The sequence below is a fragment of the Scytonema hankhaensis NUACC26 genome, assembly GCF_045865695.1.
In the GTDB taxonomy this organism is placed as follows: Bacteria; Cyanobacteriota; Cyanobacteriia; order Cyanobacteriales; family Nostocaceae; genus Scytonema.
Genome location: NZ_BAACAP010000158.1, coordinates 1 through 40850, shown reverse-complemented (window position 1 = coordinate 40850; position 40850 = coordinate 1). Strand labels below are relative to the sequence as shown.

30 protein-coding genes are annotated in these 40850 nt (G+C 41.4%); 6 read left to right on the top strand and 24 right to left on the bottom strand.

The window, feature by feature from the left end; translation table 11 throughout:
- The 3 genes from ACKTT2_RS12350 to ACKTT2_RS12340 form a co-directional block, all read right to left on the bottom strand.
- Positions 1-589 (bottom strand): hypothetical protein (locus ACKTT2_RS12350; protein ID WP_407887138.1); only part of this gene is annotated, 589 nt, incomplete at its 3' end.
- A 147-nt stretch (positions 590-736) separates the two neighbouring features.
- On the bottom strand, positions 737-1882 hold the full coding sequence (locus tag ACKTT2_RS12345) for a PepSY-associated TM helix domain-containing protein (RefSeq protein ID WP_407887136.1): 1146 nt from the start codon (positions 1880-1882) through the stop codon (positions 737-739).
- 201 nt (positions 1883-2083) lie between these two features.
- Positions 2084-2761: a Uma2 family endonuclease gene (locus ACKTT2_RS12340; RefSeq protein ID WP_407887134.1), complete on the bottom strand. Its 678-nt coding sequence runs from the start codon at positions 2759-2761 to the stop codon at positions 2084-2086.
- A gap of 157 nt (positions 2762-2918) precedes the next feature.
- Here ACKTT2_RS12340 and ACKTT2_RS12335 point away from each other — a divergent pair, with 157 nt between their 5' ends.
- Complete coding sequence (locus ACKTT2_RS12335) at positions 2919-4916, top strand: protein kinase domain-containing protein (RefSeq protein ID WP_407887132.1); 1998 nt, start codon at positions 2919-2921, stop codon at positions 4914-4916.
- Positions 4917-4994: 78 nt separating this feature from the next.
- Here ACKTT2_RS12335 and ACKTT2_RS12330 read toward each other — a convergent pair whose 3' ends face one another.
- From ACKTT2_RS12330 to ACKTT2_RS12320, 3 genes are all read right to left on the bottom strand, one after another.
- The gene (locus ACKTT2_RS12330) at positions 4995-8252 is read right to left on the bottom strand and encodes a tetratricopeptide repeat protein (RefSeq protein ID WP_407887130.1); all 3258 of its coding nucleotides are present in this window, start codon (positions 8250-8252) and stop codon (positions 4995-4997) included.
- A 115-nt stretch (positions 8253-8367) separates the two neighbouring features.
- A complete protein-coding gene (locus ACKTT2_RS12325) occupies positions 8368-8886 on the bottom strand; it encodes a COP23 domain-containing protein (RefSeq protein ID WP_407887128.1) in 519 nt (172 codons plus the stop codon).
- Between the two features lie 35 nt (positions 8887-8921).
- Positions 8922-9995 (bottom strand): RRXRR domain-containing protein, encoded by a 1074-nt coding sequence (locus tag ACKTT2_RS12320; protein WP_407887126.1) that lies wholly within the window; start codon positions 9993-9995, stop codon positions 8922-8924.
- A 622-nt stretch (positions 9996-10617) separates the two neighbouring features.
- Between ACKTT2_RS12320 and ACKTT2_RS12315 the strand changes: the two genes are divergently transcribed.
- A complete protein-coding gene (locus ACKTT2_RS12315) occupies positions 10618-10767 on the top strand; it encodes a hypothetical protein (protein ID WP_407887124.1) in 150 nt (49 codons plus the stop codon).
- A gap of 67 nt (positions 10768-10834) precedes the next feature.
- Positions 10835-11134, top strand: a complete 300-nt coding sequence (locus ACKTT2_RS12310) for a WGxxGxxG family protein (protein WP_407887122.1) — start codon at positions 10835-10837, stop codon at positions 11132-11134.
- Positions 11135-11183: 49 nt separating this feature from the next.
- Here the strand turns inward: ACKTT2_RS12310 and ACKTT2_RS12305 are convergent, their stop codons facing one another.
- From ACKTT2_RS12305 to ACKTT2_RS12295, 3 genes are all read right to left on the bottom strand, one after another.
- On the bottom strand, positions 11184-13835 hold the full coding sequence (locus ACKTT2_RS12305; protein WP_407887120.1) for a chloride channel protein: 2652 nt from the start codon (positions 13833-13835) through the stop codon (positions 11184-11186).
- Positions 13836-14060: 225 nt separating this feature from the next.
- Complete coding sequence (locus ACKTT2_RS12300) at positions 14061-14366, bottom strand: type II toxin-antitoxin system RelE/ParE family toxin (RefSeq protein ID WP_407887117.1); 306 nt, start codon at positions 14364-14366, stop codon at positions 14061-14063.
- Positions 14347-14649, bottom strand: coding sequence for a ribbon-helix-helix domain-containing protein (locus tag ACKTT2_RS12295; RefSeq protein ID WP_407887115.1), 303 nt, complete (start codon positions 14647-14649; stop codon positions 14347-14349). Before ACKTT2_RS12295 ends, ACKTT2_RS12300 begins: the two co-directional genes overlap by 20 nt.
- A gap of 435 nt (positions 14650-15084) precedes the next feature.
- Between ACKTT2_RS12295 and ACKTT2_RS12290 the strand changes: the two genes are divergently transcribed.
- Positions 15085-15438 carry a hypothetical protein gene (locus tag ACKTT2_RS12290; protein WP_407887113.1) on the top strand — a complete coding sequence of 118 codons (354 nt, stop codon included), beginning with the start codon at positions 15085-15087 and terminating at the stop codon, positions 15436-15438.
- Positions 15439-15622: 184 nt separating this feature from the next.
- Here the strand turns inward: ACKTT2_RS12290 and ACKTT2_RS12285 are convergent, their stop codons facing one another.
- The 3 genes from ACKTT2_RS12285 to ACKTT2_RS12275 all read right to left on the bottom strand — a co-directional run bounded on the left by ACKTT2_RS12285 (position 15623) and on the right by ACKTT2_RS12275 (position 19918).
- A complete protein-coding gene (locus tag ACKTT2_RS12285) occupies positions 15623-16936 on the bottom strand; it encodes a TldD/PmbA family protein (protein WP_407887111.1) in 1314 nt (437 codons plus the stop codon).
- Positions 16937-17059: 123 nt separating this feature from the next.
- Complete coding sequence (locus ACKTT2_RS12280; RefSeq protein ID WP_407887108.1) at positions 17060-17923, bottom strand: Tab2/Atab2 family RNA-binding protein; 864 nt, start codon at positions 17921-17923, stop codon at positions 17060-17062.
- A 159-nt stretch (positions 17924-18082) separates the two neighbouring features.
- The gene (locus tag ACKTT2_RS12275) at positions 18083-19918 is read right to left on the bottom strand and encodes a sensor histidine kinase (RefSeq protein WP_407887106.1); all 1836 of its coding nucleotides are present in this window, start codon (positions 19916-19918) and stop codon (positions 18083-18085) included.
- Positions 19919-20204: 286 nt separating this feature from the next.
- On the opposite strand from ACKTT2_RS12275, the gene ACKTT2_RS12270 reads away from it, so the two are divergent.
- Positions 20205-21812 carry an iron uptake porin gene (locus ACKTT2_RS12270; protein ID WP_407887104.1) on the top strand — a complete coding sequence of 536 codons (1608 nt, stop codon included), beginning with the start codon at positions 20205-20207 and terminating at the stop codon, positions 21810-21812.
- Positions 21813-22046: 234 nt separating this feature from the next.
- Here the strand turns inward: ACKTT2_RS12270 and ACKTT2_RS12265 are convergent, their stop codons facing one another.
- Together ACKTT2_RS12265 and ACKTT2_RS12260 are read right to left on the bottom strand one after the other, a co-directional pair.
- Positions 22047-22934: a phosphate/phosphite/phosphonate ABC transporter substrate-binding protein gene (locus ACKTT2_RS12265; protein ID WP_407887102.1), complete on the bottom strand. Its 888-nt coding sequence runs from the start codon at positions 22932-22934 to the stop codon at positions 22047-22049.
- A gap of 22 nt (positions 22935-22956) precedes the next feature.
- On the bottom strand, positions 22957-23847 hold the full coding sequence (locus tag ACKTT2_RS12260; protein ID WP_407887100.1) for a phosphate/phosphite/phosphonate ABC transporter substrate-binding protein: 891 nt from the start codon (positions 23845-23847) through the stop codon (positions 22957-22959).
- A gap of 513 nt (positions 23848-24360) precedes the next feature.
- On the opposite strand from ACKTT2_RS12260, the gene ACKTT2_RS12255 reads away from it, so the two are divergent.
- Positions 24361-26061: a tetratricopeptide repeat protein gene (locus ACKTT2_RS12255; protein WP_407887099.1), complete on the top strand. Its 1701-nt coding sequence runs from the start codon at positions 24361-24363 to the stop codon at positions 26059-26061.
- Between the two features lie 369 nt (positions 26062-26430).
- Here the strand turns inward: ACKTT2_RS12255 and ACKTT2_RS12250 are convergent, their stop codons facing one another.
- The 10 genes from ACKTT2_RS12250 to ACKTT2_RS12205 all read right to left on the bottom strand — a co-directional run bounded on the left by ACKTT2_RS12250 (position 26431) and on the right by ACKTT2_RS12205 (position 40618).
- The gene (locus ACKTT2_RS12250) at positions 26431-26670 is read right to left on the bottom strand and encodes a hypothetical protein (protein ID WP_407887096.1); all 240 of its coding nucleotides are present in this window, start codon (positions 26668-26670) and stop codon (positions 26431-26433) included.
- 190 nt (positions 26671-26860) lie between these two features.
- Complete coding sequence (locus ACKTT2_RS12245; RefSeq protein WP_407887094.1) at positions 26861-28156, bottom strand: sensor histidine kinase; 1296 nt, start codon at positions 28154-28156, stop codon at positions 26861-26863.
- Positions 28153-31062 carry a CHASE2 domain-containing protein gene (locus ACKTT2_RS12240; RefSeq protein ID WP_407887142.1) on the bottom strand — a complete coding sequence of 970 codons (2910 nt, stop codon included), beginning with the start codon at positions 31060-31062 and terminating at the stop codon, positions 28153-28155. Before ACKTT2_RS12240 ends, ACKTT2_RS12245 begins: the two co-directional genes overlap by 4 nt.
- A gap of 97 nt (positions 31063-31159) precedes the next feature.
- Positions 31160-32020 carry a DUF928 domain-containing protein gene (locus ACKTT2_RS12235; protein WP_407887092.1) on the bottom strand — a complete coding sequence of 287 codons (861 nt, stop codon included), beginning with the start codon at positions 32018-32020 and terminating at the stop codon, positions 31160-31162.
- 184 nt (positions 32021-32204) lie between these two features.
- Positions 32205-34763, bottom strand: a complete 2559-nt coding sequence (locus ACKTT2_RS12230) for a CHAT domain-containing protein (protein ID WP_407887090.1) — start codon at positions 34761-34763, stop codon at positions 32205-32207.
- A gap of 453 nt (positions 34764-35216) precedes the next feature.
- A complete protein-coding gene (locus tag ACKTT2_RS12225) occupies positions 35217-37724 on the bottom strand; it encodes a two-partner secretion domain-containing protein (RefSeq protein ID WP_407887140.1) in 2508 nt (835 codons plus the stop codon).
- A 388-nt stretch (positions 37725-38112) separates the two neighbouring features.
- Positions 38113-38529, bottom strand: a complete 417-nt coding sequence (locus ACKTT2_RS12220) for a putative toxin-antitoxin system toxin component, PIN family (protein WP_407887088.1) — start codon at positions 38527-38529, stop codon at positions 38113-38115.
- On the bottom strand, positions 38519-38746 hold the full coding sequence (locus ACKTT2_RS12215) for a hypothetical protein (RefSeq protein ID WP_407887086.1): 228 nt from the start codon (positions 38744-38746) through the stop codon (positions 38519-38521). Before ACKTT2_RS12215 ends, ACKTT2_RS12220 begins: the two co-directional genes overlap by 11 nt.
- 163 nt (positions 38747-38909) lie before the next feature.
- Complete coding sequence (locus tag ACKTT2_RS12210; RefSeq protein WP_407887084.1) at positions 38910-39056, bottom strand: hypothetical protein; 147 nt, start codon at positions 39054-39056, stop codon at positions 38910-38912.
- A 560-nt stretch (positions 39057-39616) separates the two neighbouring features.
- The gene (locus ACKTT2_RS12205) at positions 39617-40618 is read right to left on the bottom strand and encodes a PRC-barrel domain-containing protein (protein WP_407887082.1); all 1002 of its coding nucleotides are present in this window, start codon (positions 40616-40618) and stop codon (positions 39617-39619) included.
- Positions 40619-40850: the final 232 nt, after the last annotated feature.

Here is a 40850-nt window from a genome sequence, read left to right as displayed (position 1 = left end):
CAAAGCGATGTTGCGCCACAGCCGTCGCACGGTTATGATTTGGGGATGAGGTTGTTCGCGCAACGACGACAACAATGAGGACGAAGGTCCAGATCATCCACAGCGCACCAGTCCACGGATTGAGTCGCAAGGTGATGATGAGCGTGAGTACTAGCCCGGTCACGACGAGCAGGGCGGGCACCAACGTGACCGCCGTACCACCGAGCTGCCGACGGAATACACGTGGCGGCGTGACCTCTCGTAAGATGTAGAGGATGCAGAGACCCACGAACAGGAAGCCCAAGCGTGCCGGATAGGTGCTAGGCATGGTATAACCTGCGTATTTTGTATGGTTCTCTTTCACGAAAAAGCAGAGTCGAACCACGTCGAGCACGACACCTGTGAGTGCCACGACGATCATCGACCAAGCGAAAAAGCGTCCGGAGCGCAGGTGCAATTTGCTGCCCTTTCGCGCTGTGAAGGACACAATAGCAGAGAGCGGTGCGATCGCCCCTGCGATGATGTGGAGTAAAAGCATCGTCAAGAAGAGATAGTTTGCAAGGGAGCTTCCGTAACTGACTGGCTTGTGAAGCAAGAACGTTGATTCCACTATTACTCCTCTTTTGACTGCACGCGGTTACAAGTGAAGCATGATTCAGTAATTTTACTAGTATAACTTATTTTTAGACGGATTTAGCCATCATTGATGGGGTGAAATAAGCATCCGTACAGACATTTACACCAATTTCCCAATTCCCTACTGCTTAAACTCAACCGCTACGTTGATATCTCGTTGAGCGCCTGTTTTCACCCGACGGCGGTACAACCACATCACAACGCCTGTCACCATCAGCACAGTCGGAGCTAACCCCACAAACACATACAAAATTTGCGTGGGTAATCCACCAAAGGTGCCAAAATGCACAGAGCCAAACTGGTTCAAAATGGCTTCGGCACGAGAAGGGTTAACGCCATCATTAAGCTGAATCACCTTACCCGTGAATTGGTCGAGATACACTCGCGTTGACCCATATTTACCCGTTTCTTGAGCTTGCTTTTTGCCCACCCGGAATGGTTCTTCCGGTTTCTTGGCAAAAGAGACATAGGTGGTTGTGGCATTTGGGACGGCGGCATCGGCTCGTTGTAGTAGGTCTGCGATCGCTAACGGTTGCTGACCCGGAATCGTTATAGAAACCGGATCTGCGGGTTTTGGTGTCAGGGTTGCGGCATAAATGGTATCGGTGACTTTTGCTTGAGGAATATTCCAGGCGAAACCTGTAAAGCCAATGAGGACAAGAAAGACGGCGGTAATAATTCCAGTAACTTTGTGAATATCAAAATTCGTGCGTTTGATATGAGCTTTCCGCCATTTGATTTTGAATCCAGCAATCAATTTGCGCCAACCAGGCCATAGGATAATACCCGTGATGCTAAGACTCAGAGTTAAAAAGGCAACAATGCCCATAATCAACTGACCTGTATCCCCTGCTAAAAGTTTGTAGTGCAGGCTATAAATGCTGCCAATCCAACTGGTTTCCCACTGGCGATCGCCCATCACCTGTCCCGTGTACGGGTTCACAAACACATGCCAATAGCGCTCCGCCGCATCTGTCAACCATACCTGATAAGGTTCATCGGCGTGTTCTGGCAAGGTGATGCCACCGAGAGTCAAGCCTTTGTCAGCGTAGGCGGTTTTTACAGTGTCTGCGATCGCGGGAATTGAAACTCGCTTGATGGCTGGGATGATGCGACCAAACCGTTGTATCAGCACAATGCGATCGATTTCGTGCCAGAAAACCAGCACACTGCCCGTCAGTCCAGCGATGCAGAGTAGAGTGCCACCAATTAAGCCGAGCCAGCGATGCAGGTGAAATGCCGTATTGCGAATTTTTATAGCATTCATGGTAGATCTTTGTCAACAATTGAGTTCTGTACACTCTTGACAGAGCGGCAAAACAGACTAAGATATTTTAAAGCTAAATGAGAATTTATTTTATCAGAACTTACTTATTGACACAAATGTGGCGGTATGAGAGTATAGCTTTGCATAATCTCGTATACGCTTGACCTTTAGTAATTATTATAGCCTCAGCTTTTACTAAACTTACTTAGTAGGTAGAGAAGCAATCTGTTGAGCCAACCAAGCTGCAACACGTGTGTTTGCTTCTTTCCTAATGCGCTCTAGAGCTTGGTCTAATAGAGAAATAGGTAAACCTTGGAGTCCTATAGATTTAGTACATTCAGTATATTTACCGTTTTCTTGTAACTGAAATGCAAACACTCGCACTCCCCGGACATCCATAACCCAATACTCAGAAATCCCTAAATCTGCATAAATTTTCTTCTTCTCATCAAGATCTGTTGCCAAGGTTGTGTCAGAGATTTCACCAACTAAATTAGGTGTTTGCCATTGATACAGATCGATACGACGTGGCTCTCCTGACTGCCAACGGGGGTAGTTTTCTCCCAAGTAAAGCACTAAATCGGGCGCAGCAGCCTTTAAAGGAGACTTTTCTAACAGACAACGCCCTAAAGAACTCAGGACAAGATCCGGTCTTTGAGTAGACCAAATAAAAAACAGCATTGTGAAAAGGTCACTAATACTGGCATGATTAATGCCTTCTGCTCCCATATCAACCCAAAGCCAACCTTCGTCAAAAAATATTCTTAGTCTCTCAAGTGTTGGAGCGTCGCGCAATACTACGTAATCTTGCCAAGTAGCAGTTTGCCACTGACACAAATTAACCAACGAAAATGCCGGGATGCTTTTGGCGGCAGACATAGCACAACACGAACAGAAAGCTTAAAATTCCATTATAGTTAAGTTAACCTAGTTTGAAAAAGGGAGTAGGGGTTATCGCTTTTTCAAAAAATAAATTTACTAAAGAAAATTTGGCAATGTAATATCATAGATGGCAGCACAGTCAACTTGCTAGACGATGCTTTGCTGCCTAAACCCTGATTGCCCGAATCCTCTCAATCCTGATGGGATAAATTATTGCCAGAGTTGCGGCACGCCACTGGTATCACTTCTTCGAGGTCATTATCGCGTTACCAATGTCCTTTCTAATGAAGGCGGATTTGGTAAAACTTATTTAGCGGAAGATGTGGACAAACTCAACGAACGGTGTGTTGTTAAGCAATTGGCACCAAAAGTACAAGGGACATGGGCTATTAAGAAGGCGATAGAATCATTTCAACAAGAGGCACAGCGCTTGCAAGAACTGGGTAAACATCAGCAAATTCCTACCTTACTAGCTTACTTTGAGGAGGCGCACTATTTATACCTGGTTCAAGAATTTATTGATGGACAAAATTTGTTGAAAGAATTGCAACAAAGAGGGGCTTATGGTGAAATCGCTATTCGCAAACTCTTGCTCAATTTGCTGCCCGTTCTTCAGTTTATTCACGAACATGGGGTGATTCATCGGGATATTAAACCACAAAATATTATGCGGCGATCGCCCTTTTCTCAAACGAATCTCCAGAAAAGAAAAAATTTGTCATCCCTCTTAGGATCGATAGAAGGAGATCTCGTACTGATTGATTTTGGTGCGTCAAAACAACTTAGCGAAACTGTAAAAACAAAACCGGGAACGACAATTGGTACTCGTGGTTACAGTTCTCTAGAACAAATGCAAGATGGAGAAGCCCATCCTGCTAGCGATTTATTTAGTTTAGGTGCTACCTGTTTTCACTTAATGACTGGAATTTCACCAGCTATCTTGTGGACAGAGAATGGTTATAGTTGGATGACTTCTTGGCGACAGTATTTGAAAAGCCCAATTAGTAACGGTTTGGGTAAGGTAATCGACAAACTTTTGAAGAAAGAAATCAGAGAACGGTATCAATCAGTAAACGAAGTTTTACAAGATTTATCGTCTCATTTATCAGTTCGGTCTTCCTCCCCACAACTATCTCTACTGCAAAAAAGTCTTTTACTAGGGACAAGCATTCTATTTTTAGGGTTTGGAGGAATGTGGTACATGAAAGATTCTTCACTTCTTAACCCCGTAGCAGAAAGTCAGTCCGCCCCACTCAAAACCCTGAACGGGCATTCTAACCTAGTCACGGCTGTTGCTGTTAGCGATAAATCCCAGAATACCATGCTAGCCAGTAGCAGTTTTGATACAACAGTCAAACTATGGAATTTAACCACTCAAACAGAAATCGCCACATTAGAAGGTTATGCTGGCTCAGTTCATTCGGTTGCCATCAGTCCTGACGGTCAAATTGTAGCAAGTGGTAATGGCGACAATACCATCAAGCTATGGAACCCATTAACTAAAAAACAAATCCGTACCCTTTACGGTCATTCCAGTTCTGTTGAAGTAGTCACCATTAGCCCAGACAGTCAAATCCTTGCCAGTGGAAGTTTTGATGGCACTATAAAACTATGGGAACTAGCCACAGGAAAGGAAATTGCAACGCTCAAAGAACATATCAGCCCCGTCAAATCCCTTGCTTTCACCTTTGACGGGCAAACTCTTGCCAGTGGCAGTGAAGATTGTACTGTCAAACTATGGGATATCAAAAACCAACAAGTCATTAGAACTCTCAAAGGGCATTCCGAACCCGTTCGATCTGTTGTTATAAGTCCAATCTCCCCCAATCGCGAATTTGGAGGACTTCTTGCTAGCAGCAGTGCTGATGACACTATTAAGCTGTGGAACTTAAGTACTGGAGAAGAAATTTATACCTTTAAAGGTCATAAATATTCAGTCAATTCTGTAGCTTTTAGTTCCGATGGCAGAACTTTAGCAAGCGGTAGCAGCGACAACACTATCAAACTATGGGATATAAAAACTAAAAGAGAAATTCGCACATTTAAAAATCCTTCTAAAGAAGTAACTTCTGTTGTTTTCAGCCCAAATAACAAAACTTTAATTAATGGTAGTGCTGATGGCAGTATTAATATTTGGGATGTAAAACTGTAACCGCAGATAGGCGCAGACCCACGCGGATGTTCCTGTATTTTATCTGCGTTTATCTGCGTGCATCTGCGGTTAATAAAATTAATCTTTTTCCACAGGACGAGCAAAACTTTGGTCTTTATAAGCTTCAACTAATTCTGGCTTCAAACGAACTGCTTGATTAAAATCCTCAATTGCTCCCTTGTCATCCTTACGGGCGTGACGCACAAAAGCACGGCTGATATAAAGTAGAGCATTTTTAGGATGCAGTCGGATTGCTTGGTTATAATCAGCAAGCGCTCCTTCATAATCTTTCTGAGCATAACGGGCAAAACCTCGGTTATTATAAGCTAGAGCAAAATCCGGCTTATAATGAATTGCTTCTGTAAAATCAGCGATCGCACGCTCGTAATCTTTCGGTTTTTCCACTGTTCCTTTTGGATTAATATATAACCCTGATGGCACAGATGCGGTCGCACCATCTTTATCCAAAGCAACTCTTGCCAATCCCCGGTTATTATAAGCTAAGGCAAAATTTGGCTTGAGACGAAGTGCTTCATCATAGTCTAAGATAGCTCCTTTGTAGTCTTTCTGCTCCTGTCGGGCATTACCTCGCAACGTATAATACAGATACCCTACCTGTGGAAACAGAGCGATCGCCTTATTATAATCCTCCATACCTCCTTGAAAATCTTTCAAAATAAACCGAGCATCTCCTCGGTAGCTGTATAACCAAGCATTATCAGGTTGTAGGCTCAAAGCTTGGTGAAAATCCTCAAACATTCCTTGCTGATTTCCCACTCTAGCACGGACAATTCCCCGTCCAATATAAGCAGGAGCATAGTTTGGTTGTAAGCGTATTGCTTCTGTATAATTTTGACTAGCTCCCTCAAAATCTTTCTGTGCTGTTCTAACATCACCCAGCTTTTTGTAATAGATATAAGCTGATTCTGGAGCAAAGCCAATGGCTGTTGTGTAATCTTCAATAGCTCCCTTAAAATCTTGGAGATAATAACGAGCAAGACCTCGTTTACTATAGATAGAAGCAGAGTCAGGTTCGAGGTTCAAAGCTTTGTTAAAATCTTCTATAAACGCTAACTGATTGCCCATTTGAGCATAAATCGCGCCTCTATCTACATAAGCATAAGCATTATCCGGTTGAATACTTATCGCTTTATTTAAATCTGCAAGCGCTCCTTGATAATTTCCTTCTTGAGACATAGCAATACCTTGCTGTCTGTACGCAAAAGGGTTATCAGGTTGAAGGTTCAAAGCCGTGTTGAAATCCTTAATTGCTTCTTGAGTATCCCCCATATTTCTATGGATTTCGCCTCGAAGAATATACTGTAAAGGTTGGGGATTAATTTTGATAGCTCGATTGCAAGCTTTAATGGCTTGTGTGTAATTTCCCAATTCAGCTAAAACATTACACAACCCTCTGTAAGCCATAAACTCATCTGGCTTGAGTTCAACCACTTTTTCTAAAGCTTGACGTGCTTCTTCGTATCGATTTAAAGTAAAAAGGGTATCTCCGAGTTCGCGCCATGCTGGATCGTAGGTAGGATTGTATGAAGTAGCTCGATTGAAAGATATTAATGCTTCCTTATATTTCTGTTGCAAGCGTTGCGCCCTTCCCTTTGCATACCAAGCTTGATGAAAGTCTGACTTGATACGTATTGCTTTATCAAAAGCGTCTACAGCTTTTTCGTATTTTTGCGATCGCAGGAGTTTGTTACCATAGCTGAGCCACTCAAATTCATCTGCTACGCTTGCTGGTAGTTCTAGATTAAAAGAAGAATTAATAATTTCATCTAATTGTGGAGCACTCAATCTCGGCGGTCGGGAAGTTTGTATTTTAAAGTTAATTTGTTTTTTGTCCTGTTGTACCAATGCTAGAAACGTGCGTATGGGTACGCCCAAACTATATCCCAATTGAATTTCCCGTTCTTGACCTGTTTTCTGTTTAATGACAGTTGGTTCTCCTTCTGCTGCTGTATGAATGCCAATGACTCGACCCAAGCTGTCCAATACGGGACTACCACTCATGCCTTTGACAGTGGAGTTGGTATAAACTAAATCATATCCAAAAGAAAAAGAACGAGCATCTTTAACGCGATCGATTCCTCCTCCGTACAACAATCCCACATTAAACTGACGTTTTGGTTGTTCCCCACTCTGTGATGATACAGGTGTCCCTGAGACAAAAACCACTCTATCTTCATTGCCCAAGTCATAATTACCTAGGACACCTACTTGATAAGTATTATTACTAATAAACTGCAATAAAGCTATATCTGTCCCTTCCCAAGTTTTAACTGCGCCAGCATCTACAGGGTATTGCTTGCCATCGTAAGTGACAACTTTTAATTCATTTCTACTACGAACTACGTGACCTGCTGTGAGGACGTAGTATCTGTTACCTTCTTTTGCAACAATAACTCCCGCTCCGTGACTATTTTCCCAAGCGATTTGCACTGTAATTTCTTTAGCAATATTGTCAACTAAACTTGTAGCAGGAGGTATGGGTTTGGTTGTTGCTCTCGCATTTGTTGTTTGATTTTGTAATACCTCTGGTGGAATTACAGGTGGTTCTACCCGAGCTAGGGTTTCAATCGGTACTCCCCAACTCGATTTTCTCATGCGATCGCGTAAAGCATCATTAGGTTGAGAGCCATCTTCATATACGTAAGGATCGCCCCATAGGGGTTGAGCGTGGATACCGTTAATACCAATAACTCTACCCGCACTATTAAGTATTGGTCCTCCACTCATACCCTTGTCAATTTCATTGGTATACCCAACTCGGTAACCTCCTTTCAAAGGACGCCCTAGAAGCAGAGAGACTCGTCCGGTTCTAAACACCAACTGTTGTAATGCAGACGAATTATTTTCAACAGGAAAACCAGCAGAAAAGACTTCATCTCCTTCTTTCAAAGTTAATGAATTACCTATAGGAGCTACAGTATATTGTTTGTTCGCACGAAACTGTAATAAAACTAAATCCTGATGATTGTAATCCACTCCTTTCGCCAACTCAGCAGGATAGCTTTGACCATCTGGTGTATAAATGATATGGGATTTCCCCATGTCTACAACGTGCTGACTTGTTAAAACTGTGTACAGATCCCCTTCTTTTTGAAGAAGAATTCCAGATCCCCCTCTTTCTCCAGAGGCAATACCTACAGTGATAGAGCGAGCCAGCTTTTGCAGTTGCTCTGAGGACAACCTAGAAGATTGTTGCACGGCAAAAACAGTGGGAACGGCAATACTTAGGTAGCCACCTTGTACTGACAGCATCAAAGATGTACTTATCCAAATGCTAAAAGTCAGAAAACGATGATTTATCTGCTTGCGCCCCATAATTTTAAGCCTCGTTTCTCATAAAAATTCAGGGAAATAGGGTTTCTTGACGCGATTTCCCTATTTCCTTCTTAGTAACTACGTAAATTTAATAATATTAAGAGACTAAGATAATTTACTCAACATCAGCCGGTTTTTCCCGCAAGATTTGGTTAACATCAACGTATACATAGGGAGACGCTCCTTCTGATTGCACGATTGGACCGCTAGCCGTGTATCCCATTTGTCTGAGATTTTCGATAACACGACTAGGATTGTCCTCTGGTCTTAAGGTAAGAAGTAAGTGGCTACAAGTATCGCCATATCGGCTAGCAGCACACAAAACTTGTTGACCATTCATAAATCCAATGGTGAGATAATTCAGTACACCATCTCGCGAGGCATTTTGAAATCGGGCGGAAACCAATTCACAACGGGCTTTAGCAGAATATTTCTGATTCCAAGTTCTCTCCCAAATAAAAAGTGCAATTTTCTTCCCTGTTATAGTTCTGGCATAAGTGGTGGGGACACCATTCTTATTGGGCGCACAAAAGTATGTTGTTGTTTGAGCATGGATAGGTCGAGCCATTGTTGCAATGCTACTGAGTGCTATAGCGCTAGCAGCTAGCATATTGGGAAACATTTTAGCTTTCATCTAAAATCTCCTGGGAGTGTGGAAACCGCGCCTATTTATAGCGCGGAGGAAACACGACAAAGACCCGATTTATCGGGCGTGGTAATTCGCCATGAGCCGTAAGATTTAAATTTGCCATCTGTAGGATTTGCGTTTTGAGTTAATCGCTTACCAGTGGTTAAGCTGTGTAAACTAATTGTCTTTCTGCTTGGATCTTTTTTGGTTGGCGATTCTTGCCATCCTCCAACATAGCAAAAACCATATTTAGGGTGTTTAACTATCGCACCACGTTTAAAGCCTGCGCTGATTGTCCCGCCATAGCGAGGGCGAACGCCTCCCGTTTGATGCTGTAACCTGTGCAGTTGACGGCGGTGAAACTCTAAGGGAACAATTTCAACCAACCGGGTGTTATCGGGAACTGTGTGACCGCCAATGTACCAATTAGCCAAGACCCACGAGTCAACACAATGAGCATCAAACTTATTAGATAACTTGTTTTTGGATTTTTTCAATCCCAACGCTTGACGCTCATTGTAGGTATCGTTCCCCGAACGAGTTTCTAGGTTGGTAATCTGTTGTAATTCTGAATATAACCACTGCTTACCAACTTCTAAGGACGAAAACATTAAATTCCACTTACGCCTGTTCTTCCACGTTTTGGCTTTAATATCCTCAACAATAAAAACTGTAATAGGGAACATAGAGGCTAACCATTTACAAAGCCGAAGTTTCCATTGCCAACGAGCTTTTGTAGATGGCGGCAATTTCTGTTTGTTTACTAACCGATTTTTGCGATTTTGACGACATGGAGTGTTACGAAATCGTCTAGCACGTCGCATATTCCGCCGTGTCTCTACATGGTCTTTGACCCAATCTACTGCATGAGTTTGTACATTTAGGTAGGTGTGTGACTTGGATTTAACCGTAAACCCCTCACGCTTACTGCCTGGGTCAACACCAACTGCGATTGGTTGATAGTTTCGATCTGAAGGTTCTACGTTAAGTCGAACACAAAACACGCCTTTTTTAAAGAACGGTGTTGCTTTGCCTGAATTGATCCAACGTTTCGCCCTCGAAGGCGTTGTTGGCATTAGAGGTCGATTATTGCTGTCTACAACTGGAACAAACATTTACGATAAGTCCTATTGCTAGGTGTATATATCCCTTCGCCACTGACTATCACAGAGGTTACAGACTAGGGAGGCATCCAGTAACGTGTTGTGGGCTACCACACCCAGATAGTTCAGTATTAACGGCTAGACACTGGTTTAGTCGAGTATTCAGAGATTGGTGAGTTCTCCTCTTACAAGCCCCTGAATAGAATTCAGGGGTCAGTGACAGTGATACTATGCTTCCTAAATTTTCAGAAACGATTTTAACTACGTTATGTACACAGATAAATCCTAAGTTCAAATGGGAATCAAAAAACTAGCTTGTATTATACTGTACTCCCATTCTAATACTTCATTTAACAAAAAAAAGTTGTAATTTTTAATACTAAAAATTCAAGAAGAAACAAGACAAAGCATTTAAATACAGAATGCAAATTATACCAATCACTTATCGGAAAATAAAGGATTGCAAAATTCGTTTTACAAGATTCGGTGACAACTTCTGCGGATACCGTTGGCTCTTGATGGGTTAGACTCGCCACCTCATTCCCAGGCTCTGCCTCGCGTGATAAGTTGAGTACGGGAGGCAGAGAGAGCCTGCTGTGCTGCATTCACAAGCCTTGGCACCGGAGCGAGAGAAATGAGGGATGTCGTCTCCATTGACCAGCTGTATCTGCAGAAGTTGTCACCGAATCTGAGTCAGATTCCAGAAGTCGTAATTCTGAATGTAGAAATTTCTTTTGTGACAGATGCAACTTCAAGTGGAGATAGCTTTCCGGCTAGAGATTGATTTACGGTTAAAAAAAACTTAATAAGCTATACGTATTGCATCCAACAATTAAATTGAGGAATTAAACGTGAAACGCAAGCTATCTCAAGTGTTAGGACTGAGTGCTCTCGCTATCAGTTTAGCTACCTTACCTACAGTTTTGCCAGCTTCTGCTCAAACAAGCACAACTCCAGATGGAACTGCGACACAAACCTCTACAGACCGTCCTATAACTGATGGAAACTACCAAGATGGCGATTGGGGCTTGTTGGGCTTACTTGGTTTGTTTGGTCTTTTCGGTCGTCGCAACCGCAAAAGTGAAGAAGACGTTGTCGGCTACACTAATCGCGATGTCGTTACCACCTCAAGCGATCGCACCAGATACTAGATATCAGTCAACCCACGTAAAATTATAGTACGGGGGCAGAATGACTTTTTTAGTTAGTCAGTGCGCCCCTTACTAAAATAACTGTAATATTTACACCGGAAGCGATTGCTTCTGGGATATTACCATTAATCGCATGCTGTAGCATCCCTTCACGAGAAGCACCTAGAACAACAACATCATAACGTTCCTTTTTTACTAAGTTAATCACTCCATCAGAGACAGACTCAGCTTTCACTGGGGTAGCAACTACCGTACTTGCTAGTTTGCGCCGACGGATTAGTTGGCGGATGGCTTCTTCCAAAACTGTCATATCGGGTGCTTTTTCCGATGGCTTAAATACCCGTGTCAAACGAATTTTTGGGTTATGCCCCAATGTGACTAAAGCAGGTAGCAGTTTAATCGCTACCCACGCATTAGGACCGCCAGCCATTGGTACTAACCAGCGATTAAAGGGAGTTGGGAGTTGGGAGTTACGAGTGGGGGAAGATGGTTGATGACCGTTAGCAACAGATTCTTGAGGTGTTCCTAGCTTTACCACCATAACTTCGCAAGTTGCTTGACGAACTATAGTGTCTACAACATTACCAAAAACGCGATTTGGGGTGGAAGTGTTACCTTTCCACCCCATAAGGATTAGGTCGATATGTCTTTCTTTAATTGTCTCTAAGATTGCATGGGCTATATCGTGAGCAACCCGGATTTGCGTATGTATGGGAATTTTACGTTTTTTCCCCATAGCTTCTGCTAATCGCAAAAGACGCCGACTTTTTGTTGTTTTTACAGGTGTTTCGGCAGTAGAACTGTGACGGGAAACCAGCATGACTTGTACGCATTCTATTTCATAATGGCGATCGCTGGCTATAGCGGCGGCCATTTCCAAAAGCATTCCGGCGGTTTCTGGATTGGCAATTGGGACTAATAATCTACCTCTACCAGTACTGGGCGATCGTGTTTGATACACAATATAAGAAGGTTCCAATCGCGATCCTGACAGCTTATTTTCGACGTTGAGATGGCTTGCTTCCGCCCGAATAATGTCAGCACGAGTAATAATACCAATGAGTCTCCGCCCTTCCACAACTGGTAAACGACTGATTTGGTAGCGGTCTAGTAAGTACAGTACATTACTAAGATTATGAATGGGAGTTACTGTCAAAGGATCGCTAGTCATAATCCCTTTGAGAAGTGAATCCTTCGGCTTATCTCGCATTTTTGCCAAATCGCTTTGAGTAATAATACCTACTAACCTACTATCTTCCACCACTGGAAAACCTCTATGGTGGGAACGAGAGAAAATTTCCGTCACCTCCTCTAGACTCATTTCTGCCTCAAGAGTTTCTACCCGTTGTTGCATCACGTCTTTTGCTGTCAGTTTTGCTAAAACTTCTTCAACAGGGGCTTGTTTTTGAATGTTGATACCATTGAGCTGTAAAAGTCTGTCATATAAAGATCCCGGCAAGATTTTTTCAGCCACTAGGTAGGAAGTCACCGAACCAATCATTAACGGCAAAACTAGATTAAAATCTGTCGTCATCTCAAACACGATCACAATTGCTGTGATTGGGACTTTAGAGACAGCACTAAAAAATGCTCCCATTCCTGCTAGTGCGTAAGTAGTTGCGTCACCTCTTGCCAAAAGGTATGCCTGACAAACACCAATGATATAGCCCAAACAAGAACCTAAAATAAGACTTGGGGCAAACAGTCCTCCTGGCGCACCCGAACCAAATGCAACTAAAGTTAAGAGGAATTGGGCTACAAAAGCTAGCACTACCATTAGAGGCTCTACCTCACCTGTAATGACAAACTCCCGCAATCCAGTATTGTTCCGGAAAGGAACGGGTAGCATTGCAACTACTAAACCCGATATCAAACCAGCTAAGGCGACTTTCAAAGGTAAACTAATACGCAGTTTACGGTAAACTTCAAGACTGGCAATTAGTCCCCGATTAAATAAACCAGCAAACAATCCCGCAAAAATGCCTAGAACCAAGTAAAAAGGTATTTCTGGTAGAGAGAAACTTGTAGAAGATTTTGCTAACTCTAGATTGAGTTCCAAACTTCGACCACCCAATAACCGCGAGACAACTCCACCAATAAACGAGGCAATAATAGCTGTTCCTAAAGTCAGCCCCGATAAATCCTGGAGTAATTCCTCTACGATAAATAACACACCTGCAATGGGAGCATTAAAAGCTGCTGCTAACCCAGCACCAGCACCAGCTGCTATCATTTGTCGTCGATGATCGGGAGAAGTCGGAACCCAGCGACTCATTCCAGCAGCCAAAGCTGCGCCAACATGAACCGTAGGACCTTGGCGTCCCAAAGTTAAACCCGACCCCAAAGCAATGGTTGCACTGAGAAGTTTCACTGCAGCAACACGCCACGATAATCTTATTGGTACATTGGCAAGAGACGCTTTGACTTGAGGAATACCACCTCCTGATGCTTCAGGTGCAAATCTTTCTACCAGTAATCCAGCAAGATACCCAAAAGTCAGACCAATGGTAGGTAAGACCAACCAAGCAGGAAAAATATGGGAACTGTGGACTCGCCAAGTACCCAACCATCCCGATCCCACTTTGAAAAATACTGCGGATAAAGCTGCAACCAAACCAATAACTGACGCTTCTGCAATTGCTAAACCTCTTCTTGGCTGCCAAATAGCACGGAAGGATTTAGTAAGTAAAGGCGGCGACATAAAAATTTACAATTAAAGCAGGATTAGGAATATACCTATTTTCTACTAACAAACTTATTTCCACAAATAAATCTTATTGGGCATTGGGCATTGCGGCTATACAAACCATAAATATTTTCAAATAAAAATAAATCTCTTGTGGTGCGGGCTTCTAGCCCGCAACTGATATGGAACAGGCGAGGACGCCCGTTCCACAAGATATGCATACTAGGCACCGATCGCTGGTTACTCACTGGGAAAATGCCGTTTCAAATCCATGCCATCGTAAAGAATGCGTATAATTTCAAGGTGTGTCTCGCGTACTAGATATACAATTACATGACGCCCTGTATAGTATGCTAAACAGTTTTCGGGGAGACCTTCAAGAAATTTACCAATAGTAGGAAATTCAGAAATTCTTTTAATCGCTGTATCAAGTAATACTTTATACCTTTCCTTTTGCTCTGCACCCCATCTTCGCTGTGTGTATTTCAGAATTTCCTTTAAATCTTTCCTTGCAAGAGGGGTAATTTTAATGTTGAGGGAGGGCATAAGAATTTACGTCAAAAATACCAGCCTCAAATTCGCTATCAGCTTCCATAACAATTGCATCAAGATCGTAAGGGACAGCATCTCCACTTTCTAGACCTTTCTGCACTTCCGCTTTCAGCCAATCTGTTTCCCCTTGCATTTGTCTATCCATCCGAAGTAAGGCATCTTCAATTACAGATGCAGCTGAAGTGTAACCCATTGCCAGATAACGATTCACAATTGCTTCAGTTTGCGACGTCAAAGGGATTTCCATAGCTTTTGCATCAAGATTTTTCCAAATCATAGCAAAAAACACAGTACTGGTAACTGGTAACTGGTAACTGGTAACTGGTAACTGGTCACCGATCGCTGGTCAATCAACCCGTCCACAACCCTCATTCTTTCGTAGATTGATAAGTTTTGCTTAAGTCGCCGACTCAGTGTGCTGGATACACTATAAAAGCTGGATAAAATACCGGATTTAGCAGCAATTGATAACAATGACCGCTGACTGCTAATTCCAGATATTTGTTATTTGTTATCTTTTCGTCACGAAAGACGCTTTGGAGAAGAGAGTTGAAAAATGTATAATCAATATATGTTTAGTATGTAATAATTAGCAAATATTAAGGTAGATGATTGAGCAAGTTATCAACTGAAGAAATTTATCAGGTACTAGGCAATATTTGCTCTCAATTTAAAAATCTTGAATGTGACAAATGTACCATGAGAAAATATTATGAGCGGAGTGTATGAAATTTTAGGAAAAATTCAAGCAAAACCAGGTATGTATATTGGTCGTCCTTCTGTGAGCGATTTATTTATGTTTTCGGTTGGGTATGAATGTTCGAGGAGTGAATTAGGAATTGAAAATACTGAGGAGGAAGAAGATTTTTATGGAGAGTTTCAGCCTTGGTTACAGAAAAAGCTAGGAATAACAACGGTAAGCTCTTGGTCAAAAATGATTATGCTTTACTATCACGATGAAAGGGCTGGTTTTGAAAAGTTCTTTAATTTGTTGGATGAGTTTAAACAACGAAATCAGGATTTAGATGGAAATGAGGTTATACCGTTTTCAGATGAAGATGCATAGAAAAAACTCCACCATCTGTGGCATCTCTCCTTAGCCCCCTTAATCCCCCCTTATAAAGGGGGGAAACAGGAAATTTATTTTCCTCCCCTTACAAAGGGGAGGTTAGGAGGGGTAAAAATAATGTGTAGCTTCATATTAAATTGGTATTAATAATATATTAGTTAACAAATGACCAATGACCAATTCAATTTTGTTTCCCTATAATAGAAAGTCCATCTACTATTAAAGATGGAGTGTAACAAGAACCATTCCAGTCGGCATCGCTTCCTAGTTTTACTAATTGTTTGAGAACAGTATAAACATTTCCTGCTACCATCGTATCCTTAATACGTCCGCTCGCTTGACCATCTCGGACAAGGTAGCCCAAATCGACATTAATAGAAAAGTCGCCTGACATCTCAGCATTTCCACCTAACATTTGATCTACGATCAATCCACGATCTAAATGTTGAATCAACTCTTGTAAAGTTTCAGAACCAGGTTGGATGAGAAAATTGAATAAGCCAGGAGTGGGGTAGCTATTTAACCCAGGGCGAACACTATTACCTGTTGATGTAGTTCCTAATTGACGCCCAGTTGTGCGATCGCTGTAAAAATGCTGTAGAATACCATTCTCAATAAAGACTAAAGGCTGAGTCGGAGTGCCTTCATCATCAAACGGACAGCTGTAGGGTCCGGCTTGAGGGTCTTGATAGAGGGTTAAAGTTGGAGAAGTTACTAATGTTCCGATGCGTCCCGACCAAGGGGAAGCTTTTTCCAAGACTCTTTTACCATTTAAAGCTGCTTGTATGGTACTCCAAAGCATATCTGCTGCTTTGGATGTAAAGAGAACTGGAAAACGACCCTTGGGAGATGTGACATTTTCTTTTGCCCAAGCCAACCGCTGTAAAATTTGCTGAGCCACTTTTTCAGGCTGTAGGTAATTGCGTTCCGTTTCCCCATCAGCAACGCTTAAGAAATCGTCGCCACGTACCCATTCTGCTTCAATGTAGCAACTAAGAGTTGTATCGGTGTAGTGACAATCTAAACCTCTAGTGTTGATGAGCCTAATGGTTTCCACATCGCATTCCCAATCGCCAGTACAAATGACATCTGGGTAATCGTCACGAATGAGTGCGATCGCTTCATTACCCCATTCTACCAACTTTGCTACAGAAATACTTTTCCCTAAATCCGGGTAGAAAGGCTTTGAGTTACCATTTAACTCTACTATTTCTTGTGGATTTAATTGACTCAGAGCTAAAGCACGTTCTACCAATGCTTGTGGTTCCACCAGACCGTAAGCGACTGCTAACCCCGGACGCCCATTTTTCCATAACCGCAGTGCTGTACCTTCTGATTGACTGGTTTCTAACTGCTTGAGGCGATTGGCTTCAAAAAACACGGGTCGAGACAGCGAAAGTGACTGATACACCTCGGCTGCTTCTGCTCCTGATTTTACCGAAAGTTCAAGCAATTGCTCTGCTAGTGAATATTGGGGTAATTTTTGAGGCTCCATGTTTTTTGCTTTTGAACTGTTAAAAAGTTAGTGGTTAGTTGTTAATAACTACTAACCACTAACTACTAACCACTAACTACTATCTACTAACCACTAACCACTAACCATTAACCATTAATCAATTTACGGCAGATTGACCTCTTGTAAAAGCCAAAATCCAGCAAAAGATTCTTCTTGCGGATTGGACTGCACTGCTATAAAATGCACTCCGTTAGCTTTCTGCTTTGCGGCTTCAAAATCTTTGGCTTTTGCTAGAGTTTGGTCGTTTCTAAGATTTGCTAAAATCCAACTTTCGGTAGCACCAGTTTCTAAGACTAATCTTGCTCCTTGGCTGTTGTCGAGTCTCAACCATGCCAAATCCAAACCAGACATCCAAGCCGCTAAGGGTAATGCTCTTGGTGAGAAAATTAAAATACCGGGAATGCGAGTTTCAGGGGAAACTTGCACGAGTTCTAGAGGAAATGCTTCGCTAAAACCAATTTCCCACTCGTGCATATCGGCAAAATCAGCAGCTTGTAAGTTGACAAAGTTCCACTGTTGTCCTTCCAAAGCATCTGGTAATCGTTGCGGTAAAGGATTATCCAATCGCACTGAGGGATTAGTCCCTGCTTGATACCCTGGTTCTTGGGGATAAACTTCTTCCATCCTCTGTTGCAGCCATTGATTCAACAGCAAAGTCCGGCGGCTTGGTAGTGAGGGAATTCCAATGTCTTTGCAGGCTTTTGTAATCATATTATTCATCTGGCGACGGAAAAAGCGGATTCTCCTTGGAGAAACACCTGCTTTCTCAATGGCTTCTTCTATAGCTGTCCGTAACCATACTGAATTGACCTCAGTACTAGGGCAATACTTGGTAAAGCGAAAAACAGAATCTACTTTAGTGCGCGTATCTAAAGGGCTTTCGCATATCAGCACTTCCCAAAGTTTCTTTTGATTTTCGTCCAGTATTGGACGTGAGTAAAAATCGAGTTCCCAAATACTGCCCATGTTATGCTATCTAGGTTTAGTTACTTTTTTATATCTTTATGATACGGGGGATTGGGGACTGGGGATTGGCGATTGGGGATTGGGAAAAAAGTCCTCCTTTCTACCTTATCCCTCTTGTCTCCCTTTTCCTCCTAGTCCCCAGTCCCCAGTCCCCAATCACTACCTAATTGGTAAAGTCAGTATAAATTCGGTTCCTTTTCCAAGGTCTGAAACTACTTCAATACTGCCCTTGTGCTTTTCAATAATTGTGTAACAAATACTTAATCCCAAACCAGTCCCTTTTCCTACTGGTTTTGTTGTAAAAAACGGATCGAAAAGTTTATTTTTAATTTCTGAAGGAATTCCATTTCCATTATCTTTAATTGCTATTTTTACTTGCTTGTTATTTAATATTGATGTCTCGATCGCAATTTTTTTGTGTTTACTATGACTCTCATCTAATGCATCTATTGCATTATTTAAAATATTCATAAAAACTTGATTGAGTTGTGCTGGATAGCATTCAATGAAAGGTAAGTTTCCATAATTTTTTATAATTTCAATATTTTGTTTAATTCTATGATTGAGAATTAACAATGTATTGTCTATACCTTCATGAATATTAGCTTCTTTCATCTCAGCTTCGTCTAAGCGAGAGAAGTTTCGCAAAGATAATACTATTTCTCGAATGCGTTGTGCGCCTATTTTCATAGAAGAAAGCGTTTTTAGCAAATCTTCACTGATAAAGTCTAAGTCTATTTCTTCAATCTTTTCTTCAAGAATTTTCGTTTGGTTGGGATATTGCTGCTGATATAAATATATTAAATCGAGTAAGTCACGAAAATAATAACTAGCGCATTCGAGATTACCATAAATAAAGTTAACCGGGTTATTAATCTCATGGGCAACTCCTGCTACCATCTGACCCAAGGATGACATTTTTTCTGTTTGAATGAGTTGACCTTGAGTTGCTTGTAAATCTTGCAGTGCAAGTTTCAGTTCTTGGGTTCGTTCTTCTACTCGTTGTTCTAAAGTTTGGTGAGAAATTTCTAGTTCGTGGGTATAATCTCCCACCCATTGGACTAATTGATTGAGTGAAGTTGCAAGTGTCCCTATTTCGTCAGTACTTGTGATGAGAGATCTGAGGTCAAAATCTTTTTCTTGCGTAATTTTTCTAGCAACATCAGTAACCGCAAGTAGAGGACGGGCAATTCCTCTACTAGTATAGAGTGCCAATGCTGCTGCGATCGCAACTGACAATACCATACTTCCAATAATAATTTGCAATCGTAGTGCTTGAGCATTAGTAAAACTGATATTTGCCTGTTGCTTTTGATTTTTAGCTCGTATTAAAATTCGACTTAACTCTTCTGAAAGCAATTCAAAACTCACATTAATACGAGCCGCTTCTTGCCCTTTCATAATAACCAGTAATTCACTGCGATCGCTTGAAGATTTAGAAAAATCTAATTTAGAAGAATCTATTTTTGCCCAAAAGATTTTGACAAAATTTGTGTATAATTCTGTAGTTAATTGATATTTTCCTAAAAGCTTTTTTAACTCTTCCGGTTCTACTGCTGCCCGATGGGGATTTTGTTTAATAAAAACTTCAAGTTCGGCTAAATCTAACTTGACTCGATCTACATTAGCTAAGAATTTATCTTTTTCAAATTCTAACCAAACAGAATCTTCGATAACTGTTACTAATCGCTGCGGATGTAATTGTGTTGTTATCACCGCATTTTCTAAACTTCTTAACATATCTTCTTGTCGGTCGGCTAGCTCTAGCTGCAATTGAGCTTGTTTTTCGTAATAGTCGGCAATGACTAATCCACTTGTTGTTCCTAAAATTGCAAGACCGATTGACATAGAATATCCATAACCAATTTTTCTGGCAATACTTAGACCATTAATGAAGTCATTAATTCGGTTGAAGAAAACTGTTAGCCATAAAAGCTTCTCTTTCGCTGTACTTTCTAAGTTTTTCAAAGCAGAACTATAACTACGAAATTGCATGTTTTTTATCTGGCTAAATAAGGAATCAAGAGAGCTACAAGAAGTCTATATTTAGAATTTTTATATACTAATCATGCTACTAAATACTTAAATATTAAGACAGTAGTAATATTACGGATATCATCAAAAAGATAGCAATCTTATTTGATTTGTGAAATACAAGTTGGGTGGGGAATGCACTTAAGTAGTTGAAAGCATATATCAAAAATATAAGTATAGATTCGGATGGCATTGTAACCCTTAATTATTAAATTACATATTATTCTTATAGATTACCAGCGAGCAAGTGATATCAAGAATTTGGCTAAATTCTTTGCTGCTCAGCCCCACTGTTACGATCGCAACTTTTGTTGTCTCACTTTCAACAGTTATAGCTGAAGTATCAGTCCCAAACCAAAATCTTACGAATAGCGGGGCAGATTCCCAAAATAATCAACTACAGGTTACCTCTGTTTCTCAGTTATCAGATGTACAACCTACAGATTGGGCTTTTGTTGCATTGCAATCTCTAGTAGAACGGTATGGTTGTATCGCTGGATATCCTGATGGTAGTTATCGGGGTAAGCGGGTAATAACACGATACGAATTTGCTGCTGGCTTAAATGCTTGTTTAGCTCGAATCAATGAACTGATTACCACCGCAACAGTCGCTCTAATAACTAAAGAAGATTTAACCACACTTCAAAAGCTGGAAAAAGAATTTGCTACAGAACTCGTTCAGCTTCGCGAGCGCATAAACGTATTAGAATCTCGTACAAGCGAGCTACAAACGAACCAGTTTTCAACCACTACTAAACTAACGGGTGAAGCAATTTTTTCTGTGGCTAGTGTTTTTGGTAATGATGCAGCCGATAGAGATAGCAATCCAAATAATAACTCAGACTTGAAAGATAATATTATATTGAGCAATCGCGTGCGACTCAATTTTGATACTAGCTTTACTGGCAAAGACCTTTTGAGAGTTCGCTTGCAAGCTAGAAACATGACTGAGTTTCAAGGTGGTGTCACGGGTACAAGGATGACTCGGTTGGGATTTGATGGAGACGAGGACAACAAAGTCGGACTAGATGACTTGTACTATTACTTTCCCATAGGCAATAAAGTTAAAGTCACTCTGGTTGCTGTTGAGGGGAAATTGAACGATTTTGTCAACACCTTCAATCCCTTAGAAAGTTCTGGAAGTGGTAGTATTTCTCGCTTTGGGCGATTTAACCCTATTTACCGAGCATCTGATGGAACAGGAGTAGGTATTAACTATGAATTAAGCAAGTTTACTAACCTCTCTTTGGCCTATCTTGCGAGTGATGCTAATGATTCTACCGATAAAAACGGGTTGTTTAATGGTAACTACGGTGCTTTAGCGCAATTCTCCTTTAAGCCAATCAAAAATTTAGACATGGGCTTAACTTACATTCGCTCATACTATGCAGGAGGTGGTAGTAGTGGTGTTAACCTTACAGGTAACACCGGTAGTGCTAACGCTAGAAGACCTTTTGGTAACGTCGCCACTTCAGCAGATTCTTTTGGCTTACAAATAAGCGGACGTATAAATCCTAAATTGACTGTCTCTGGATGGGTAGGCTACTCCTTTGTAGAGTCAGAAGTGAGTAACGATCGTGCGGATATTTTTAACTATGCCGTGACTTTAGCTTTACGAGACTTAGGCGGGAAAGGTAATCTTGCTGGTATTGTTATTGGTATGCCACCAAAAGTTATAGAAAGCAGCCAAGTATCAGATCGAGGAACTTCTTTACATATAGAAGGTTTTTACCGATTACAAGTTGCAGATAACATGTCCATCACTCCCGGATTATTTGTAATTACTAATCCAGAACATAACAACAACAATGATAGTATTTTTGTAGGAGTTATTCGGACTACCTTTAAGTTTTAAATTATTACCCCCCTTAGTCCCCCCTGGGAAAGGGGGGAAACAAGAAAAATTCAGTTCCCTCCCCTTTCCAAGTTGAAATTCCTGCTTATGCGATTTATGCAGATTATTGAAACAAAAAAAATTCAGTTCCCTCCCCTTTCTAAGGGGAGGGTTAGGGTGGGGTAAAAAATATTTAATACATGAATCATAACTTTTCAAACATCCTCTTACAAAGTATTCCCTACTCCCTACTCCCTAAAAAAACGCACCTTGTCCTATTGCTCGATAAACTTCGCGAATCATATTGTAATCAGTATCATTGACAGGAGTAAACCGAGATTGTTTGTATTTTTTGTTCTTGCGCCCAACTATTAGAGCTTGAATAAGTTTATCCTGATTCTTTAGCATACGCGATCTAATCTGCTCCACAACAGCAGGTTCAAATTTACTATTGAGAATAAAAACATCGTTAGGTAAAGGCGGGCTTTGCGCTAAGATTGAAAACTCACTCTCTGCTTTTTTGTCTAACACTTCTCTATTGTATGTATTGTTTGAAAATGCTGATGCGTGAACTTCACCTTTTTTTAAAGCCCTAAAGCGATCTGTTTCTCCCAAGTTAACTATTTCAACATCAGACTTAGGATTTAATCCAGCATCTATCAGCATCTTCAATGGACTAATATGACTACCTGGTGCTCCTAAATCTCCCAAAGCAATTTTTTTTCCTTTCAACTGTGCTATTGACTTGATAGTGCTATGCTTTGAAACAAGAATGAGTGAGTTGTAATTGGGACGAGTAATAGCAGTCAGGGGAATAGCTTGAGTTCTTGCACGAACGATTGCATATTCAGACGGTCCAAGTAAAACTAGATCCACTCGATCTGATTGTAAGGCAGTTGCAGCAGCAATATAATTTTTTACTGCTACAAACTCTATCTTTGTTTCTAAGACCTGCTCTAGTGCTATTTTAAAATTACTAAAACTCTCCTGTATATTTTCTATAGTTTGGTCATCTGTTGCTGTAAATCTAATATTTTTAGGTAAGCTAACAGCAGATTCTCTAGAAAAACTATTATATCTTTTAGTTGTTGTACAACCAGCAATAAATAGGAAAAAATTGTAGATAAATGGTCGTCTATTCATAAGTTTTTATTTTAAACCTACTTTAATTAATAAAGTCTCCTTCCCCTATTGCTTTGTAAACTTTACGAATAATATTATAATCAGCATCAACAACAGCAGTCATTTTAGAACCTTGAAATTGCTCGTTTGATGGAGATACTAAAATAGCTTTAAGCAACTTATCTTGATGTTTGAGCATCAAATTTTGTATGCGTTCTATGAAAGCTGAATCGAGGTTGTTACTAACAACAAATACATCACTAGGCAAAGGCGGTCCAATTGCGATCGCTGGAAACTCTGTTGCCGATAAACCCCCATCTCTCAAAGCTTTTTCATATCCTGAAAAAGAGCGTGCAATAGCATCAACCTCTCCTTTTTTCAAGGCTTCCATTCCCCGATCTCCTAAAAAGAGAAGTTTAACATCAGATTTTGGATCTAACCCAGCATCAAGAAGAAGCTTCGTTGGATAAATATGTCCCGCAGTTCCTCCCTTGGCTCGCATAGCAATTTTTTTGCCTTTCAATTGAGTTATGGACTTGATACCACTATTAGCACGAACAGCAATAACTGGGTAGTATTTTGGTCTTGTAAGAGCAACGACTGGAAGTGCTTTTGCCCTAGCATTTAAAATGACATATTCTGATGGACCTGCAAGAACTAGATCCACTTGACTTAATTGCAAGGCTGGTGCTGCTGCTATGAAACTTTCTACCGGAAAAAATTCTATTTTTATGTTTAATATATCCTCTAATACAGTCCGAAAAGCTCCATAATCTCGCTGTAATTCTTGAGAACCTTTAACATCGGTTACTGTAAACCTTAGTTTTTTTGGAAAATCGCTAACTGATTTCTTAGAAATATTATTCAGATTCTTAACAGCCGTGCAACCACTACTAAATAAAAGAGAATACCAAATAAAGTTACGTCGTTTCATTTATTTAAGAAGTTCATCAAATAATAATTTCAGACAAAAATTTTTTAATACTTGAAAACTAATAGAGCAAATTAATATGTTCTTTTTGAAAAGATAGGAGTTATTTCTTAGGAAAAATAAGTAGTTTGATATAGACTGAAAAAATATTTTTCAATCAAAATAATGATAGGTTTATCATATAATAATGTCCTTAACGCAAAAAAAGTACAGTGGTATCACTGATATTGTTATGCTGGAGGTCGCCGGTGATAGGAATCCTATTTAATTTTTGAAGTGTACGTAGTAGGTAGGGAAGACAGCCCACCACATTATACTTTTGTGCGGCATAGCCCTACCTACAGCACTTAAAATTTTTCCTAAATGATTTATGATTATTAAAAGATGTTTGTAAAGTATACTGTTGTATCAAGATCGGAACTAGTCCCCTTAAAGAGAGAGTATAGTGAAGATAGGTTTACACCAGTTTGTTATTTTTGTAAAATAACTTGTTAATCAAGATTCGCAAAACAATAAATGGACTGGATTACCCTACTGCGATCGCTACAGACAGATTTTATCAAAAGATTCTCATCTGGTCGTTTGCTGCATTGCGAAACAGAAGGGCAACATAGCGAATTAACAGTTATTTCTGGTGAGAGATTAAAGTCACTACGGGAGTTTTGCTGGCAGATGGCTGAGAAATACAAACGTACTTCTCCCGTTCGTGATGTGTTTATTAGCAACCTCAAAGGAAAGTTAGGGGAAGAAGTTGTTAAAGAACGTTTGGCAGACTTTATCACGGAAGTCGATTATGACAAACGCTTTGGTGGCGATGGCAAAGTTGATTTTACACTGACTTTTGACTCTTCTGTTGGCATTGCTGTTAAATCTCGCCATGGCAATCTTGATAAAGCTAGATGGTCTATTAGTATCGAAGAAGTGAAAAAAAATGCAGTGGTTGTTTGCATTTTGATTCAAGAAGAGGTGAATGAAGCACAACCAGAGTATCATCTCTACTTAGCTGGCTTTCTTCCTACCCAAATGATTAAGCTGAGGACAGGCAAAGTTACATTTGGCATGGAACAACTAATGTATGGCGGAGGATTGCGTTGCTATTTAGAACAGTTACAAACTTTTACAGATGATAACTTTCCCCGACAACAACCTCCTATTTATAGATATCCTTCTACTCCTTTCCCACCCGAACGTTTGGGTAGCAGGGGTGCAGAGGTGCAGGGGCGCGGGGAAGAAGAAATTTCATCGGTCATCTTACGCCGGGAAAGAAGTCAATACGAAATTCCTGAAGCGCAACCCAAACCTCAGTCGATAAAGTCTAATTTATATCGAGAAGAAAATAGTTATTCTCCTCCGCGAAATGAAGAATTAAGTCAGCTTTATGTAAAACTGGGCGATGAATACTTTGAGAAAGGAAAGTATGATGATGCGATCGCAGCTTACAATGAAGTTTTACAACGCAATCCCAAAGATGTCATCATTTATTACAAACGTGGTTTAGCCCGCTATCATTTGGGGGATTATGAAGGTGCGATCGCTGATTACTCCCAAGCCATTAGAATAAATCCTTATTACGGTAAAGTTTACAATAGAAGCGGTTTAGCTCGCTATCATTTAGGAGATTATGAAGGAGCGATCGCCGATTACTCCCAAGCCATTAGAATAAATCCCAATGATGCTTTTGCTTACAAAAACCGTGCTGATGTGCGTTCTCATGTGGGCGATCGTCAAGGCGCGTTAGAAGATTATACTCAAGCAATGAAGATGAATCCCAACCTGCTAAAAGACAAGCAAGGATTCTCTCCTGTTGTTGAAGTTCAACCTACTGACGCTGACAGTTATAAAAAGCGCGGTCACTCTCGTCATGATGCGGGTGACTACAAAGGAGCAATTGAGGATTACACTCAAGCAATTAAGAAAAACCCTCAAGATATTAAGATTCTTTACTACCGTGCTAATGCTCGTTACGATCTAGCAGATTACGAAGAAGCTATTAAGGATTACACTCAAGTTATTCAAAATAATTCTCAGGATGCTGATGCTTATTTCAACCGGGGTCATACTCATTTAAATTTAGGAAATAAGCAAGAAGCTCTAGAAGATTTTCAGAGAGCAGCAGATTTCTATCGCAAACAAGGTAAATTAGAAGAACACAAAAATGCACGGGAAAGAGTTCTCGATTTAGAGATAGAAGACTCTTTAGATATTTTAAATTTTTAGTGTATATACATCTTTAGAGATCCCCCTAAATCCCCCTTAAATAAGGGGGACTTTAAGGATTTTCTCCCCTTAAATAAGGGGAACTTTAAGGATTTTCCCCCCTTTTTAAGAGGGGCTAGGGGAGATCGAAACTGCAAGAAGGCACTTCAGGAAACTTGTGTGTACGCCGCAGCCTTTTTAAGGGAGAGTTCTTCCCCCCTTTTTAAGGGGGGCTAGGGGGGATCTTGATACAATGGTAGACACAAAAATCCTAACTAACAATTAATTACTCCCTTTCCGCCATAAGATTACCGATCTTCCTCTCCTCTTTCCTCTGTGTCCTCTGCGCCTGATGCGGTTCATTTCAATGGGTCGGTAGATGCATTAAGACTACTTATACTTTGCTAAAAGCGGATTCAAATGTTTGTGGCGCTTGTGCTTTGCCAACCACTCTTCGCAAACATCATTGACAAGTTCTATTTCTCCACGTGTCAAAAGCTCATCTGGTTTTCCAGAAGACAAAATTTTAGCAGCTGTTGCTGCTTTACTGTATTCGACACCGTATCTGAGTAGCTCTGAGTAGTATATCGTTTCCTTGTCTTCAACCTTTCGAGGAAATTTTCTTTGCATTAGCCGAACCATTGATAGAAATAGAAAAAGTTCTTAACACTGAAATTATGTAAATTTTTAGTGCGATCGCAGCTATCCATAGGATGATAAACATTTCTATCCATAGATAGATCTTTTTTAAACTAATGCTTTGAATGGTAAATACAATAATTCTTTAATTTCTTTTTGTCTTTAGTCTTGCTAAAAAAGTTTAAATTGGCAGTGTAATGACAAACTTTGTTCCTTCACCAGGGATTGACAAACAGTCAATTTCTCCGTTGTGCTTATCGCAAATAATTTGTTTTGCGATCGCTAATCCCAACCCAGTCCCTTGGTTAACTCCTTTGGTAGTAAATAAGTGGTCGAATATACGTTGTTTTACTTCCTCACTCATACCAATACCATTATCAGCAATCATTACTGTTACCTGTTTATCAACTGCAAGTGTTGTAATTGTAATGCGGTTGGGACGCTCTGTAATTTCTGTAAAAATGCGATCGACGTTAAAAGCATCCAAGGCATCAATGGCATTTGCTAGAATATTCATGAATACTTGGTTTATTTGACCGGGAAAGCACTGAAGTTGAGGTATATTACCGTACTCTTTGAATACCTCAATTGCGGGACGTTTATCATTGGCTTTGAGACGATGTTTGAGAATTAAAATTGTACTATCGATACCTTCATGTAAATTGAAGGGCTGTTTATATTCTCGATCGTCCCGAGAAAAAGTCCTTAAACTATTGCTAATATTTATAATGCGATCGCAAGCCACGAGCATTGAATCAGTCATTTTAGATAAATCTTCTATACAATAATCCAAATCGATTTCACTAGCATGATTAATAATTTCTTCACTAGGTACTGGAAAACTCTTTTGATAAAGTTGTAAATGTTCCATAATATCGTTAATATTTGGTTTTACTTGTTTGAGGCAAGCTGAAATAAAACCAAGGGGATTATTCATTTCGTGGGCTATCCCTGCTACTAAATTACCCAATGCTGTCATTTTCTCGCTCTGAATCATTTGCAGTTGGGTTTGTTGTAACTGTTGTAAAGATTGAGTTAATTCTGCTGTACGTTCTTGCACCCGTTGTTCTAAAGTACGGGTAAGATGGGAAATTTTTAGATGTAGTTTTAATCTGGTAATGACTTCTTCCTGTTGAAAAGGTTTGGTGATGTAGTCAACTGCACCAATTTCTAGACCTTTCACTTTATCTGTAGAATCGGATAAAGCAGTCATAAAAATAACTGGAATATTCTCTGTCATCGAATTAGATTTTAGCCGACGGCAAGTTTCAAATCCATCAATACCAGGCATCATCACATCGAGAAGAATGAGATCGGGAAGGGCGTATTCCGTTTGTTCGATAGCTGATTCTCCATCTGTAGCCATAAGGGCTTTCCACCCACATCTCTGAATTGCTTCTAATAGCACCTTCAAATTATTTGGATTGTCATCTACTAAAAGGATACGTAATGACTTTGAGAGAGCATCATCGATCATTGGCTTGACTCCATAGTTACAAAAGATTTGAGCATTTTACGTATTTTGGCCGTTTGGAAATTAGTGGTAAGTTTGCTCAACTCAGTCACGAAGGGATCTAGCTGTTGATTTTTCTTAACCAATTCGTCTAATATTTCTTCAATTTCTAAAATATCTCCCATCATGGCTAAGTGATATAGTCGTTGCAACACTTCCTGGGATGGCAAAATAAACTGACTATTGGTGACTTTATCGGGCTGGGAAGCTAACTGCTCTGGTGTTGATTGGACGTATATCCAGTCAACTTTTAGCACCGAGCGCAACGCATTGAATAATTCATCTATTTGAAGAGGTTTGCCTACAAATGCTGTTGCTCCTGCTTGTAAACTCTGCTGTCGATTTGACTCAAACACATTAGCGCTAGAGACAATAATAGGAATACAACTGGTTTGTGAATGCGCTTGCAGGTGAACCATTAATTCAAAGCCATTCATATTGGGCATGGCTAAATCCAGTAGAATGATATCCGGTTTATATTCAGTTGCCAATTGTAATCCCTGTTTACCATCAATCGCTTCCAAAATTCGACAACCAATTTCTTGCAGCAAGTTGGTCAGTATGGAACGGTGGTTGTCATCATCATCAACAATCAGAACTTGAGGTGGATCGCCTCGAACTCCAATGATTTTCTGTTGAGTCAAAGCAGTTTTACCTTTATTCCATTCGCGAGCAAGGGGGACTGTCAAGTCCAACCAAAACAAACTCCCTTCTCCTAGATGACTCTGCACCTGAATTTGGCTTCCCATTAATGCTGCAATTTTTTGACTGATAGTTAATCCCAAGCCTGTACCTTCAGAACGCTGTCCGGCGAAACCCACTTGCTCAAAAGGCAAAAAGATTTTTTCCAATTGGTCTGATGACATCCCCACACCCGTATCTTCAATTAAGAAGCGAATATTGGCGATTGGGGAACTCGGGGCCCCCTCTGGGGATAAGGGGCAATGGGGAACTCGGGGCCCCCTCTGGGGATAAGGGGCAATGGGAAACTCGGGGCCCCCTCTGGGGATAAGGGGCAATGGGGATTGGCGATTGGCGATTGGGAATAAATTTCTTGCCCAGTCCCCAGTCCCCAGTACCTCTACTTTAAATGTCACGCCACCGTTGTTCGTGAACTTGATTGCATTACCTAACAAATTAATTAAAACTTGCCGCAGTCGCTTTTCATCTGTTTCAATAGCAAGTGGAAGGCTGTCGCTAATTAAAATATTAAAATGAATCCCTTTCTGCTCGGCTCGGATACCACAAATCTCAGTTACACTTTGTAAAAAACTAGGCAAATGAACAGTAGTAGTGACTAATTCCAATTTACGAGCTTCAATTTTTGAAAGATCGAGAATGTCATTGATTAGCATCAGCAGGTGCGAACCACATTGATGGATAATGCTGACTTTTTCCTGATTTTTCTCTGTTAAGTTAGGAGATTGTGCTAATACCTGAGCAAAACCAAGGATACCATTGAGTGGCGTGCGTAGCTCGTGGCTCATATTTGAAAGAAACTCGCTTTTTGCTTGGTTAGCAGCATCAGCCGCTTGCTTTGCCTCAAGCAGTTCGCGGGTTCGCTCTTCTACTTTTACCTCCAAGGTTTTGGAATAATCTAAAAGTTGACTGTTGGCAATTTCTAATTGTTGGTTTGTTTCTTCTAACTTCTTCTGTTTGTAGGCATTTGTCATTGCAATGACACTGCTAATAAAAGCAATTAGAGCAGGCGTAACTGGAATTAGAACACCAGATAAAAATATGCAGTAACTACCCCCAATTGATATTCCACTCAAACCTATAGTTGCCCAAAGAATTTTGCCACCGGGAAGAAGCCACCGACTACGCGCACTGGCTAACCACAAACTCCCTCCAGAACCAAGAATAGACCACAAAACAATCCAGAAAGACGAAAAGATACCAGAAATTCCTTGAAGATTAGTTTTACCTGTTTTTGCTCCTCGTACCAATTGGAGAGCAATATTAGCGTGAATAACTACACCAGGAGTAGGTTTTTGAGCAGATATCAAGGAGGAACTGAAGGGCGTGCTAAAAAAGTCATTGGTACTAGCAGCAGTTGAGCCAATAAATACCATGCGATCGCGCATTAAATTTGCTGGAATTTTTCCTGCTAAGACATCGCGCATGGTAACTTTACGAAAAGCAGTTTCCGAACCATACCAATTGAGTAAAATTTGATATCCTCCGACATCGGTATCACTATAGCCTGCTTCCCGATCTTTGAGGGGCTGGTAGACTGCTTTTCCTAATCGAAACTTCTGCTGTTTCTCGTCAATACTTTCTAAGGTAATTTTTTCAGCTTCCAGGTACTTGAGCGCTACATGAGTTGCTAATCCCGCTTTAATTTTACCCTCTTCTTTTGCATCGATTGCTGTCAGTAGGGCACGACGCACATGACGATCGCCATCCAGCACAAAATCAGCTAATCCTACGCGATCGTGTTTTTTCAATTCTGGTGGAGGATTGACCCGTTCGCCAGTTATTTTTTCAACTCCAATCAAATTAGGAGTCGTGCGAAAGACTTGAACGAGTTGCTCGTGACCGCTTCCTTCTGGCAAATCCCGGTATAAATCTAAACCAATGGAACGAGGTTGTTGTTCTTTAATTTTTTCTAATAATTTTGCCAATGACCAGTCAGGAACAGGCCATTTACCCACCGATTGAATATCGCGCTCGTCAATGGTGACAATGACAATTTCATCAGCTATTTCCGAGCGAGATTGGAGCCGTACCCATTCATCGCGGAGTTTCCATTCTGGTAAATTGAAAAGCCCTAACAATTGCCCAATCGTAACTGTTAGGGCAACACTAGGAGTAATAATCAAAACGCTGCGAGTGCTGTGAATAAAAGCCTGAAGTTTGCGCCACATACCATACAATGTATTTATTTTGGTGAGTAGGTTGGGTTGAGGAACGAAACCCAATTTACGTAATATATAAGGCACGATCTCACCAATACTGTGTTTCTTACTTTACAGACATCACGACTGGAGCCGTTGCAATCTCTTTCAAGTTAACTGAAGTCAGAAGTTCTTCCCATTGCTTCATAATGGTTGCATTGTTGGGTTGTTCTGCCTGTAAGGCACCAAGCGTTGCTGCACAGTCATACCAAACTCCATGTTTACCAAAAGCAGTTGCCCGCTTCAATGCGTCTTGCTCTTGCATTGCCCTTGCTAATTCAGCATTGGGTTGAATGCGTTGAATCCAACCATCAACATAGGGCGTACTCGGACCGAGTTGTCCGTCGATTTTCAGCGCCAAGAACCATTGATAATTTTTACCAACGGTTAAAGCTGGTGCATCAGCAGGTAATTTAATTGCGATCGCCCCTGTTCTTCCAGCAACTGGAATGGTCATTTGGTGCTGAGTTTCACCAGTTTCATCCTTAAGGCTGAATACAGCTTCTCGAGCATTAGAAGCAGGGATATACACTATCACAGTCGGACGTTCAGACACCGTTGTGCCATAAAAACTTTGGGGTAGGAGTGCAATAAGCGCATTTGGGCCTGTTGCTGCTAAAGTTGAAGGATTCAACTGGTAAGTGCCAACACGAGAAGCTCCTCCACTTGCTTGTTGGGGAGTACCGTTACCTTTGGCTGGAGTAAACAGATTGCCACGAGAAGCTCCTCCACTTGCTTGTTGGGGAGCGTCGTTACCTTTGACTGGGGTAAACAGATTACCACGAGAAGCTCCTCCCGTTGCTTGATTGGGAGCGCCATTATTGGTTGGTGGAGTAAATGTTACAGCGTAGGCACTGCTGTCTATACTAACACTGCTAGTAACTAGAGCGATAACGCTCAATGCACTAGCTAAATATCGGTATTTCATGATGTTTCACCTCTTAATTCTGGTAACTTTTTGATAAAAACGTACATTGAGCTTGCAGTATTCAGTTTGTTTGAGATTCCCTCTTCAAAGAACGTATATACATTATTATTTATAAGCAATTATTCTCTCTGTTACTATAAAAGTAGTATAAATTAATAAATTATTAATTAGTGAAATTACGTAATTAAAGCCAATTCCCAACCAAAACAAAAGTAGACCAAAAGAACGGGTCGCGAAAATCTGATTGGCGAATCAAGTTTATTTGCGCTTGTCGCAGTGCTTCGGCTTTGGTAATTTTGGGTTGTCGTAGTTGCTTGTAGAAGTGAATCATCAGCATTTCTGCTGCCTTATCTTTGACAGGCCATAGGGTGGCAATGGTGGAACGGGCACCGGATTTGACCGCTAAACCTGCAAGTCCCAAGACAGCGCGATCGTCTCCTGTCGCGGTATCGCAGGCACTCAGTACTAGCAATTCAATTGCTTTTGATGAATTACTACCCCGATTTTTCAGCAGTTCGGATAATTCCTTCACATTAACTTGCCCATCCCATGTTAGTAAGAAGGTATCTTCAAGCCGCGAACTAAACTGTCCGTGGGTTGCAAGGTGAACGATATCGGCACGACTTGATTTTACCCGCTCGGATAAGGCAAGACTTGTTAACTTTTGGTTTAGTAACAGGTCAGATGGGACTGTCTGGGAAATTTGCTTGACTTCCGATTCCACTGCAGGTAAGGCAGCAAAACCAGCATGAGATTGACTGATACCACCGACGATCGCATTAATTTTGTTTTGCTTAAGAGATTGGGCAGCCATGAGTTGCAATCCGGGCGAGAGGGCAATAGCATATTTTTCAATCAGATATTGCTTACCGTCATGCAAAGCAGCCATGGGAATATTACGTAACTTACCATCTAAAACAAATACCAGTGTCTTAGTATCTTTAAAAATTTGTTCTTGTTCGGCAGGACGAATCAACCAATCATAGATTTTTTGGGTGAGTCGCTCTCTGTCTTGAGAATCTGAAACAGGGTTGAGGGCAACTAGCAGATTATCGAGAGTTTGCTCAATTTCTGCTTGGGATTTGCGAATCGCATAATAACGCAGAGGTTCTCCCGTTTTGGAGAGAATCACCGCTAGGCGATCGCTTAAGATAATCGGGTAAATGACCGTTGCTTGTGGGTCAACTTTATCAATCTGCTGTGCTTTGTCCAAACAAGCTTCCCGGAAAAAGTTATCAAGTTCGGCGACTTGCAGTGACTCAATTAATTCACGGGCTTGCATGAGTGCTACCTGAGTTGGTTGCTCATCTAGAAGTAAACTGACTAGTTCCCGGTAGACAGGCTCGACACTTTCACGAAAAGAGAACTGCATACTAGAGTTAACGGCACTTAAATCGGAACGCAGCGCTTTTAAGGACTTAACCGCTTCGGTATAGGCGGAAATCGCTGCTTTGCGATCGCCCTGTTGTTTATACAACTGTCCTACCTGCCATGCCGATTGAGCAATAATATCGTCAGCTTGCAATTGACGGGCAATATTCAAGGATTTCTGAGCTAATTTTTCAGCGTAAGACCACTGTTGGGTGCGACGGTAAAGTTGTCCCCATTGATACAGTGCATGAGCTTCTGCAGTCGCATCCTGAATCTGTTGTGCAGACTTGACTGTCGCTGCCATAAGTTGTGCCAAGTCCTGAATTGGTAGAACTTCATCGGGCTTGGACAATCGATTTAAGGTAGCCACAAAATTAATCGTGGCATAAAGGGAATTATGGCTGGGTGGTAGTTTTTCCAGTTGTTGTCGCAATTGAGGTGCGAGTTTAATAGCATATTCAAGTTTGTCGTAATTCACCAACAATTTGAAACGAGCCAAACGTGCTTCTAACTCATCGTTCGGGTTGGTGGCTGCTTTTTCTGCCTGCTCAAAGTAATCAAATGCTGCTTCCGGGTCTTGCAAATCAGAAGCATTTTTTCCTAAACTCGAAAGAATAGAACTTAACTGGGTTTCGGCTGCAATTTTGTTTGCGATCGCTAAACTTTGCTCCAACACCTCTTGACTTTTGCCATCACCGCTTGCGTGCAAAGCCATACCCAGCGATCTTAACCCACTCACTTTAACATCTGAATCTGGCATTGCTGCCAATTTTTGTGTAAGTTCTTCTAATTGTTGTCGGGAGCGACGGTAAAATCCCAGACTTTGTAATGCTTGTGTCTGGTTAATTTGACTGCCCAAGCTTCCCATTTTATCACCCGATCGCTCGTAATATTTTTGAGCTTGTTGCCAGGTGGCAAGGGCAATTTCAGCTTTACCTATACGGAGTTGTAAATTTGCTTGTGTATTCAGTACTTGTGCCCAGATAATCGCATCGGTAGAGGGTTTAGACGTTTGTAAAAGTTTTACACTTTGCTCGATAGATTTTCCAGCAGCTTCCCACTGATTGAGTTCTTGTTGTGCCAGTGAAAGATAACTTAAACTTAGGGCTTCGTTTATGCGATCGCTTGAAGCTTGATACTGTTGCACTGCTGTTTGCCAAGCCTTCACAGCTTCCGCAAAGCGCCCCATAGAGTAAAGTTTTCGTCCTTCCTCAAGCCAGTTAGTCGATTGGGACAAAGACGTAGGGGTTGCTGTTATAAGTGCAGTTTCTTGAGGAGATGCTTTGACAGGTGTAATGATAAATGCTAAACATAAACTTATAATACTTAGACTGACATATAACCAACGATTTTGTTTAATTCGGAAAGCCATAAATAATTACCAAGACCGATAACTCATTTTTATTGGCAGCACAAGAGTGCTAGGAATCCTATATTATGTATGGTTCCCAACAAAGAATAGGATCTATCACTTTAGAAACTTCCAAATAAAAAAATCGGGAGCATCCCAATTTGGAAAAAACACACCTGCGATTGAAATCGCCGCTATACAAACAAAGTCCACCTACGTGGACTTAATATGAAGTCCGCGCAGGCGGACTTAGATTGTATAGCCCCAGAATTCTATTCTGAGGGCAATGTGCCAAATTGGGATGCTCCCAAAAAATCTCCCAAAATATTTTGTGGTGCGGGCTTCTAGCCCGCTTGAATGAAGTACAGATTTATCTGCGTTCATCTACGTTCATCTGCGGTTCCTTAATCATTTAAGTGTATTGCACCCAATTGAAAACTGCTAGCAGAGAGCACTTTTGAGTATCCAGAAAAATTAATTCCTGGGAACCGCAGCACAAGTGAATGCTTGTTGTATATTTGCTCTTGATTTATCTGCAACTAACTCAATGCCATCAGCATTACGTCGCCAAGAAGTCGCTTCAATGATTTCTGGCGATGTGGGAATTTGTGCTGTGACTTCACCATTTTTCTGGTAAACAGATAAGTCGCGGATGTCAGACCAAGTGCTTTGGCGCAGCCCGTCGTAGACATCGCTCGTCACCTGTCGATTGGGATTTAGAGGTACTCCACCCCTTCCCGTTGCCACAAAACTGCTGCCTGTATTATGAGAACAACCTGTCGCAATTTGTTGTGATGAATCGACTAAGTTTACAGGTAATTCAACTAAGCCGGAACTGGGGTCAATGCCGATGTTTTTGATTTGAACCATGCCATTGACGCCAAATTTAGAACTAGCTGTGATGTCATTTTCAGGAGTTAAGCGATCGCGGAATTCTAAGCCAAAAATACCTTCGGTGGTAATGTTAATGTTACCGCCATTTCCTTGGATTGCGTTGGCGATAATGTCGCTGTTTTCCCGTCCAATGATGAAGGGAGCATGAATTGTAATATTGCCACCGTTGCCTATACCGCCTGCTTCGGCTGATATTTGGCTATTCCGTTGCATTAGCACAGTATCTTGCACTTGCAGGTTGATATTACCACCTTCACCAGACTTTGCCGAGGCGGTGATGCTGCCAAGATCGCTCAGGAAAATAGAATCAGCGTTGATGCCTAACACCCCGGCGTTACCGCTTCCCTCGTTCTGGACGTTGATTAATGCACCATCTGCCACACTTAATTTACCTGTATTAATTGTCAGGCTACCAGAGTCTCCAGAGGGTGCGGGTGGAAGTCCAAATTGTCGGCGTAGCGATTCATCTAGGATACTGGCAGAGGCGCTAATCAAGCTAGGATTGCGGGAACCGGGCACCATACCTCTGACCTCAATAGAGTCAGTCGCATCGATCGATAAATTACCGCCTTTGCCACTTGTAATGGTAGAGGAATCAATTCTGCCCCCATTGGTGACAATGAGTCGCTTAGTATCAAGCCTTACATTACCAGCAGAACCAGTAAACAGAGATGGAGAACTGATCGAACTTGGGACAAATGAGCCTGGTATAAATCCACTTAATTCTATTAACTCAGCCGCCTTGATAATCACGTTCCCAGCAGCACCACGACTGAGGGTTGCTGCTGAAATTGAGCCTCCATTCAGAATAGTTAACTCTTTGGTTGATATATCAATATTCTCTCCACGACCAGAGCTATAGGTTACGCTAGCAATGCCACTGGAACTACCAGAAAGTGAGGAGAAGCCCAGCAGTTTTAATGAATCGGCGACTTCTAAAGAGATCTTGCTAGATGCTCCAGAGCCATAGGTGTAGGAACTGATTCTTCCTCCTTCTTCAAGAACCAACTGCTTAGTTGTAACTGTAATATTCCCAGTATTACCAGCACTCAAGGTTTCAGTCCGCAAAGCGCTATTTATTATAGGTCTATCGGGATCGACTCCAATCAACTCAACTAATTCGGAAGCTCGGACGTTAATGTCTCCAGAGGATTGTGCTCCTAAGTTTTGAATAAGCGCAACCGATCCATTGATGAAACTGACACGCGCTCCTTGGATTTGGATGGCTCCTTCACCAAAACCACTGGCATTAGCTAGGGCTTTTTGTGAAAAGCGAATATCCCGAAAACTCTGCACATTATCGTAGCCAAAAGTCCAGCCCTGCGCTACTGGGTTCAAGCTGACTATTCCAGAACCAACGCCTCCTAACTCAATTCGTCCGCTAATAGCTTTTAGAGTACCTCCTACCAAATTGATATCTCCACCAATCAGAGCCAGAGTCTTTCCTGGCTGTACTTCTAACTGTAATCCTGTGAGATGGCTTTGTGGAGTAATGGGCGAGTTACTTTGATTCAAAGGATTTAGCTTTGTCAGGTTGTGTCCCGTACCTTCAACGTGAATCGGTTTTGGGTTTGTCCCAAACTGCAACCCAATCGGTACACTCAGGGTGAGAAGTGGTGTGTTAGAGGTCGAGGAAATGCCAAATTCAGCACCATCGGCAAACTTGATGCTATTAGCTGTGCTACCAACAAATGAGCCGCCGATATTTAATTTGGCATTGGCGTGAAACAGAATACCAGCTGGATTGAGCAAAAATAAATTTACCGGGTTACTACTGTTTATCGTGCGAATCAAGCCATCAATATGAGAAACATTTCCACCCGTCACCCGACTAAATATAGTTGTAATATTTGGCGTATTCACTAAATTAAAGGTAGCTGACCCACCTGTCGGTACAGAAAATTCACGGAAGCTATGAAATAAATTATTACCTTTTTCCAAACCATTAAGAATAGTAAAATTCTCACCGTTTGAGTTGACAGTGGTGTTAGTAGTTCCATCAGATGTCACCTGAGCGATTGCGCTTAACGGCATTCCTTGAGTGAATAACCCGCTTATTAATATAAAGAGAAAGGGAACAACTCTCATCACCAAAAACTTCCTTTGTTGGATGTAAAGTTAGAGTTCCCTCAATGGCATTATTGATAACATTATTAATTTTTCGGAACCGCAGCACAGGTTAAGACTTGTTGTATATTTGCAGGATATTTATCTGCAATTAACTCATGGGATTTCACGAGTTACAGATCCCCCCATTTCCCCGATAAGGAGCGCGAATGCTAAGCTGTTCCACATTTAGTTTGCAAAGGATAATTAACGCGATCGCAACCACAACCACCTCACCAGCCAAGTCAATGCTGCTCCTACTTGACTAGTTGCAGCAACACTCCCTAGCACAATACGTCCACTAGGAGCAGTTAGAAGACTTTCTTGAGTGAATAATCCACCGCACTTTTACGATTCTATTACCTTTAATTTAATCCACTGCTCTCAAAAACTCCTCTGCTGTGACTATCTTCACATTACGAAATGGATTAAGCACCAGCAGATCCTTATCGCCGCTGACAATATACTCCGCTCCTCCATTTAATGCCAGTTCTAAAATTTTGTCATCTTTCGGATCGCGGCATTCCTGAACTTTTTCAATAATCTCAACCAGTATCGCCCGCTCAACAAATGTCTCCAAAAACTCCTCTCGCTCTTCACTCGTTACAAAGCGATTGAATTTCTCCCGCCCAAGCACATCACTAAGTTCTTCTAACAACTCAAGTGATAACAAAACTTCTCCGTGTTTCAAAGCATATCGAAACGCTTTCGAGGGATTACCGTTCTCAAACAGCAATGAACTCACAATTACATTTGTATCAAAAACGTAACGTGCTTTACTGCTCATTCAAAATTGAGTCCAAAATTTCTGGTGTCAATCCTCGCTCTTGCGCCTTCTGGCTGATGTCACTCATGACTTCTTCCAGTGTTCTTTTTTCACGAGTTGCTTGAGTCAATTTTATGCTGAGTAATGCCTCAATTTTACGCTTTTGCTCCTCCGGTGCCGTTTCAAAGATACGGGCTGCTTCCACGTTGACGCGAACGGTAATGGGTTTTGTTTCCATAGTTTACTAAATTTAATGAAGTTTCAGGATTTTTCCTGTTTCCACTGAACCGATCCAAGATTGGCTTAGATCGTCCCATATTGCTTGGTACTCCGCATGAAAATTATTAATATCTTCAGTTTCTATCATAAAACCTCGTGAGAAGTTTTGTCACTTGTAACAGTTAACTCTGAGGAACAGCAGCACAGGTTAATGCTTGTTGCATATTAGTAGGATATTCATCTGCAACTAACTCAATACCATCAGCGTTGCGTCGCCAAGAAGTTGCTTGGACAATAACCTCTGGTGAGGGTGGAATTTGTGCTGTCACTTCGCAATTTTTCTGGTAAACAGCTACATAAAGCTGGACTAATGAATCAAACTACATTACGCGAATTTGAGAAACCCAACATTTATCAGCATTTGTTGGGTTTTGCGCTTCGCTCTACCCAACCTACAATTTCCTCAGCCCTTGCAGTATTGTGTCCACACTTCACCTTCGTAGGATAAAAATTGCCCTTTCGGAATTTTTCCGCTCTCTAATAGCGGCTCAAGCTGGATGATGTCGATTTTGAATCGAGGTAAAAGCTGCTGGATGAATTGGTAAAACGTTTCGTACATCTTGAGCAGTTTATTCCTAGATCGGTGGAGCCCATTCATTTTTGGAAATCGCCTTACAATTCCTCATCTTTCTCCTCTGCGTACTCTGCGTACTCTGCGGTTCAAAAGTCATTTATTTAACCGCAGAGGCACAGAGCACGCAGAGGTAAGAAGTGACAGAGGTATTGATTTCCTGAAGGTTTAATCGGGAGGCGGAGCCTCTTGAAAGGTATTCCCAGGCGGAGCCTGGGAACGAGGTGGGCTAAATCAGAGGAGGTGGGTTAAATCAAATTAATATCCGCCTTCTTCTTCGTACTCTGGCTGTCTTTCCTTAATCTTCTTAGGAATATTTACGGGTTTTGGCGGTTCGCTATCAGCCCAAGCATCACCGTCTATATCATCGTCATAATCATCATAATCATTGGTATATGGCTTGGGATTTTTCGGCTTCGATTCGTACTTGGGTTGTGTATTATACCTATCTTGACCCGTCGCCTCACTCCAATTATCTTCTTCCTCTTCTTCGTATTGCACGGATTCATACTGTCGTGCTTCCATCACCCGACGCTGAGGACGTTCTTCTTCATAATAATCCTCATCCCATCGCTCTTCCATGACGGGTTCGGGTGCGCGGGTAATTTTTGGCTTTGGTTGCTCTAAGGGAACACCGGGTGGTAATTGATTGCTGGGTGCTATGGTGCGGGAAGCATAACCTCCACCATATTCGTCTGCGTCTTCACGTTCCCAAGGTGCTCTACCAATACCCAAACGCTCTAACAAACCAACTGTCAGTTGGGTCACTCGCTCTTCTGCGCCTTCAAATACAATCAGTCGATTTGGTCCGGTGCTGACAATTTCGTCTACGGAAATCTCGTAAGTACTGAGAAATTGGTCGGGAATTTGCGGTAGTCCTAATGATGCAATTGTGATGGTGTAAAGCTTTCCGGTTTCCCCGTTGAATTTGAAGCCCCGTACTTTACCCAACACGTCTCCTGTTTCTGTAATAACTTCCCAGCTGACTATGTTGCTGTACAACTCGACTTCAATATCTTCTATGACATCTTCATTATCAACCAAGATGACATCGCCAATTTGATTGATGTTATTGAGATACATATAACGTGGTACACCAGAAATAGAGATCAGGCTGTCTCGCAAGCTCAGAGCCACAACCTCTCGCCGATCGACATCGATCCAAACTTGGCTGATAATGCCAAGCCGTTTGCCGTTATCGCGGGTGATTACCTGGGTGTTTAAAATATCGGAACGTCTAATAATTTGTTCGGAGGTCATTATATACCGAGTCCTGATCTCGAATCCGGTTGTCTATACACTATTATTATCAAAAACTCAAGCATTTGTTTGGTGGGATTGTAACTTGATACCCAAAACTTGGGTGTACGCTCCTCTTGCTTGAGTCACGCCGATTGTGCGTTCGGCTGATTCTATCATCGGTCGGCGCAAACTGACAACAATAAATTGCGCTTGTTGCGCCTGTTGCTTAATCATTTTAGCTAATCGTTCT

Bases quoted from the DNA above. Each gene is read 5' to 3' on its own strand.
- ACKTT2_RS12345 (WP_407887136.1), bottom strand. From the start codon at position 1,882: ATGAATGCTATAAAAATTCGCAATACGGCATTTCACCTGCATCGCTGG.
- ACKTT2_RS12340 (WP_407887134.1), bottom strand. From the start codon at position 2,761: ATGTCTGCCGCCAAAAGCATCCCGGCATTTTCGTTGGTTAATTTGTGT.
- ACKTT2_RS12335 (WP_407887132.1), top strand. From the start codon at position 2,919: ATGCTTTGCTGCCTAAACCCTGATTGCCCGAATCCTCTCAATCCTGAT.
- ACKTT2_RS12330 (WP_407887130.1), bottom strand. From the start codon at position 8,252: ATGGGGCGCAAGCAGATAAATCATCGTTTTCTGACTTTTAGCATTTGG.
- ACKTT2_RS12325 (WP_407887128.1), bottom strand. From the start codon at position 8,886: ATGAAAGCTAAAATGTTTCCCAATATGCTAGCTGCTAGCGCTATAGCA.
- ACKTT2_RS12320 (WP_407887126.1), bottom strand. From the start codon at position 9,995: ATGTTTGTTCCAGTTGTAGACAGCAATAATCGACCTCTAATGCCAACA.
- ACKTT2_RS12315 (WP_407887124.1), top strand. From the start codon at position 10,618: ATGAGGGATGTCGTCTCCATTGACCAGCTGTATCTGCAGAAGTTGTCA.
- ACKTT2_RS12305 (WP_407887120.1), bottom strand. From the start codon at position 13,835: ATGTCGCCGCCTTTACTTACTAAATCCTTCCGTGCTATTTGGCAGCCA.
- ACKTT2_RS12300 (WP_407887117.1), bottom strand. From the start codon at position 14,366: ATGCCCTCCCTCAACATTAAAATTACCCCTCTTGCAAGGAAAGATTTA.
- ACKTT2_RS12295 (WP_407887115.1), bottom strand. From the start codon at position 14,649: ATGATTTGGAAAAATCTTGATGCAAAAGCTATGGAAATCCCTTTGACG.
- ACKTT2_RS12290 (WP_407887113.1), top strand. From the start codon at position 15,085: ATGAGCGGAGTGTATGAAATTTTAGGAAAAATTCAAGCAAAACCAGGT.
- ACKTT2_RS12285 (WP_407887111.1), bottom strand. From the start codon at position 16,936: ATGGAGCCTCAAAAATTACCCCAATATTCACTAGCAGAGCAATTGCTT.
- ACKTT2_RS12280 (WP_407887108.1), bottom strand. From the start codon at position 17,923: ATGGGCAGTATTTGGGAACTCGATTTTTACTCACGTCCAATACTGGAC.
- ACKTT2_RS12275 (WP_407887106.1), bottom strand. From the start codon at position 19,918: ATGCAATTTCGTAGTTATAGTTCTGCTTTGAAAAACTTAGAAAGTACA.
- ACKTT2_RS12265 (WP_407887102.1), bottom strand. From the start codon at position 22,934: ATGAATAGACGACCATTTATCTACAATTTTTTCCTATTTATTGCTGGT.
- ACKTT2_RS12260 (WP_407887100.1), bottom strand. From the start codon at position 23,847: ATGAAACGACGTAACTTTATTTGGTATTCTCTTTTATTTAGTAGTGGT.
- ACKTT2_RS12255 (WP_407887099.1), top strand. From the start codon at position 24,361: ATGGACTGGATTACCCTACTGCGATCGCTACAGACAGATTTTATCAAA.
- ACKTT2_RS12250 (WP_407887096.1), bottom strand. From the start codon at position 26,670: ATGCAAAGAAAATTTCCTCGAAAGGTTGAAGACAAGGAAACGATATAC.
- ACKTT2_RS12245 (WP_407887094.1), bottom strand. From the start codon at position 28,156: ATGATCGATGATGCTCTCTCAAAGTCATTACGTATCCTTTTAGTAGAT.
- ACKTT2_RS12240 (WP_407887142.1), bottom strand. From the start codon at position 31,062: ATGTGGCGCAAACTTCAGGCTTTTATTCACAGCACTCGCAGCGTTTTG.
- ACKTT2_RS12235 (WP_407887092.1), bottom strand. From the start codon at position 32,020: ATGAAATACCGATATTTAGCTAGTGCATTGAGCGTTATCGCTCTAGTT.
- ACKTT2_RS12230 (WP_407887090.1), bottom strand. From the start codon at position 34,763: ATGGCTTTCCGAATTAAACAAAATCGTTGGTTATATGTCAGTCTAAGT.
- ACKTT2_RS12225 (WP_407887140.1), bottom strand. From the start codon at position 37,724: ATGAGAGTTGTTCCCTTTCTCTTTATATTAATAAGCGGGTTATTCACT.
- ACKTT2_RS12220 (WP_407887088.1), bottom strand. From the start codon at position 38,529: ATGAGCAGTAAAGCACGTTACGTTTTTGATACAAATGTAATTGTGAGT.
- ACKTT2_RS12215 (WP_407887086.1), bottom strand. From the start codon at position 38,746: ATGGAAACAAAACCCATTACCGTTCGCGTCAACGTGGAAGCAGCCCGT.
- ACKTT2_RS12205 (WP_407887082.1), bottom strand. From the start codon at position 40,618: ATGACCTCCGAACAAATTATTAGACGTTCCGATATTTTAAACACCCAG.